This window comes from Ruegeria sp. CDSA141 (assembly GCF_059612005.1).
Genome location: NZ_JBXWPT010000008.1, coordinates 1 through 57,671 on the forward strand (window position 1 = coordinate 1; position 57,671 = coordinate 57,671).

Sequence of the window (57,671 nt, forward strand, 5' to 3'; positions counted from 1 at the left end):
ATACACCCCTGAAACTCAGGGGCTTGAATCACGCAGCCAAGTCGACCGCAACCAAATTAATAGGTCCAGAACCTAGCCATTCTTTCCTCTCCAGCCTAATTCCCCTTAATGTGGGTTTCGACCCGTCATTCGAGAAACGTCCAAATGATCGAAATCCGCGACCTGCAACTGCTCAGCGCCCTTGCGCGGCACCGCCATTTTGCCAAGGCGGCCGAAGAGTGCGGGATTTCGCAGCCTGCGTTCTCGATGCGCATTCGTAATCTTGAGGATCGGCTGGGCGTCTCCATTGTCCGCCGCGCCAACCGGTTTCAGGGTCTGACGGAAGAGGGGGAGATGATCGTCCAGCGGGCGCGTCGCATTCTGGATGACACCAAGGCACTCGAGCAACAGGTACTGGCCGCCAAAGGCGAGATCACCGGCACGCTGATTTTGGGCGTGATCCCGACGGCCATCGCCTTTACCGGGCGGCTCACCAAACGGTTGAGACAGGCGCATCCACGTATCATTACGCGCATCGAAACCATGTCAGCCACCGCCATTCAACACCGGCTGGACGAAGGCAGCCTGGACGCTGGGGTAACGTATGGCGACAGCATCGGGACCGACCTGCGACAGGTGCAACCTTTGTACGAGGAAACCTATGTTCTGCTGGTCCCGTCGCACATGACGGACGAAACCGGTCCGATACCTTGGGCGCGCGTGGCCGAATTCCCGCTAAGTCTGCTCGAGCCGCAGATGCAGAACCGGCGTATTCTGGATCATGTATTTGAAGACCAGGGTTTGTACCCGGACGTGGTTGCCGAAACCAGCGGGTTTACCGCTTCGATGGTGATGGCACGCGAGGGGCTGGCCGCCACGGTTGTGCCCCGTGTCCTTATTCGGGCATTGGGCGAGTTGAAAGGGACAAAGGTGCTGCCGCTGGTCGAGCCCATTGTCAGCAAACCGATTTGTCTGGCGACACGAAGCCGCGATCCAGAACTGCCAACTGTACGGGCGTTGCGCGCCGTGGTGACGTCTTTACGGTGATAAGGTGTCGTTATCGTGCAATTGCCAAAAGCGATTTGACGATATGTTAGCCTGATGAGACACGGGGCCTGAATCGGAGGGCATCATGGCACCATTAGACACCAAGCCATCAGGCGCACCCAAGGGCGTCTGGAAGTCAGGTAAAGGCAAGGGGCGACACACGCCCAAAGGTCGTCAGTTCACGGATGAGGCGCAGGCTGAAATTCACCGCCTGCTGGGCGACCGCCCGCGCCGCCGCGATCTGCTGATCGAATTCCTGCATTTGATTCAGGATGAACACGGCTACATCAGTGCCGACCATATTGCCGTGCTGGCGGTCGAGATGCGGATCGGTCAGGCGGAAATCTACGAGACCGCGACGTTCTACGCTCATTTCGACGTGGTGAAAGAAGGCGAGACTCCTCCGCCTGCGCTGACCATTCGCGTCTGTGATTCCCTGTCCTGCGAAATGGCGGGTGCCCAACAACTGCAAAAGGCACTGAAAGACGGTCTGGACCCAACCGAAGTCCGTGTGGTCCGCGCGCCCTGCATGGGCCGCTGTGACACAGCGCCGGTGCTGGAGATCGGTCACAACCATATCGACCATGCCACCCCCGAAAAGGTGCAGGCCGCGATTGCTACGGATGACACCCATGCCCTTCTGCCCGACTATGAAGCTTTCGCAGCGTATGAGGCAAATGGCGGTTACGCCACGCTGAAGAAACTGCGTGACGGCGGCAATTGGGAGAATGTACAGGAAGATGTGCTGTCCTCGGGCCTGCGGGGTCTAGGTGGTGCGGGCTTCCCGTCGGGCAAAAAATGGGGCTTTGTTCGCATGAACGATGGTCCGCGCTATCTGGCCGTCAATGGCGACGAGGGCGAGCCCGGCACCTTCAAAGACCGCTATTACCTGGAACGCACACCGCATGTCTTCCTTGAAGGCATGTTGATCGCCGCCTGGGCGGTCGAGGCCGAGACCTGCTTTATCTATATGCGCGACGAATACCCTGCGGTTCTGGAAATTCTGCGCCGCGAGATCGCCGCGCTGGAAGGTGCCGGAATTGTTGAGCCTGGCTATATCGACCTGCGCCGTGGCGCTGGCGCCTATATCTGCGGTGAAGAATCCGCGATGATCGAGTCGATCGAAGGCAAAAAAGGCCTGCCGCGTCACCGACCGCCCTTCGTGGCGCAGGTCGGCGTGTTTGGACGCCCGACGTTGGTGCACAACGTGGAAACGCTCTACTGGGTGTCCAAGATCTGCCGGGAAGGTCCGGAAATCCTCAATTCGGTTGAAAAGAATGGCCGCAAGGGACTGCGCAGTTATTCGGTCTCGGGCCGGGTGGCGAAACCCGGCGTCTACCTAGTGCCGGCAGGGTCGACCATTCTTGACGTTATTGATGCCGCCGGGGGCATGGCCGAAGGTCATGTGTTCAAGGCGTATCAACCGGGCGGGCCGTCGTCAGGTCTTCTCCCCTCCAGCATCGACGACGTCCCGCTCGACTTTGACACCCTACAGCCGCTGGGCTCGTTCATCGGGTCTGCTGCGGTTGTGGTTCTATCCGGTCAGGACACGGCCCGCGATGCGGCGCTGAACATGCTGCGATTCTTCGAGGACGAAAGCTGCGGCCAGTGTACCCCCTGTCGGGCGGGTTGCGAAAAGGCGGTCAAGCTGATGCAGGCCGACAAGTGGGATCAGAACCTGCTGGAAGATCTGTGTCAGGTCATGGGCGACGCCTCGATCTGTGGTCTGGGGCAGGCGGCCCCGAACCCGATCCGTCTGGTCATGAAACATTTCGCTGACGAAATCTGAGGGAGACAGAGCCATGCTTGATGCAAGCCCAACCAAGACCGTCACCTTCAACCTGAATGGCGATGACGTCACCGTGCCCGAAGGCACCACCATCTGGGACGCGGCCAATGGCCGTGGACTGGTTATTCCACATCTTTGTCACAAACCGGCACCGGGTTACAAACCCGATGGCAACTGCCGCGCCTGTATGGTCGAGGTGGAAGGCGAGCGTACTCTGGTCGCCTCGTGCATCCGTCCGGCTGCTGACGGGATGGTCGTCAAGACTGACACCGACCGCGCCGAGAAATCCCGTGCGATGGTCATGGAACTGCTGGTGGCTGACCAGCCCGAGCAACCCCATGACGCATCCAGCCATTTCTGGGACATGGCCAGGCTGAACGATGTCAGCGACAGCCGCTTCCCGGCAAAAGAAGCCGAGAAGATCCCGCTGCTGGATGACAGCCACGTTGCGATGCGCGTCAATCTGGATGCCTGCATCAACTGCAACCTCTGCGTCCGTGCCTGCCGCGATGTGCAGGTGAATGACGTGATTGGCATGGCTGGTCGCGGCCACACCTCTCAGGTGGTGTTCGACCAGAACGACCCGATGGGCGATTCAACCTGTGTCGCTTGTGGTGAATGTGTTCAGGCGTGCCCGACCGGCGCCCTGATGCCTGCAACCGTGCTGGACGACCAACAGCAGGGGGACAGCAAAGATTACGACTCTGAGACCGAAAGCGTCTGCCCGTTCTGTGGCGTAGGGTGCAAGGTTTCGCTGAAGGTCAAGGACGGCAAGGTCAAGTATGTCGAGGGCATCAACGGCCCGGCAAACGAAGGCCGTTTGTGCGTCAAAGGCCGCTTTGGGTTCGACTACATCCACCACCCGCACCGCCTGACCAAGCCGTTGATCCGGCGCGAGGACGCGCCCGAGAAGGGGCTGAACGTCGATCCCGGTAACATCGGCACCCATTTCCGCGAAGCGACATGGGAAGAGGCGATGGATCTGGCCGCAACCAGGTTGATGGCCCTGCGCGACGAAAACCCGCGTTCGATTGCTGGCTTTGGTTCGGCCAAATGCACCAACGAAGAAGCCTATCTGTTTCAGAAGTTCATCCGTCAGGGGTTCAAGCACAACAACGTCGACCACTGCACCCGTTTGTGTCACGCATCGTCTGTGGCCGCTCTGATCGAGAACGTCGGCTCGGGCGCCGTGACCGCGACCTTCAACGAGATCGAAAACGCGGATGTGGCGATCATCATCGGGTCGAATCCGATCGAGAACCACCCCGTTGCCGCGACCTATTTCAAGCAGTTCGCGAAACGCGGCGGCAAGTTGATCGTGATGGACCCGCGCGGCGTTGGTATGCGCAAGTTTGCCGACGAAATGCTGCAATTCCGTCCCGGTGCGGATGTCTCGATGCTCAACGCGATCATGAATGTGATCGTCGAGGAAGAGCTGTATGACAGCCAGTACATCCACCGCTGGACCGAGAACTGGGAAGCCGAGAAAGAGCATCTTCGCCAGTTCACGCCCGAGGCGATGGCGCCGATCTGTGGCATCGAACCGGATCAGCTGCGCCGCGTTGCGCGCACCTTTGCACAAGCCAAGGCTGGTCTGATCTTCTGGGGCATGGGCGTCAGCCAGCACATCCACGGCACAGATAACTCACGCTGCCTGATCTCGCTGGCTCTGATGACCGGGAACGTCGGCAAACCCGGCGCGGGTCTGCACCCTCTGCGAGGCCAGAACAACGTGCAGGGCGCGTCAGACGCGGGTCTGATCCCGATGTTCCTTCCGGATTACAAGACTGTTACGGACGATGGCATTCGTGCGCAATTCACCAATGTCTGGAAATCGGATGATTTCTCGAACGAGAAGGGCCTGACCGTCACAGAGATCATCGACCAAGCCTATGCGGGCAACATCAAGGGTATGTACATTCAAGGTGAAAACCCGGCCATGTCCGATCCGGATGTTGGCCACGCACGTGAGGCGCTGGCCAAGCTGGACCTGATGATCGTGCAGGACATCTTCCTGACCGAAACCGCGAACTATGCGGACATCATCCTGCCGGCCTCGGCGCTGTATGAAAAGAACGGCACGGTGTCGAACACCAACCGTCAGGTTCAGCGTGTCCGTCCGGCCGTGGCACCTCCGGGTGAGGCACGCGAGGATTGGAAGATCACAGTCGAACTGGCACAGCGGATCGGTCTGAACTGGGATTACACCGATGTGTCTGAGGTCTTTGCCGAGATGAAACTGACTATGGAATCGCTGGACAATATCACGTGGGAACGGCTGGAAACCGAGACGATCACCTATCCGTCGCTCAGCGAAACCGATCCCGGCCAGTCTATCGTGTTCGGTGATGGTTTCCCTCGTGCGGGCGGCAAGGCAAGGTTCACACCGGCCAGCGTCATCCCGCCCGATGAGGCGCCCGATGACGAATACCCGATGATTGCCACCACTGGCCGTCAGCTGGAACATTGGCACACCGGATCGATGACCCGCCGCGCCAAGGTTCTTGACGCGGTTGAGCCCGAGGCCAACTGCTCGATGAACCCGCGCACACTGAAGCTGATGGGAATCGAACCGGGTGAAATGATCCGCCTGACCACGCGCCGTGGTTCGATTGAAATCATGGTGCGCGCCGACCGGGCAATTGCCGAAGACATGGTGTTCATTCCGTTTGCATATGTCGAAGCGGCAGCGAATATCCTGACGAACTCGGCCATCGACCCTTACGGCAAGATCCCCGAGTTCAAGTTCTCGGCCATTCGTGTCGAAAAGATCGAGGATGCGATCGCAGCGGAATGAGATCGCTGCCAGACTGAATAAAAGCGGCCTCGGAGGGGGCCGCTTTTTTCTTCGCCACGCCATAGTCTTATCGACTGGTTCATTTGACTGGCCCTTACGACTCGTTCGCTACATTTTTCTGAGGTCTTAGGCCGTGACCTCGGAGCAGGTGACTCGTCAGCAGCTGTGTTACAGTGGCATGGAACCGCCATGCCGCAGCGATAGAATGGCTGAAGGCACAAGATAATCAGAAGCTATTCGCGTTCCCACGGGCGCCGAAAATTGCTGACAAACCAGGGAAAGGTGAGAAGACAAACTGTCAGGTCATGGATTGAGATGTCGCGGTGTCTGTACAATTTCCCTGTTTCTAAATTTGCGGAAAAACCCAGATGTACTGGTGAATTACTCACTGGACACCGGTGAGTCTTATTGTCGTCTGGGATACCACGCTGGTTTCGGCACTTGAATCTTTCTGAAACAAGGTTTCCCGACCACCAATGAAGTCGGAATGAGCCGTCTAAAAGGCGTTTTGAACACCCAACACCTGCTAGCGCGACACGAAAGGGCGGCTCAATTTAACTTCTTTTTGACAGTTGGTTAGTAATCGCGTTCGAAGAATAAACCCACGCCTGTCTCGCCACGACCATCGACGGTACCACGTACTGTGAAACTGTCGGTAACATCGAGATTCAGGTTCACTTCGGTGTCGCCTTCGGTGTTCACAGTGAAGTCTGTATAAAGGTTTTCACCCAGATATGCGCCAGCGCCCAAACGGCCCGCGCCGCCTTCCGAAGCACCGATGTCAACCGTATCCACTCCGGTGGAATCGCGCAGGCCTTTCGTTGCATCACCTCCCGCACCGCTAAGCTGCGCCAGTGATGCCGCCATCTGCGCGATCAGGAACGGCGAGATTTCTGAAAACCGGTTCCCGAAAAGCAGCATCGCCAGCGCTTCTTCAGCCGGACGTTCGGGGTCGGAAAACACATTGACCTCAGGTGAATCCAGCGGGCCTGCAATTTCGATGGTCGCTGTGCCGTCGGACGTGCTGGCCGAAGACTCGAACTCGATATACGGTGTCAGGTCACCCTGTAGTGTGACGATCCCCTTTGTCAGTGCCAACCTGCGGCCCAGAATGTCGAAATTCCCCCGGATCAGTTCGATCTGACCGGACGGAACAACAGAGGCTGTGGTGCCCCCGATGAGAATCCGACCGCCCAGTTCTGCATTCACGCCTCGCCCTGTGACAAAAACCGCCTTGGGTGCAAGCAGGCTAATATCCAGCGCAATCCGGGACGCGCTTTTCTCGGATCCTTCGATCACAACCAATCCGGCACGCTCTCGCGTGACGAAACCGGGATGACTTTCGTTAATGTGCTGGATATCCGGGATAGGTGCCGCGCCTACCGCGCCGGACGCGGCTGCAAGGTTGATGTTGGTCTCGTCAAACGTGATCTGCCCTGCCAAAGAACTGTTTCCGGCCAAAGCCCCGGTCATAGCAATCTGGCCGTTCAGGGTGGTTTCATACAGCAACTGGTCCGTCAGCACGAGGTTGTTCAGGGTGGTGGTGATCTGGGCGTTGAACGGAGGGGTCAGGTCAACAGGTCCGTTGACGCTAAAGCTGCCGCCCGCCCGAACTCCGCCATTCAGTGTGATGGTTGCGCGGCTTTGGGCCAGATCCACCTGACCACTGATCCCGGTAATGGTCTGACCCGCACCCGGAATGGCAAGCGATGTGCCCGAAGTGGTGACCGATCCGCTCAGTGACGCCAGCGTAGGCGCGCCCTTGAGGGCAAGATTGAAGCGCGCCGATCCGTCGATCTTGTTGGGTGTGATAAATACATTCGCGATTCCAAGGTTGATGCCGCCCTGTGCTGTCAGATCCGCCTGACCGCTGGTTTCGTCAAAGGTGCCGGCCAACGTGGTGTCTATGTCCGCGGGCCCTTGCGCCTTGGCGTCGATCGTCCAGATTCCATTGTCGCGCTGGGCCGTCCCTGTTGCTGCAACGGTGCCGGGGAACTCTGGAACAAACCGCTCAATCTGGTTTAGTTTGGCGTCAAAGTCGACGTCGGCAGACCCATTCCGGTCAACTGTTCCCTGAAGGCTGGCGTATGAGCTGTCTGGTCCGTCCAGACGGGCAGTGCCTTCTAGCCCAGAACCGGTTGGAGCGACGTTCCCGCTCAGGCTAAGCGGGCCGGACAAGGTTTGCGACAGGCGGCCGAGGTCATCCAATTTGGCGGAAAAGTCCAATCCACCAGCGTTTCGGTCCAACTTTCCTGATGCATTTGCCGACAGGGCGGTTCCAATCAGTTGGAACGTGCGGATGTTCAGACCTTCGTCGTTATTCACCGCGTCCACGGTCAGATTCGTTCGCCCCTGGATCAGGTCGTCTACGGCATCGAATCCGGTTTTGATATCGTCCGCAGCCAAATTGCCTATTACGTCGAACGCCATGCTGCCGACCGCGCCCTTGCCGGCAACATCCGCACGGATCGCTCCTGCCAGATCGCGTTTGGCAAGGCCTGAAAACAGCGAAAGGTCCGGGATGTTCAGATTGGCTTGTCCGTCAATAGCCAAAGCACTCTTTGGGTCGTCTATGGTGGCAGAGGCTTTGGCGGTCAGGGCAGAACCGTTTACCGTCGCGTCACGGATCACAATCCGTTCCTGGCTCAGCGCACCGTCGAACGTGATCTCGTTGCGACCGGCCAACAGCGGATCAATCTCGGTCAGGCCGGTTTTGATGTCCCGGCCGGACACGCTGGCTGTGCCGTCAAACTCCAGCGTCTGAACGGTTCCCTTTCCGTTCAGTTTCGCTTGCACTGCCCCCCCAAGCTCGCGGTTGGCAAGGCCTGAGAACACTGAAAGGTCCCGGGAATTGACCGTTGCCTGACCATCGATAGCCACGTTGCCATCAGGTGTCGTTACCGTGCCATCGACCTGCGCGCGCAAGGTATCCCCGATCAGGGTAAAATCACGGACGGTTACACCATCTGCGCCGCGCTTGGCGTCGAGCGTAATCGTTGTTTTTCCCCGGATCACCGGATCGATGTCATCACGCCCGGAAGAGAGGTCAGTGCCCTCGACCTCCAGTTTGCCGTCGAAACTGCCTTCCAGTGGTGAACCCTGACCAGTCAGTCGGGCAGAGACCTGACCGCCCAGCTCCAGCTTGGCCAGTTCCGAAAATCGGGACAAGTCCGTGGCTTCTAGAGTGGCGGTGCCGTCGACGGCCAACCCGGTGGACAGGCCGCTGATCAATGCGTCGATGCCCAAATCGTAGTCCGAACCGACCAGTTCGAACTCGGTCAGGTTGAGGGATTGGTCACTGCCATATTCGAAGGTGCCATCCAGAGTAATGCGGCTGCCCACTGCTGCATTCAGCCCGGAGTCAGCCATTTTGATACCGTCCAGAGCGGCTTGCAGATCGCCGTCGAAGCTCAGAGCATCACCCTGTTCCAGGGTTCCCTGCGCCGAGACTTGCGCGCGCTGCACGTCGAGCTGTTCGGTTTTCACGGCCTTCGCGGTCAGGCTCAGATCCCAAAGGTTGCCGTTCTTTTCGTCGAACAGCGCGGAAATCTGTGCCGCTCCAATGGATGTGTCGCCGCCTGAGACAGGCAGAACAACGCTTTGCCCTTCTGGCGGAGTAATTCGCCCCTGAAGGGCCGCCAGTTGAAGCTGACCACCCGCTGCCAGTTCCAGCTGACCCTCAAGGTTCAGCGCTTGCGAGGTGAGTTCCAGATCACTGATGGTCAGCGCACCTTCGGGCAGCGTCCGCCCATCCACATACAGCCGTGTTTTGGCGCCGAAGAATGTATCCATATTGTCGGCTACAAATGGTGTCAGATCACCGCCGAGATCGGCGGTAAAGGCAATACCCTCTTCCGCGCTTGCCGCCGCAGTCGGGGCCGAGCGCAACCGTACCTGCCCTGTCACCCGAGGCTGACCATCGCTGCTGAGGCCGATATCTGCTGTGAAGTCGGTCACCGGTCCGGACCCTTTCGCGGTCAATCCAATCGGCGGACTGTCCGGAATTTTCAGAGCGGCCGAGATCAGGCCGCCCGCTGCCTCTGTCACCTGAAGGTCAAGATCGATCTGGCTGTCTGAATTCTGAAAGCCCGCAGTCAACTTGATTTCATCACCGGCCCGATCCAGCCGGGTAATATCCAGATTGGTGTCCAGCGTCCCGTCGACAAGTGACAGGTTGCCATTGACCGCCAATTCCGCGGCCACTCCGATCAGAGGCTGGCCCAAAGCCAGCTCGTCGATGCGGATTTCGCCGATTTCGATGGCAACGGGCAGTTCAGGCAGTTGGAAGCCTTTTGTTTCTGCGGTCGGCGGCGGCGTATCCTTGGTGGTGGTGCCCGGCGCGCGGGCGACGTCGATCTCGTGCGCAGTCAAAGCATTGACCGAGAACCGCCCACGGATCAAAGCCAGTCGGTTCCAGTCCAGTTCGGCATCCTTGATGGTAAGCCAGACTCCTTCGTCATCTGCAACCGTGATCTCCGCAATCGTGGCGCGTGAACTCAGCGCACCCTGCAGGCCTTTGACGGTGACGTTCTGATCGTCGCCCGACAGGGTATCCTGTAGGAACCGCTCGATCATGCTGCCGCCTTCATCTTCCTGCGGATGTCCGGCCACCGGCACGAATGCCAGCGCGCCGATCAACAGAGGGTATGAAAGGTATCGTCTCAAAACGCCTGTCCGATCCCGATGTAGAACTGTAGCCCGTCCCCGGTGGGACCGCTGACAGGATAGGCCAGATCAAAGCGCAGGGGGCCAAACCCGCCCAGATCATATCTTACGCCAATACCAGCGCCAGAGTGGTCTTCTGCGCCGCTGCCGATAAAGGACGACGTGTCGACAACACCGTAGTCATAAAATCCGACCAGTGACAGGCTGTCGGTTACCTTGCCACGGATCTCACCGGACAAGCCAATAAACGACTTACCGCCCGCGATGCCGGTCCCGACCGGAATGCCGAGACTTTCATACGGCTGCCCGCGCACGGTTCCCGCGCCGCCCGAGAAGAACAGAAAGTCAGGTGTGACGCCATCGGCGGGTGGGCCAATCACGGATCCCAGTTGCGCGCGACCGGCCAAAACGATCCGCCCCCCTGTCCCCAGGCTGGTATAGGCCCGCCCATCAAAGAAAAGGCGGATGCCGGTATCCGTACCGGAAATTCCGACAAAGGGCATGACTTGCGAGTCCAGATAGAATCCGCGCGTGGCGCTGACTTTGCTGTCGCGTTGGTCCCATTCGGATCGGAACGGCAGGATGAAATACCTGAACTTGCGCCCGCTGCCATATGCATCGTCCGCGTCCGACCACTGAAATCCGGCCGATGCCTCGGCGTAGAGACTGTCTGAAAACGTTCGGCGCGCACCATAGGCCAGCGAAGCCACCGTCACATTATAGTTTTCGGTGTTGCGGCGTTCCAGCAGGGTGCTCCAGAAGGTGTTGTCATCGGGGCCAAGCCGGTCAGGTTGATCCAGACGCAGCCCGATCCGGCCATCGATATCCTCGGCACCACCAATATTTCGAACCGCCGCTTCGAAGCGCAGACGTTCTGCGCGCCTGAACATGTTGCGATGGGTCCATGTCGCGGTCACATCAACACCATCGCGAGAGGCCAGTTCCACACCAAAGGTCAACCGACGTTTGGGCAAGTCTTCGAACGTGGCATCGAAATCCAGTGTGCCATCGGGGTTTGGGGTCTCTCGTTCCTGCAGCGAGACCACGTTGAACGTACCGGTCCGGCGCAATCGTGTTCCAACCTTCTGAATTTTCTCGGGCGAATATACCTCTCCACTGGGGAACCCGGCGATCTTTTCGATGGACCTGTGACGCACATCTGAATCGCCTTTGATAAACATTCTGCCAAATGTCAGCCTGCGTCCGGGATCAAGGTCGATCTGGGCATCCAGGCGGGCTTGTGCGTGGCGCGCGATGATTGTCTGACCCGCAACACTGGCTTTTGCATGACCAGCGTTCCTCCAGCCCTGAACACCGGCCGAGGAGGCCTGTTGAATGGCTCCGGTTGTCGCCAGTTTCCCTGAGGCAAAGTCTTCGGGCAGCTCCGTGTCGGGGGCCAGGGGCTGAACAATGGCGGTGCCGAAATTGAAGCTTGGCCCGGTTTCAACGGTAATCGCAGCACGGTTGATTTGTGCAGGCACCGTGAGAGAGCTCAGTTCGGCCGCTTCCTGTCCATCAAGCTTGATGCTGACGACCGGACTGAAATACCCTTCGTCGTACAGGATTTGTACAATCGTTCGGTAATCCGACAAAGCCGCTGAGAGGATTTCAAGCGGGGTGTCGAGGCCACGTTCTTCAGCCGTCGTTACTGAGGATGTCTTTTCGAGGCGTTCAACCAGTTCTTTCGATGCGCCGGGGGCAGAGAGTGAGGTTTCCAGCGCCACCAGTGTGGTTGGGGCCAAAGTCACAACTGCGGCCATCAGCCAGCGCCCCAGACGGCATTGCCGCTTGCTCCTTCGCATGAATTGCCCCAAATGCCCCAATTCCAGTTCTCTTGCCCGCGCCATGCACGGTCGTTTGAATTCAAGTTAGAGCATCTGAATGCGGAAGAGGAAAGGAATTATGCATGAGACACGTTTTTTTTGGGCCTTATTGTGTTGACGTCACCGCCCGGCTATTCGGCTGCCATAAGGCGGGCCACGTCCAGCATTCGCGCCGAAAACCCCCATTCGTTGTCGTACCAACCAAAGACCCTAATCTGATTTTCACCCACCATACGGGTCTCAGGCCCGGCAATAACCAGCGATTCAGGGCGAGCCCGCAGGTCGGACGAGACCAGAGGCAAGTCAGTCCAGCCAAGCACAGGTGATGCAGCAACGGCCTGCTTCAGGGCGTGATCGAAGGTTTCTGCACTCATGCCGCGCTGCAATGTGACCACAAGGTCCACGGCTGACACACTTGCCGTGGGAACGCGGACAGCCGCGCCCGAAATGCGCCCGGCCAGATGAGGCAGGACGACATCGATAAGGAGCATCGCGCTCGATGTGGTCGGCACCATCGACAGTGCCCCTGCCCGAGAACGGGCCAGGTCGCCGCGCGGGGCATCGACCATTGGCTGGCTGTTGGTATAGCAGTGGATGGTGGTCATGTGCCCCGATGCGACGCCGCCGATATCGTCGATGGCCTTGACCAGTGGCGCCAGCCCATTGGTGGTGCAGGACGCGTTTGACACAATCCGGGCGTTGCCCAACTGGTCCTCGTTTGCGCCCAGAACGATGGTGACATCAGCGGCGGGGGATGGGCCTGAGATCAGTACTTTACCTGCGCCCGCGGACAACCCGCGACGCGCAACGTCCGAGCTGCGGGCGATACCCGTACAATCCAGCATGACGTCAACGCCCGACAGATCAACGCGGGACAGATCGGCGCTGTGGGTCATGGGAATCGCGCGTCCATCCACGATCAGCGCGGCGTCCCCCCCGAACACATCGCCGGGATAGGGGCCGAATGTGCTGTCGTATTTGAACAGGTATGCGCAGGTGTCCAGCGGCGCGATGTCATTGATCAGCACCAGCTCGATATCCGACCCTGCCGGCAGGGCCAGAACCTGCCGCAGGATCGTGCGGCCAATGCGGCCGAATCCGTTAATCGCGAGTTTCATGCGCAAGCTATGGCAGGCCGGTCGGGTGACCTCAATGCCTGATCTGACGCTGTGTCAGTTGCAACTGACCTGCGAGAAAAACTGGCCCGAGATGTTCTGATACATACTGGCCACGATCGGTTTGCACCCGGTTGCCTGCTGAATCGCGGCAATGGCCTGAACCGTACGCAGGCGCGGTGGAGGCCCGAAGGGGTTGAGGTTGTTGTTGTCACGCGTGGCGCGATAAACGACCGGCGCGTCGGAAACCTGTGTCACCGCCCAGTTGCGGCTCATGACGAAGACGGATTTGGTTTCTTCCTTGGCCGATATCGGCGAGGTATATAGGGCCGCAGATGCAGCGAGTGCTGCGATGGCCATTGGGGCAGGGCGTAGTTTCATGGAACAATCTCCAGTGCTAAAAATCAGAATTTATTTGAATTTCAGCAAATTCAGGCCCGTCTGTGAAGCCCTAAGGTCATAAAATTGTGGCGCCACCTTGTCGGGCAGTTGTAACCGGCGAGGCGGGGGCAAAGGCAAATGTCGGTTGAAGCCCTTGTGCCACCAAAACCTGAATCGCCCCGGATCGCCTGTATTGCAGGCTTGCGAACAGAAATCGCGCAGATAGGCCAGTTCGGGATAATTTGAAGGTTCGCTTCGGGGCTTGGCCCCGCCGGATCAGGTGTATAACCTTGACCACAAATGATTTCAGTTCTGTGAGGCCGCCATGAATGCCCCGATTTTAACCGCCATAGCCGCATTCGGCATTCTTTTGATGACCAATGCGGTCGAGGCCAAGCCGCTATCTCGAATCATAGCCGAGATGGGGTTGTCTCCAGCAGATTTTGAAGTGGTCAACGCGGCCTCAAACGCGCTTTTGACCAGTGGCACGCCATCCGTGGGCCAGGAGCGGTCATGGAAGAATGACGACACGGGTTCAAAAGGAACAATCCGGGTGCAATCGGTGAAGGGAAATTGCGTTGGTCTTCAGCATGTGATTCAGCCGGACGGTGGTGATCAGAGCAGGGAAATCCGAACCCGCCGATGCAACGATGGCAATGGCAACTGGATCCTTACGCCCTGATCATCGGGTCAGGTTTCAATAGCCCTGATCGCGATTGACTTCATGTAGCAAGGGCGCGCCAGAACAGAGGCGTTGGAAGTTTTCAGCCACATCCGACAACGCATCGCCCAGATGCCAGCCCGAAACATGTGGCGTGATCGTAACGCCGGGGTGGCGCCATAGCGGGCTGTCTTGTGGCAAAGGTTCCCGCGACGTGACGTCCAACACGGCATGCCCCGGAACACCTGCGTCCAGTGCCGCGATGAGGGCGCCCTCATCAATCAGATTTCCGCGCCCCGCGTTCAGCAACTGACTGCCGGGTTTCATCGCCGCCAGCATCCGGGCATCAAACAGGCCAGCGGTTTGAGGGGTCGAGGGCAGGATTGCGCAAACGTGGTCGCATTGGCGAAGAAGCGCGGGCAACGCGTCCTGCCCATGCAAACAAGTTGCGCCTTCGATGGCTTTGGGCGTACGGCTCCAGCCCATCACCTGAAAGCCCACGGCGTGCAGCATCCGCGCGGTGCGGGCACCGATGTGACCAAGACCCAGAACGCCGACCACGGTGTCCGGCGTAAAAACCGGTGCGCGCGGGGACCACTCGGCGCGGGTTTGGGCCGCTTCGTGAAATGCCATGTGTCGCTGAGCGCGCAGGATATAGGCAAGAAACCACTCGGCAATGCCCTGCGCCGGTGCGTCAGGCTTCAGGCGGGCGATGCGAACGTGACCGGGCAAACCGGGATGACTGACAATGGTTTCCACCCCTGCACCCAGCTTTTGTACCAGTTTCAGGTTGGGCAGTCGCGTCGGGTGGTCACGTTGCATATCAACCACGGCCAGCATTGTTATGTCATCCGGATTTCCCAACGTATCGGCGGTGCGGATATCCGCATCCGGCAACACCGCCTGTAAACTGCGGGCAATGTCGTCATCACTTATCCAGTTGGACAACCCGGTTTCGATCAACAACGCCATGTACGGCTCCTGCTTAGGTTTGATGCGGTGACGTCCCGTCATTACGGTGGACAGGGCCCGGGCAGTTAAGCCATCCTTGCGGCAAAAGTATAGCCCGGACTGGGTGCTTGACAGGGACATTTCGGCAAACATGACAATCAGCCTGATGGATCAAAATCATGATCATCTGAAGGATGTTACCGCAATGACCGGGCTGAGATCATGCGGCTGGATGACACGTGTTTCCCTGGAAGCGAAAACGAAACTGATTGCAAGGACGGTGTGTCCAACATGTCCGCCCCCCGACGTCAGAATAGCGAAAGTGGTTGAACACCTGGGCCCAGATGAATTGAAACGATTTGCACAAGAATAGACCCGAGGAACACATGGCGGAAGCGCTGGATTTTGCGGACAAGACCTACTTTCATCAGCGCGATGACGGGGCCTTCATTGGTAACGATGCAGCGCGCGGGCCGTGGTCTGCCGCTCATTGCCACGCGGGGCCGGTCAGCGGTTTGATTGTGCGGGCCGCGGAAACCGAAATCGGCCCCGAAAAGATGCTGACCCGTCTGACCGTTGATTTGTTGCGGCCACTTCCATTGGCCGGGTTCCGTGTCGCGGCAGAGACCACGCGCCATACCAAGACGCTCGGGACCACGCGGGTCACGGTACACGATCTTGATGACACGCTCTGCGCTACGGCCACCACGATGCATCTTTTGAGGCGCGATCTGGGGCAGGTGCCGAATGTCGACATAGATGCGCCGAGGATAGAGGACGTTGTCGAGGGCCCCTTTCCAATTGGTGAAATTCGCCACGATCTGCCCGGTTTCGCCCATTACAGCGATATTCGCTATCCGACAGGGGGAAAACAGGGTGCCGGGCCCAAAACAATTTGGATGCGTACTCCGCAGCTTTTGCAAGGCGAGGATCAGTCGCCCATTCAGGCGCTGTGTCCTTTGGCCGATTGTGGCAACGGTATCTCATGGAATGCGCCAACCTCGGAAATGGGGTTCATGAATACTGACCTGACCGTGCATATCCACCGTGAACCGGTTTCGGACTGGCTGGCCTCGAAGTCGGTTTCGCATTGGCAGCCTTCCGGTATCGGCATGTCTCAATCCGTGCTCTTCGATACGCAGGGTCCGGTGGGTACTGCGCTGCAAACACTGGTTCTGTTTCCGCCGACCTGATGTTTGGCCGGATTTCGCGTAGGGATTGAAAATGTCGTTGCCGCCACGTGGAGGGACACCTATCTTGCGACTATGCGTTACCTTATAACCACTTTGATCCTTTGTTTGCCTATGCAGGCCAATGCCCACCCGCATGTTTTCATTGGTACCGGGCTGGAGTTTATCGTGGATGACGCTGGTCAATTGACCCATGTCCGCGTGATCTGGGCATATGACGAATTCTACTCGTTGCTGGTTCTGGAAGACATGAAGCTGGATCAGGATGCTGACGGCATTCTGACGGAAAGCGAAGAACAGTTCCTGACCGGGTTCGATATGCAGTGGGTTGAGGGATACAACGGCGATCTTGTCGTTACGGCAGACGGAAACCCGGTTGCACTTTCCGGTCCGATGGAGGCGCACGCGACAGTTGAAGACGGGCGCGTTGTCACCACGCATCTCAGGGCGGTGGAAGCTGGCGCCGTACCTGCCACGGCATTGTCCGCAAAGGCATTTGATGAGACGTTTTACACCGCCTACGAGGTGACGCGGCCCGTGACCGTCACAGGTCCTGCTGCGTGCCAGATGGATCGGTTTGACCCGGACATCGATGGACAACTTGCACAGATGCAGGCGTTCCTGCTGACACTGGACGCAGACTATGACCTCGAGGAAAACGATATTCCACTGGTCGGTGAAAACTTCGCGACCGAGATCCGTGTTTCATGTCCCGCTACCTGATTGTTCCGGTTGCTCTTGCCTGCGGTCTGCTGCTCTGGTTCTGGGGCAGCGGAGGCTTTGACAGTCTTGCGGCCTGGGCCGCGGGGGAGCAACGAGAATTCCAGAACCAGATTGCCCGGTCCTTGCGTGCCGCGCGTGCCGAGCAGCCCGAGGCGGTGGCAACGCTACTGACGGTCTGTTTCGCTTACGGGTTCTTTCATGCCATCGGCCCCGGCCACGGAAAGGTCCTGATCGGTGGCTACGGGTTGGGTCGGCGCGTCGCCTTTTGGCGGTTATCGGCGATCAGTGTATTGTCCAGCCTGGGGCAGGCGGTGACGGCCGTCGTACTGGTCTATGCCGGGGTGCTGGTGTTCCAGATGTCCCGTGAAAGCCTTGTCGGAACGACTGAACAGGTTATGGCTCCGATAAGCTACGGTGCAATCGTCCTTATCGGTCTTTGGCTGGTGGTTCGGTCTTTGCGCAGTTTCGCAAGGGGACGGAAAACCACATCGCCCCACGACCACCATCATGATGAAAACGATCACACGCATCATCACCACCACGATGGAGAGGTCTGTTCAGACTGTGGTCACCGCCATGGCCCAACTGCGCAAGAAGTTGCAAATGTTGGTTCACTGCGCGAGGCCCTGATCCTGATAGCTGGCATCGCGGCGCGACCGTGCACAGGTGCATTGTTCGTACTGATCCTGACGTGGCAGATGGGCATCGCGATGGTCGGTATCGCTGGGGCCTTTGCCATGGCATTGGGCACGGCGTTGGTGACGACCTTGGTGGGATGGACATCCTTTGGCCTTCGCGGAGGGCTGCTGGCCTCAGCCTCAGCAACGCGGTTCGCATCGGTGCTGGCCCCAACAATCGAACTGGTCGCCGGGCTGATCATTGCCGTGATCGCAAGTGGATTGCTTTTGCGGGCGATTTAGGTCAGTCGAACACTGGTTCCGGATATCCGACTCGCGCCAGATACAGCCCTTGCGGCGGACAGACAGGGCCGCAGGCCGCACGGTCGGCAGCTTCCAACGCCTCACGCACCTCTTCCGGGGCCCACGCTCCGGCGCCCACACGTTCCAGGGTTCCGACGAAACTGCGCACCTGATTGTGCAGGAATGACCGTGCCTGTACGTGGAAATGGACCTCGGGGCCGGAAAAGTCCTGAACCAGTTCTACCCGCAACTCATCCAGAGTTTTGACCGGGCTGGCGGCCTGACAAATCGACGACCTGAAGGTCGTGAAATCATGGCGACCCAGCAGCATGTTCGCCCCTTCCTGCATGGCCTCGACATCCAGCGGATGATTGATCTGCCAAACCTGCCCCCTGTCATGCGTTGCAGGCGCGCGTCGCATCAGGATACGGAACAGGTATTGCCGTTCGACCGCCGAAAACCGCGCGTGCCAATCGTCAGTCACGCGCGCGGCGTCCACGATCGCCACCGGCTGCGGTTTGAGGTGATAGTTCAGCGCCTCGGACAGGCGGAACGGGTCCCATTCCTTGACCATGTCGCAATGGGCGACCTGGCCCAACGCATGAACCCCAGCATCGGTGCGCCCTGCGGCAGCAATCGTATGCGCACCCGGCTGGATACGGGACAGGGCCTGTTCGATTGCCCCCTGCACGGACGGTTGATCCTTCTGCCGCTGCCATCCGGCAAACGGTTCCCCCTGGTATTCAACTTTCAACGCGTATCTGGGCATGTGCCGCTGGTACAGCGCAGCGCGGGAACGGGCAAGGGGGCGAAAGCGCTGGTATGTGCAGTACCCTCTACCTATCTTGGGTGAAACGATAATTGCGGGGCGACAGATTGGTCATCTCATCACTGGCAGACAGCCTTGTGCGCGGCGTCGAAACCATAGGCGACAGCGTATCCGAGACGTTTTTTGAGCCTGTCATCCACTTGGGTGTCACTGGGTTGGCGCGGTCGGGCAAAACGGTTTTCATCACCTCGCTGGTGGCGAACCTGCTGGATCGGGGGCGCATGACCGGGTTGGTTGCGCAGCAGGAAGGTCGGATCAACGCCGCTTTTCTGCAACCGCAGCCGGATGACACTGTGCCCCGGTTCGATTATGAAACGCACCTGTCCGCCTTGACCGGTCCGACACCGCACTGGCCAGACAGCACGCGCGCGGTTTCAGAACTCCGCCTGTCCTTCAAAGCCCGCCCAGCCGGCTTGCTTGCTGGCTTGCAGGGACCGCGCACCGTTCATCTGGACATTGTCGATTACCCCGGAGAATGGCTTCTGGACCTGGCTTTGCTGGACAAGTCGTATTCAGACTGGTCTCAGGAAACACTGACACGTATCGAGACCCGTTCGGAGGCTGCCGGGTATCTGGCCCAGGTCAACGCCGCGGACCCGTCCGGAGCACATGACGAGCCGACCGCGCAGGCGCTGGCATCGTCGTTTACAACCTATCTCAATCAGGCACGTGAAGCCGGGTATTACGACTGTACCCCTGGACGGTTCCTGTTGCCGGGGGATCTGGCAGGTTCTCCGGTCCTGACCTTTGCGCCGTTGGTGGCGTCTGGCCCGTCGCGGCGCAGAACGCTTCAACGCGAGATGGAACGGCGATACGAAGCTTACAAAGCTCAGGTCGTGAAACCGTTTTTTCGGGATCACTTCTCGCGGATCGACCGGCAGGTGGTTCTGGTTGACGCGCTGGGCGCTATTCATAAGGGTCCGCAGGCGGTCGAGGATATGCGCCGTGGCATGGCTGATATCCTGTCGGCCTTTCGCCCCGGCCGAAATGCGTGGCTCAGCCAATTGCTGTTGGGAAAACGGGTCGAACGCATTTTGTTTGCGGCGACAAAAGCCGACCATTTGCACCACACGCAGCATCCCCGCCTCACCGCGATCATTGAAGCATTGACGCGGGAGGCGCGCGATCGGGCGAGTTTCGCCGGGGCCCGGACCGAGGCCCTGTCTCTGGCATCGCTGCGCGCGACGACCGAAGAATTGCGCAATTACAACGGGACAGAACTGCCATGCGTTCGGGGTACCTTGTTGGATAGTGGGAAACAGGCTGCCTTCTACCCCGGTGAATTGCCCGAGGATCCAGCGCATCTGTTGGTCCCGGCCCGAAATGGGGCTGATGCGTGGTTGGGCGAAGACTACGGCTTCATGACCTTTGCCCCGGCCCAGTTGACCTTGAAACCCGGTGACGGCCCGCCGCATATCCGACTGGATCGTGCGGCCCAGTTTTTGATTGGAGATCGGTTGTGACGGTACTTCTGCGTCCCGCACGCACAACGGATGCAGGAACCATCGGGACAATCCTGCATAGTTTCACCTTGGAAAACGACTGGATGCCTGAATTGCACAGCTGCGCCGAGACGATCGCCTTCTGTGGGCGAATGATTGATCAGGAATGGGTTACTGTGGCCGAAGCTGAGGCCGGTGTTGTAGGTTTTTTGGCGCTTAACGGTCGTGAAATCCATTCGCTTTATCTGGATGCACCGGTTCGGGGGCGGGGGATTGGTCAGCAATTGCTGAATCACGCCAAATCGGGCCGCTCAGAGCTGAGCTTGTCCGCGTTTCAGGACAATGCCCGAGCCTGTCGGTTTTATGAACGTAACGGTTTTGCCGAGGTGGCCCGCAGCGATGGGGCGGATAACGATGAAAACTTGCCCGACATACGGTTTGTCTGGCGCAGTGAGGGTGTGATCCATGGCTAAAGGCCCGGTTTTGATCGATCTTGAAATGGATGAGCCCGCTGCTGATGTCGCGAAGGCCCCGCCGGTGCCGGACATCGCGCAACCGCAAGGGCAGGCGATGCAAAGCGCGGCACGGCTGGCGGCGCGCAAACCATCGGCTCTTGCGCGCTGGTTCTGGGGGCTGGCCCTGGCAGTGGTCGGGGCTGCCATATCTGTGGCCGCGTGGGATTTTGCAACCTCGCTGGTGGCGCGCACACCTGTATTGGGTTGGATCGTTACCGGATTGATCGCCGCGCTGGTTCTTGTGGCGCTTATGATTGCTATCCGTGAACTGGCCGCATTGAGGCGATTGTCCCGCGTAGATGGCCTGCGTCGGGCCGCTGACACCGCATTGGCCGACGACGATCTGGCTCAGGCCTGTGCGGTCACCAACCGTATCATCGCATTCTACAAAGGGCGTGAAGACACACGCTGGGGCCGCGAACGATTAACCGAACGTATGGCGGATCAGTTCGATGCATCAGCGCTGCTGGAGCTTGCCGAAGATGAGCTGCTGGCCCCTCTGGACCAAGCCGCCAGCCGCGAGGTCGAAGCCGCGGCCCGGCAAGTTGCCACAGTGACCGCATTGGTGCCATTGGCGCTTGCGGATGTGATAACCGCGCTGGCAGCGTCGTTGCGGATGATCCGCCGGGTTGCGGAAATCTATGGCGGTCGCGCGGGCACGCTGGGCGGCTGGCGCCTGACCCGCAGTGTATTTGTGCATCTGGTGGCGACAGGAGCGGTGGCAGTTGGCGATGATCTGCTGGAGCCTGTTCTGGGTGGTTCCGTTCTCAGCAAACTGTCACGCCGGTTCGGAGAGGGTCTGGTCAACGGGGCGCTCAGCGCCCGTGTGGGTGTGGCCGCGATGGAGGTGTGCCGCCCGTTGCCGTTCTCGGACAGGCACAAACCTTCGACGCGGGGCATCATCAAACGCGCCTTGCAGGGCCTGTTTTCCAAGGGTTGATCCAAAGCAAGGCGCCCCGGCCTGCGCTTCGGCACACTGAATGTGTCGAAGGAGTCAGCCATGACGGATCACGGTCACAGCCCGCAGGAAATCGCCGAACGGATCAACGCACCGCCCGGCCGAGGCGTGTTGCGCGACGTCGTCTATGGCGGCATCGACGGATCCGTCACCACGTTTGCCATTGTGGCAGGCGTTGCCGGGGCAGGTCTTTCCCCGTTCGTTATCGTGGCGCTTGGCCTGGCGAATGTTCTGGCTGACGGGTTTTCGATGGCTGCGGGCAATTATTCGGGCACCAAGGCCGAACTGGACAACATTCGCCGCATCCGCGCGGTCGAGGAACGCCACATCGCGTTGTACCCGGATGGCGAGCGCGAAGAAGTGCGTGAGATCCTTGCGCAAAAAGGGCTGACTGGCGACATTCTGAATGAGGCTACGGCAGAGATCACCTCGAGCACTGAAAACTGGATCAACCTGATGATCGAAGGTGAATATGGTCTGGGCAGTGTCGACCCGCATCCGATGAAGGCGGCGCTGGCCACCTTCTTTGCCTTTCTGGTGGCGGGGATGATCCCGCTGCTGCCGTTTCTCGCCTCGGTGCAGAATGCGTTTGCGATGTCTGCCTGGATGACCATGGGGGTCTTCTTTGCGATCGGTGCGCTCAAAAGCCGGTGGTCACTGGCCCCCTGGTGGCGGTCGGGGCTCGAGACGCTATTGATTGGCGGGCTGGCCGCGCTGATCGCGTATCTCGTCGGGTCCCTGTTCCATCCGTAATGTCGCAGTCCGGCGGTCATAACTGTTCAATTGCACCCGGTTGGGTAGAGTGATCGAAAACGGGCGCATGGGCCAATGTCACGACACGATCTTTCTGGAAAACAGGTTTTGGTTCTGGGCGCATATGGGTTCATTGGTGCTGCGGTTACACGAGCTTTACAGGCCGAAAGCGCAACAGTTCAGGGTATGGTGCGCGATCTTGGGCAAGGGTCAAAAATCCTGCCGGGTGTTTCGCTGAAACAGGGTGACCTGCGTGAGTTTCTTGTCGCGCAGGACTGGCAGGACCTGCTGACTGATGTGGATGTCGTGGTAAACTGCGCCGGCGCGTTGCAGGACAATGCAGACGATGACCTCGAAGCGGTGCACCACACTGCAATAGCAGCCTTGGCTGACGGCTGCATGGATCATGGTGCAAGTGTCGTCCAGATTTCTGCCATTGGTGCGGGAGCTGCGGCGAATACGCATTTCCTGCGCAGCAAGGCGGCTGGAGATGCGGCGCTGCGCGCGTCAGGTGTGCCGCTCTGGATACTTAAGCCCGGTCTGGTCATTGGACAGACGGACTATGGCGGTACCGCGTTGCTGCGTATGTTGGCCGCGGTGCCCTGGGTTCAGCCTCTGGCTTACCCTGACACGCCTGTTCAATGCGTCGGAATGCAGGATTTATGCAAGGCAGTGACCGACGCCGTAGCAGGTCACTTGCCGCAAGGCACATACGACCTTGTCGAAGATACCCCTCACAGCCTGGCTGAGGTGGTGCGCAGCACCCGGAGATGGCTTGGGTTTCCGGAAACGCGCTTCACTGTGGCCTTACCTCCTATCCTGACAAAAGCCGTTGCAGAGCTGGCAGATGGGTTGGCCCGGGTTGGCTGGAAATCCCCGTTGCGAAGCACAGCGTTAACAGTCATGGCAGATGGCGTGACCGGGGATCCCGAGCCCTATAGGGCGGCATCTGGGCTCGGGGTCGCTTCACTGACAGACATCTACGCCACGCTTCCGTGTGCCCGTGAACACAGGCTGACTGCGCAGATGACGTTGTTGATGCCGCTGGTCGTAGCGACACTCAGCCTGTTCTGGCTACTGTCAGGGCTATTTGGATTGGTCAGCTTGTCCACTGCCTCGGATGTACTGATCGGAGCAGGGTGGTCAGCACCTATGGCTTTGGCCGGTGTTGTGTTCTGGTCATTGGGTGACATCGTTCTGGGTCTGGCCATTCTCTGGCGCCCGTGGGCTGCGCGGGCCTGTCAGGCTCAGATTGCTGTGGCCATGTTCTATCTGATAGCCGCCTCGATCACAGCGCCGGACCTGTGGTCTGACCCGTTGGGGCCCTTGGTGAAAATCCTGCCTGCAATGATCCTGTCGCTTGTCGCACTGCCCATGTTGGATCGCAGATGACGGACCCTGACCTTGTACTGCGTTGGCTGCATGTCATTGGTGCCTGCGTGCTGTTGGGCACGGGCGCGGGGATCGCCTTTTTCATGCTGATGGCCCATCGCAACGGCGATCCTCGCATCATTGCGCATACGGCAGGTATCGTTGTTCTGGCCGATCTTTTGTTCACCTCGACCGCTGTGATCGTTCAGCCCGTAACCGGCGCATTGCTTGCGTGGCGTATCGGGTGGCCCTTGAGCGAAGGGTGGATCGTGCTGTCTCTGGTGCTCTATGTTTTGACCGGTTTGTTCTGGCTGCCAGTCGTCTGGGTGCAAATCCGGTTGCGAAACTTTGCACGAACGGCGGAAGAGAAGGGAACGCAACTGCCGCGGGACTATTACCGTTTGTTCCGGTTCTGGTTTGTCTGCGGAATTCCGGCGTTTCTGGCGGTTCTGACGATACTCTGGCTGATGATCGCGCGTCCGGAGATTTCCGTGTTTTAAGTCGGGTCATGGCTTTCCTGACTGTCACTTGCCGGCGGCTCAAGATAGCTTGACCTCCAAAAGGATCGGAGACTCAGTTGGAATCGCTGCTTGTTTTTGTTGGCCTGATTGTTCTGGCCATCCCTGTGACATTGATTGCACTTTTGGTCGGACAGTCCCGGTTGCGGCGCCGGGTGGAGCAGCTGGAAGCGCAAATCGACGCCTTGGCATCAGGCGATGCGACGGTCCTGCCGCAACCGGAACAGGAAACGCCTGCACCGCAACCTGCTGCAGAAGAGAAGCAGAGCAGGCCGGCACCCTGGTCGGCTCCAAAACGGCAGGAAGACAACAGTGCCGACGCTCAGGATGCAGACGTTTCTTCACCGGCTGTAGTGTTTCGCCACGACAGGTTTGCGGCTCTGGGCGCGTGGCTGCACGAGAACTGGTTTTATGTGGTTTCGGCCCTGTCTCTGGCATTGGCTGGCATTTTCCTTGTGCAATACGGCGTCGAAAACGGTTTGCTGCCTCCGGCGGCCCGTGTTTTTGCAGCCCTGGGTTTCGGCGCTGTTCTGATCCTTGCAGGCGAGGTGTTGCGTCGGAAGTTCGGGGATGATGAGGAGGCGGCCACTGCCTATTTACCCTCGGTCTTTTCCGGTGCCGGGCTTGTCACTTTGTTCGGGGCGATCCTGTCTGCCCGCCAGTTGTATAACCTGATCGGTGCCGAAACGGCACTGACAGGAATGGTCGTTGTCGCGATGGTGGGCCTTGTTCTGGGGTGGTTCCACGGTCCACTGCTGGCTGCGGTCGGTCTGATCGGAGCCTTTGCCGCTCCTTTCCTGGTCGGAGGCGCGTCCGACAATCCCTCTTGGCTGTATGCATATTTCCTGTTGGTTGCCGTTTTGGGGCTGGGTATCGATACAGTGCGGCGCTGGGCATGGATTTCGGTGCTGGCGCTGTTCGGGGCATATGCGGCGAACCTGCTCCTGGCGACCAGTGCCCCGAATACAGAACCTGGTTACTTGATCGCCGCAACTGTGCTGGCGCTTTTCGCAACCGCCATTCCGGTGCGGCGCATTTGGCCGGATCATGCGGGCCCCATGCTGTCTGAAATGATCCGCCATCCTAAGGTTCGCCCTTGGCCCGAATTCCCAACCCGTCTGGCTGTAGGAGCCATTGCGGCAAGTACGGTGATCCTGTCCTGGCATTGGGCGGACACAGAGGCTGAATTCTGGTTAGGCGTCAGCCTGTTGTCCGCCCTCATTCTGGCATTGCTCTTATGGACCAAGGATGCACCGGCGTTGCAAGATCTGACTGTTCTGCCTGCTGCCGGATTGGTGTTTTTTGTTGCCTCCCATGGGCTTGAGAACGGCGCGGCTCTGTACAGGTTCGCCGAGGCTTACGCAGAAACGCCCGAGGCGGACTATCCGATGGTGGTCACTGTGCTGGTCACCTTGGGAGCGTTGATGTCAGCCCTGATGGCATGGCGGTCATTTACGGCGAGCCAGTATCGCGCCGTCTGGGCCGGAGGAGCCGCGCTTTTTGCCCCTGTGCTGGCCATCACGCTGGAAATTGGCTGGCATCCGGCTTCGGTGATCGGAGCCTACCCCTGGGCGCTCCATGCGATCGCACTGGCTGTGCTGATGGTGGTTCTGGCAGAACGTTTTGCCCGTGTTGACGGCGATGACCGGATGCGAGCGGCTCTGGCCACTCTGTCCGCGTTGTCGTGTCTGGTATTCGCCTGCGTCATCGTGCTCAGTTCATCGGCGCTCACGGTTGCTCTGGTGGCCAGCGTTGTGGTTGCAGCAGCGTTGGACCGCAGGTTCATCTTGCCGCCGATGAGCTGGTTTATCTGGGCGGGTGTCTTTACTGTTACCGTTCGTTTGGTGCTTGATCCGGGTCTGGATTGGGCCAATTCCGCTCCGGTGCTTGAAATGGCGATGGTCTACGGCGCGGCCACATTGGGATTTGTCGCGGGCTGGTGGCTTTTGCGTCCGTTGAAACGCCCCCTGGCGGCGCTGCTGTTGGAAAGCGCGGCCTGGGCGACAGCGGGTATCCTGCTTTCATTGTTGCTGCTGCGTTGGCTCGAAGGCTTTGGAGAGGGCGGCGCTGACAACAGCCATTGGGGCCTGGGTCTGTTGGCCGTCATCTGGCTTTTGCTTGCGTTTGCGCAGGTGCAAAGGTTCGGGCTGGGTGGCAAGCTGAACTACCTTCGATACCTGCTGGCTCTGTTCTTTGCAGCTCATGGTCTTTTCTATCTTATGTTGGCATTGGCGGACCAGAACCCATTGCTGAATCCGAACGCAGACCCGGTGCTTGGGCCGCCGCTTCTAAATTCACTCGCCATTGCCTATTTGTTGCCTGCGTTGGTTGTTTGGGGTTCTGCTTGGCGAATCAGGGAAATGCCGAAACAGATCATGCAAGGAAGCTATGCCGCCGCAGGGGTGTTGGCCGCAGTTTGGTTGGGCTTGGCGATCCGCCACGTCTGGCAGGGCGCTGGGGGTATGTATGAAGGCAATGGCGTCACGCAGCCCGAGCTCTACACCTATACCATCGTTCTACTGATGATCGGGGCCGCTCTATTCTATCAATCTCTGGCCCGCAGGTCCGACGTAATGCGCAAAGCCGGTTTGGCCGTGATCGGGCTGGCCGTGGCCAAGGTCTTCCTGATTGACATCGCCGGTCTGGGTGGCCTGATCCGGGTGTTCTCGCTGCTGGCGCTGGGTCTTGCTCTGGCTGGTCTTGCGTGGCTGAACCGGTGGGCGAAACTGCGCCATTCGCTGCAACGGGCGGAACCTCTGGACCATTAGGTGCAGGCGTCATATAAGCGCGGCCATGCATGACCGGATGGCCATCATTATTCGAATTATATCCCCGGCGCTCTGATTTCGCGAGACGCCGGGCAAAGGTGCTTGAGAATTCGCACTGACCGCTTCGATCCAAACACGACAAGATTATCCTGAGGACGCCCCCAATGTGCGCCGACACTACCCAAACACCTGACTACAAAGACACGCTGAACCTGCCCAAAACCGACTTCCCCATGCGTGCAGGCTTGCCCAAGCGCGAGCCCGCATGGCTGGAACGGTGGGAGACCATCGGCGTCTATGACCGCCTGCGCGAGAAAGAAGGCCGCACGCCCTTTACCCTGCATGATGGCCCCCCTTACGCCAATGGTCACCTGCACATCGGGCACGCACTGAACAAGACGATTAAGGACATGATCGTGCGCTCTCATCAGATGATGGGTCATGACGCGCGCTATGTTCCTGGCTGGGACTGCCACGGCCTGCCGATCGAATGGAAGATCGAGGAACAATACCGCAAGAAGGGCAAGAACAAGGATGAGGTGAACATCGTCGACTTCCGTCAGGAATGCCGCAAATTCGCCGAGGGCTGGATCGACATCCAGCGCGAAGAGTTCAAGCGTCTGGGCATCACTGGCAACTGGCCCGATCCTTATATCACCATGGACTATCACGCCGAAGCCGTGATCGCAGACGAATTCATGAAGTTCCTGATGAACGGCACGCTGTATCAGGGATCGAAGCCTGTCATGTGGTCGCCCATCGAAAAGACTGCGCTGGCCGAGGCCGAGGTCGAGTATCACGACAAGGAAAGCTTTACCATCTGGGTGAAGTTCAAGGTCGTCAACGCTGGCGATCTGGATGATGCGTATGTGGTGATCTGGACGACGACGCCTTGGACCGTGCCGTCGAACAAGGCCGTCGTCTATGGCAAAGACATCTCCTACGGTCTGTACGAAGTTATCGACACGCCCGAGGAATGTTGGGCAAAAGTGGGCGACAGGTTCCTGTTGGCCGACAACTTGGCCGCCGATGTATTGGGCCGTGCCCGTCTAAACGACGATCAGTGGACCCGTGTGCGCGACGTGACCGCTGACGAATTGGAGAGCGTTCAGTTGCTTCACCCGTTGGCCGGGGCCGAAGGCGGCAACGGCGAATGGGACGACATCCGCGATTTCCGCGCCGCTGACTTCGTGACCGATACCGAAGGCACCGGTTTCGTCCACTGTGCGCCGTCGCACGGGATGGAGGAATTCGAGCTTTACCGCGATCTGGGCATGCTGGAGCAGGTCATCACTTACAACGTGATGGATGACGGCTCGTTCCGTGCCGATCTGCCGTTCTTTGGCGGCAAATACATCCTGTCCCGCAAGGGCGGAGAAGGCGACGCCAACAAAGCGGTCATCGACAAGCTGGCCGAGGTTGGCGGGCTGCTGGCGCGTGGCAAGATCAAGCACAGCTATCCGCATTCGTGGCGTTCGAAAGCTCCGATCATCTATCGCAACACGCCGCAGTGGTTTGCATCCGTTGACCGCAAACTGGACGACGGCATGGGAGAGATGGGCGACACTATCCGCGAACGCGCTTTGCGTTCGATCGACGAGTTGGTGAAATGGACGCCGCAGACAGGCCGTAACCGCCTGTACTCGATGATCGAAGCGCGCCCGGACTGGGTTCTGTCGCGCCAGCGTGCATGGGGTGTACCGCTGACCTGTTTCACCAAGAAAGGTGCTCTGCCCACCGATGCGGATTACCTGCTGCGCAATGAAGAACTGAACGCCCGCATCAAGGCGGCGTTCGAAAAGGACGGCGCAGACGTCTGGTATACCGAAGGCTTCAAGGAAAAGATCCTCGACGGCATCGTCAATCCTGACGACTACGATCAGGTCTTTGACGTGCTGGATGTGTGGTTCGACTCGGGTTCGACCCACGCGTTCGTTCTGCGTGATCGCGAGGACGGAACCGAGGATGGCATTGCCGATGTCTACATGGAGGGCACCGACCAGCACCGCGGCTGGTTCCATTCGTCCATGCTGCAAGCCTGCGGCACCAAGGGCCGCGCACCGTACCGGAACGTGGTGACTCACGGTTTCACGCTGGATGCCAAGGGCAACAAGATGTCCAAATCGCTGGGCAACACCATCGTGCCGGAAGAGGTCATCAAGCAATATGGCGCCGATATCCTGCGCCTGTGGGTGGCACAGACCGATTATACCGCCGACCAGCGGATCGGGCCGGAAATCCTGAAAGGCACCGCCGACAGCTATCGCCGACTGCGCAATACCATGCGGTTCATGCTGGGATCATTGGTCGATTTCACCGAGGCAGATCGGGTTGATCCCGCAGACATGCCGCGCCTGGAGCGCTGGGTTCTCAGCCGTCTGGCGGATTTGGATGAGCAGGTGCGCAAGGGCTATGCGTCCTTCGATTTCCAGGGCGTGTTCAGCGCAGTGTTCACTTTCGCGACCGTAGACCTGTCTTCGTTCTACTTCGACGTCCGCAAGGATGCGCTTTATTGCGATGGCGACAACCTGCGGCGTCGTTCTGCCCGCACCGTGCTGGACATTCTGTTCCATCGCCTGACCACATGGCTGGCCCCCGTTCTGGTCTTCACCATGGAAGAGGTCTGGCTGGAGCGGTTCCCGGGCGACGACAGTTCGGTCCATCTGGTGGACTTCCCGGATACACCCGCCGATTGGCGCGACGCTGAGCTTGAGGCCAACATGGCCAAGGTTCGTCGTGTGCGTCGGGCCGTAACCGCCGCGCTGGAAATCCAGCGTCAGGACAAGGTGATCGGTTCCGGCCTCGAAGCGGCACCGATTGTGCATGTCGAGGATGGTGACACCCGCGATCTGCTGGCCACGTTCGACGTGGACGACATGTGCATCACCTCGGGTCTGACGGTGACCGGCGATCCTGCCCCGGCCGAGGCGTTCCGTGTGCCGGAAATCGAAGGCGTTGCCGTCGTATTCGAAAAAGCAGAAGGCGAGAAATGTCAGCGCTGCTGGAAAATCCTGCCTGATGTGGGCCGTCACACCCACGCGGGTGTTTGCGGGCGCTGTGACGAAGCGCTTGGATAAGTCAAATCGCCCCCTCGGGTTCACTCGGGGGGCTTTCCTGCCTATGTCTGCACTGCCTGCGGGACAGGATTGAACAGGTCAAAGCCAATGGCGGGGTCCGTCAGCGCATTCCAAACCTGGTAATCTGTGAAGTAACCGGTATGCCCTCCGGGATCGACCGGGATGTTCCGGTTCGCAAAAATCAGCCCACCCTCGATTTCCGTTCCAACAAAATCGTCCTGCCGGAAGATGTTGAACCACGCGGAGTTCAGCTGACTGGCCGCAAGGGTGAACATTTCGGGAAAATAGCGCTGATAGATATGCGTGACCGGGGAACCCATTGTAACGAGAGTCAGAGGTCGGCCGCCAATACGCTTTTGGACACGTGGGTCGGTAAGCATCTGTGTGGCAATCACGGTGCCCTGTGAATGGGATATCACCGTAACGTGATCTGCTGGAAAGATATCGAGAACATAGTACAACGTGCGATAGAAACGTTCGTCTATCGCCTTGCGATCCGGGTAGTTGCGTTGCCGCGTTTCCAGGTCTTTTCCCAGATAGCACTTGTCGCGAATGGCGTAGGTAACGATATCTCGTGCCACGCCCAATCCGGCGGAAACAAAATCAGAGAATCGATACATCAACGCAGTTGCACCAAGCACGATCAGGCCGATCTCGCCTTGCGAACAAGCCAACCTGTCCAGAGCCCAACTGATCAGGTTGGTATCCATTATGCCAACGTTGCATGCGGCTTCAAAATTTTGGTTGGCCGCGATCTCGCGGATCGTAACCAGAACCAGCACGATTGTGCCAAACAAAAAGACCCACTGCGCCAGCCGATTCACAATCGCTCGGCTGATCAGGCCATTGCGGGTGTGAAGGTTGGCTTTGTACGTCTTCCGGCCCGCAAAAAGCCCGACCCCAACGAAGCCCAGAAGGACGATGGCCACGAAAGCCACGCTGAGTGTTTCGATGGACTCGTTCAAATTGCTTTCAAAAAGACGTTGCAGTTGACCTCCGGACAACCACGAAACGGTCTCCAGCAATTGCTCAATGGTCAACCAAAGACCGGAAATGAAAAACATCCAGAAAACAAGCATGCCTGCGCATATGCTGGGATAAAGCCGCCTGTGCTCTGTTAGCGTATCATTGATCTGAAGCTTTGCCAGAGACAGCGCGTAAAGAATGATCGTCAGGAAGATAAGTACAGCCCAGAAGAGGGACAGCAGAAAAACCTGAAAAGCCACGAATTGCTCCAGAGCCGGTGGGCAACTTTCCGTGTCAGAAGGAACGCAGGCCCAAAATTCCAGACCCAGCGGCCCCAAGATCAGACAGAGAGTCAGTACTGCCCCCATTCCGAGCATTCCGCGCCAGAAGACCCGCCTGAGATAGGTCGGCGCTGCCCGGCTTTGCCCCAGCCCAACAACGGTCCCACCGGCGTAAAGCCCAAACAGCATCAAGAATAACAGGGCAGGGTTCTGGGAAAACGAGACAGGTATCCGATCGGTCATGACCGCTGCGGCACCGATCAACAAATAGACGTTCAGCGTCGCAACCGCACCGAAGAAGATCCAAGTGAAAAGGTGAACCAGTTGCGCTGCCAGTGTGTTCCGGCCATTGGGCTGGTCCGGGGCGACGCCTTTGCGGCTATGGGTCTGCTCGGCGTTGTCCATCGCCAAATAACCCAGAGCCAGAATGACCCAAATCAGATCCATTACAGTTTTGATGGCTCCTTTCGGGGCCGGAGACCGATCGGCCCAATAAACTTCTGCAAACATGGCCTTGTCCTGTGGGACAGCCGGGTCGGTCACTGTGCGCAGATTGACTTCGAACAACTCTGCATTTCTCGGGTTTCCGTCGAAAGTGGATTCGGCCAGTTCGATCATTCCGCGTTCGACTTCGATCGGGGGTCGCGGTTTTCCATCCAGCCAGGTTGTTGCGGCACCGACCACCTGATCGACGGTTTCACCGGGTTTTTGTTCACCGATTCCATGTACCGTGAGGATCAAATGACGACCCATTGCGTTCTCCAAATTTCTTTAAGTAACGACAGAAGCGTATCATGAATGGTGCCATTGCCCAAAAGTGATGCGTTGCGCGGTTTTGCACGCCCCTGCGCTTGCGCTTGGCGGTTTGATCTGAAACCGTCGATCCATGGCGATGATTTCCGTTGAAACCCGTTTCGGACGACTTGGTGTTGAAGAAACAGACGGGGCCCTTACGCGGCTTGTCTGGAACGGCAGGGACAAAGGCGAACCGACCGCGTTGCTGCGCGAAGCCGCCGCCCAGCTGGGGGCCTATGATGAAGGGCGACTTGACCGCTTCGATCTGCCATATCGCATTGACGGATCAGAGTTTCAAAAGCAGGTCTGTCACATCATGTATGCCATTCCGCTAGGAGAAACGCGCACCTATGGCGATATAGCAAAGGCATTGGGGCAGCCCGCCCAGCCGGTTGGCCAGGCATGCGGTGCAAATCCGATCCCTGTGATTATTCCTTGCCACCGGGTTCTGGCCGCCAATGGTCTGGGCGGCTTTTCGGGCGACGGTGGTATTGAGACAAAAGTTGCCCTCTTGCGACATGAGCGAGCGGCAGGCCTTTTGATCTGAGCATCGAAATTCGGTTGCAATCCGCTTTCTGCAGGCACAACTTGTAATTGGTGCAGAATTTGAAGGACCGTATTGCATGACCACTGAACAAGACCGTGCAGCCAGCAAGAAGGCCATTGTAGACCGGTTGATGTCGCTCGAAGCGCAAGAGCTTGCAACAGCGCAGGCGCATTACGACGCGTTTTTGAAAGATGCTCAATTGGACGACCGGGAAGGTCACGACAAGGATGACATTGCCGCATCGCGTGAGAACGCCGATCTGGCGGCTGCCTTTGACGCCCCGGTCCACGCGCATCATGCCAAGATTGATGTCATCGAAAATACCGATTTCAGTCTGACCGACACGGTCAAACCGGGTGCTGTGATCAAGTTCAACAATCGCAGATTTGTCGTGTGTGTCTCGACAACGCGGTTCGAGGTGGACGGTAAGACCTATATGGGCATTTCAACCCAAAGCCCGATTTATCTGGCTATGGCCGGCCTGCAAGAGGGCGACGTCTTTACCCATAACAGCACCGAATTCGAGGTGCAGGAAGTTCTGTAAAACGGCTCAGGCAGCGCTGCCTCAGACGTGGCGCTGCGGAATGATCTGTTGGGCGATGCCTGCAAAGGTCAGGTACAGGCTGGTGATTACCAGCCCCCAATGGGCCCAGCTTTCGGGGTGAAAATCGACCCAGGCGGCCCAACCCGCGAAAAACGTCCATGCCAGTGCCATCGGCAAGGTCAGGCTGCGCCAGCGCTCGGTGCGTACGGGATGGACGAATTTAAGTGGTAGGAACATGGCCAGCGACAGCAGCGTGACCAGCAGCAGGATGACCCAGAAACTCGGCTCTAGCGCGAAGATCACGATGACGAACATGTTCCAGCACCCGGGAAAGCCGGAAAAGGAATTGTCCTTGGTCTTCATGCGTGTATCCGCGAAATACATCGCACTGGCAAAGGTTATCACGATGATCGCGAACCATCCGGTCCAGCCGTCCATCAGCCCCGACTTGAACAGGGCAAAGGCCGGGATGAACACATATGTCAGGTAGTCAATGATCAGATCCAGCAAAACGCCATCGAACTCGGGCGCATTGTGCTTGACGTGATAGTGTCGTGCCAACGGACCATCGATACCGTCTACAATGAAAGACACGACCAGCCAAAGATACATAAGGCTCCATTTCTCTTCGACGGCAGCCAGCATGGCCAGCATGGCAAAAACAGCGCCTGTTGCAGTGAAGAGATGAACGGAAAGAGCTTTGAATCTGAGTGTCATGCAAGCGTCATGACCGATGCGCGTCTGAGATGCAAACCAAAAGCCCGGGTTTTCGAGTGATGTGTAAGTCAGGCTTTTGGGTGCGCGCGGTTGTAGACTTCCATCAACCGCGCAGTGTCCACTGCCGTATAGGTTTGCGTCGTCGACAAAGAAGCGTGGCCCAGCAACTCCTGAATGGCGCGCAGGTCGCCGCCGGCTGAAAGCAGGTGGGTCGCAAAGCTGTGCCGCATAGCGTGGGGTGTTGCAGTAGAGGGCAATCCCAATTGCATACGGGCTTTAGCCATGACCCCCTGGATCGCGCGCGGGTTTAGTGGCCCGCCACGAACGCCCCGAAACAGGGCCGCGTCATGTGTTTTTGCGTGTGGACACAGCTGCAAGTACCGGTCTACCGCGTCGCGGGCGGCAGGAAGAACCGGAACGATCCGCTCCTTGTCGCCTTTCCCGACGATGCGCAGCGTCGCAGGCAACGGCGCGTCCGCTCCGGTCAGGGATAGCGCCTCGGATATGCGCAGGCCGCAGCCATAGAGCAGCGTGACGACAGCGACATCACGAGCGGCGACCCAGTCGGATGTGGATTGCAGTTCCACAGTATCGATCATGGTTCGCGCGGCGTCTTCGGCCAGTGGACGGGGCAGTTTTTTTGTGAATTTTGGCGCGCGGGTGGACAGAACGGCTGTGGGTTCGAACCCCTCACGCTCTGCCAGCCAACGATAGAAGCTCTTGACCGCCGACAGTTTGCGCGCCAACGATCGTGCGCTTACGTCTGCGCTGCGCTGATCCGCCATCCAGGCGCGCATGTCCGATACCGTGATCCGTTCAATCGCTTTCAGCCCCTGTTGTTCAGAGTGATGCAGTGTCATGAACGACAGAAATTCGGTGACATCACCGCGATAGGCGTTTTGCGTGTTCTCGGATCTCGCGGCCAGCGCGCCCAGACTGTCCAGCCAGTGCTGCAGCGCGTCCCGGCACGCGGGTGAGATCAGGCTCACGACAGCCAGTGACGCATCGAGCGTTCGAATACGCCGGCAAAAAAGGCCAGAAGATCAGTGCCCAGCTGTGGCGTGAAATGTCGCGGGTCGCGGGCTGCCATGACGATCATGCCTGGAAGGCGGCCTGGCCCGAGGTCGAGTTTCAGGCAGGCCTCAGAGCGGAGCTGGCCAGCCTGAGACCCGAAAATACGGCGGCTTGGCTGATGGATTTCCCGCAAGATCACGTCCCGTGCGGGGCCACCGCGATCAATGGTCAGATATCGGTCGATGAAACCGGGCTCCGCGATCGTCAGGACGCCACCCAGCGTGTCAATCGCAGGATCGTTCTGAACCACGGTGGTTTCCAGAACCAGCGTAACGCTATCGACGCGCAGGATGTCTGCGACGTCAGCGCCCAGCGCTCGGAGGAAACCTTCAAACTCGACCGGTTCCAGCAGGCGCAGAATGGCGCGGTGTACCTGATTGGTGCCCGCGAGGTTTTCATAAGCTGCTGCAATGACCGAGCGATGAGTGTCTTCCAGCCGATCCAGCCGGGCCTCGAGCCGTTGCATGGCAATACCGCGCAGGTCGATCACGTTGTCGCCGCGTGCCTGCTCGTTGGCTGCAACAAGTGCCTGCATCAGGTCCTTGTCGTCCAGCACGACGTCCGGCTCGGCCAGTATCGCTGCGCGGAGGTTGTCCTCGAGTTTGGGGTTACTGCTCATATCCCGTCCGGTCTTTTTTTGTTGTCGCGGCTTATAACATGCCGGACGGGATTTGCCTTGGGAAAAATGCACGCAGGGATGGATTTCCTTGCGTGCTGTGGCGAGGGAGCTCCCGCCTGCCACGCCCGATCACAGATAAGGCATTTGGCCTGTGGGCCGGGCGCGGCGCCGTTCGGCACCGCGCGGTCGCGCCTGGGATCAGAGGATCTTCTGGCCGGTTTTGGCCCAGTCCGCCAGGAAGGTTTCCAGACCTTTGTCCGTCAACGGATGGTCGGCCAGTTTCTTGATGACGGCAGGCGGTGCTGTGATCACGTCGGCCCCGATGCGGGCGCTGTCGGTCACGTGGTTGACGGTACGGATCGATGCGGCAAGGATTTCGGTCTCGAACCCGTAGTTGTCATAGACTTGGCGGATGTCTGCGATCAGATCCATACCGTCGAGGTTGATGTCGTCCAGGCGGCCGATGAAAGGTGAGATGAAGGTTGCGCCCGCTTTGGCGGCCAGAATTGCCTGATTGGTCGAGAAACAGAGCGTCACGTTGACCATCTGGCCTTCGTCGCTGAGCGTTTTGCATGTTTTCAGGCCCGCCCATGTCAGCGGAACCTTCACGGCGATATTCGGCGCGATCTTGGCCAGCTTGCGGCCTTCGGCGATCATGTCATCAGCTTCGGTAGCGACAACCTCTGCCGATACCGGGCCGTCGACCAGTTCACAAATCTCCTTGGTTACTTCCAGAATGTCGCGACCCGATTTCAGGATCAGTGAGGGGTTGGTGGTTACGCCGTCCACCATGCCCAGATCGTTCAGTTCGGCGATGGCGTCGATTTCGGCTGTGTCTACGAAGAATTTCATGAGGGCAGTCCTTTGATGGGTTGGCCTTGGTCGCGGATGGCTTTACCTCAAAGAGACCCATGCTGGAACCCCCTGCGAAGGACATGCCGTGAGCGCTAACGGATTTTTCGACCAAGGAGAGCTGGTTGCGGTGCTGACAACGCAGCCGCTGGACCGGACGCTGGATTACAAAGCGCCCGAGGGCGGGTGCTTTCTGGGTGCTTTTGTCGAAGTTCCTTTGGGTCCGCGCAAGGTGCTGGGGGTGGTCTGGGGGCCGGGGCAGGGCGGTTTTGATCTTAGCAAGGCGCGGTCGGTGATCCGGGTTCTCGAAGTTGCACCAATGCGCGAAGAGATGCGGGTGTTTCTGGAGAAGGTTGCCGATTACACTCTGACGCCAATGCCTGCGATGCTGCGTCTTGCTACGCGGGCCCCGGGCCTGGGTGATCCGCCGTCTATGCGCAAGGTCTACCGGCTGGGCAACGCTGAACCTGACCGAATGACCGATGCCCGGAACCGGGTTCTGGAGGTGTTGCGGGATTTTGGCGGGCTGGCCTTTACCTTGAAGGAACTCGCCGAACAGGCGGGCGTAACGTCATCTGTTGTCAAGGGGTTGGTCAAACAAGGCGCCGTGCGCGAAGAGGACAGCCCGCGCGACCTGCCTTATCCGCATCTTGATCCGGACCTGACCGGTAAAGACCTGACAGAGGATCAGGCGGCGGCGGTCAAGCGGCTTCAGGCCGGGCAGCAGACAGGCGATTACGGCACCACGCTGCTGAAAGGCGTTACCGGTTCCGGTAAGACCGAGGTCTATTTGGAGGCCGTGGCCGAAGCGCTGCGCATGGGGCGGCAGGCATTGGTTCTGCTTCCCGAGATTGCCCTGACCGCGGAATTTCTGACCCGGGTTGAGGCGCGATTTGGTGCGCGCCCGGCGGAATGGCACTCTGGCGCGACGATGACGGAACGGCGTCGGGTCTGGCGGATGGTCGGACAGGGGAATGCGCAACTGGTTGTGGGCGCCCGGTCAGCGCTGTTTCTGCCATTCCGCGATCTGGGGCTGGTGGTCGTCGACGAAGAACACGACACGTCCTACAAACAGGAAGACGGCGTGCATTACAGCGCCCGTGACATGGCAGTTCTGCGCTCGGCGATCTGTGGCGCCCGGGTGATTCTGGCCAGTGCGACGCCTTCGCTGGAAAGCTGGGCCAATGCCGAGGCCGGCAAATACGAACGGCTCGATCTGATCTCGCGCTTCGGAGAAGCAGTTTTGCCCGAGATGAAGCCCATCGACATGCGGGCCGAACAGATGACGCCAGGAACGTGGGTTTCTCCGTCTTTGCGGCAAGCGGTGCAGCAGCGGATTGAGAGAGGCGAGCAGTCGCTTCTGTTCATAAACCGCCGTGGCTATGCGCCGGTAACGTTGTGCCGGGCCTGCGGTGAGCAGATTGCCTGTGACCATTGCGACGCACGCATGGTCGAGCATCGGTTTCTCAAGCGGCTGATGTGCCACCAATGCGGTGAAACCAAGCCGATGCCCGAAGCCTGCCCCTCCTGCGGTGTGGAAGGCAAGCTGGCCCCGGTCGGGCCGGGCATTGAGCGGTTGGCTGAAGAAACTGAGGCGACATTCCCAGACGCCAACATCGCGATGCTGAGCTCTGATCTGTTCGGCTCGGCGCGGGCTTTGAAGGCCAAGATTGAAGAGATTGCTGCAGGGGATGCCGATATTATCATCGGCACTCAATTGGTGGCCAAAGGGCATAACTTCCCCAAACTCACTCTGGTCGGTGTGATTGACGCTGATCTGTCATTGCACGGCGCGGACCTCCGCGCGGCGGAGCGTACGTTTCAATTGATGCGGCAAGTGGCCGGGCGCGCGGGGCGTGCGGACAAGCCGGGTCAGGCGTTGTTGCAGACGTTTCAACCGGAACACCCGGTGATCCGGGCCATCCTTTCGGGTGATGAGGAAGGTTTCTGGAAAGCCGAGGCGGCAGGCCGGCAGGCGGCAGGAATGCCGCCTTATGGTCGCATGGCCGGGATCGTGTTGTCGGGGCCCGAGGTTGGACCGGTTTTCGATATCGGCAACGCACTGGCGCGCAACGATACACCTTTGACGCAGATCGGTGGGCAGGTATTTGGCCCTGCGCCAGCACCCATCGCTCGTATACGTGGCCGCCACAGAGTGCGTCTGTTGGTGAAAGCCCCCAAGGGCGCGCCGATCCAGGATGCCATTTCCCGCTGGATCGCGCCTTTGCGCCTGAAGGGTGACATCCGTCTGACAGTCGATATCGATCCGCAGAGCTTTTACTGACATCTGCATTTGCGCAGAGTGACTGTGTGCGCACGGCTTCCCTCTCGCCAAAGCAGTGAAATGGGCGTAGAGGACCCTCATGCTGAATCCCATGCCGCTTTCCGAGGCCCAGAGCCTGCCGTTCTGGCGCCGCCCCATCACGCTCTTGTTCATGATGGCGCTGACCATGCCCATTGCGTTCAACGCATGGAGCGCGCTGCTGAACAATTTCGTCATTGAGGCGGCAAACTTTGACGGGGCTGATATCGGCCTGTTGCATACGGTGCGCGAGATTCCGGGTTTTCTGGCGGTTGGCGTGATTGCCGTCATCATTTTCATCCGCGAGCAGGTGCTGGCGATGATCTCGTTGATGATGCTTGGTGTCGCAACTGCTGTGACTGCTTGGTTCCCTAGTCTGGGCGGGTTGCTGTTTGTGACCTTATTCAGTTCGATCGGGTTCCATTACTACGAGACTGTCAACCAGTCACTTCAGTTGCAATGGTTGCCCAAGGACCGCGCGCCGCAAATTCTGGGATGGCTGGTGGCGATGGGGTCGGCGGCGACCATGGTGGTGTACGGGCTGATCGTACTGACCTGGGATCGTTTTGATCTGTCGTACAACATTGTCTTTATGGCTGCGGGCGGTGTTACAGCTTTGCTGGCAATGTTCTGCCTGTTTGCCTATCCGCAATTCGATGCGCCCACACCACAGACCAAGAAGCTGATCCTGCGTAAACGCTACTGGCTGTATTATGCGCTGCAATTCATGGCCGGTGCGCGGCGGCAGATATTTGTCGTCTTTGCCGGGTTCATGATGGTCGAGAAGTTCGGATTTGAAGTGCATGAACTGACCAGCCTGTATCTGATCAACCTGATGATCAACATGATGGCCGCCCCATTGCTTGGAAAGGCGGTGGCAAAGTTTGGTGAGCGGCGCACGCTGATCTTTGAATATACCGGCCTGGCTATCGTGTTCGCTGCTTATGGTGGCATCTATTGGTTCGGCTGGGGGGTGCTGTTGGCGGCGACCCTGTACGTGATCGACCATGTGCTGTTTGCGCTGGCTTTGGCATTGAAAACCTATTTCCAGAAAATCGCCGACCCTGCTGACATCGCGCCGACCGCTGCAGTGGCCTTCACAATCAATCATATTGCGGCGGTGTTTTTGCCCGCTTTGCTTGGCCTGCTTTGGGTGGTGTCGCCGGGGGCCGTGTTCGGCCTGGCCACGGCTATGGCCATCGGTTCACTACTGCTGTCCCTGTTGATACCGCGTCATCCCGAGCCGGGCAACGAAACCATCCTGACCAAGTACGCCCCCGCCCCCGCGGAATAGGCCTCAGCGCTTGACCTTCACGTCGCGGCGTCCTAGGCGCGGTGTTAATCGAGACAGGAGCCCCCAATGCCCACATTCACCGCACTGACCACGCTGACAGGTAAGAAAGCCGCCGAAGGTCTGGGCGAGGCGATGGAACGTCTGGAGCCGGAGCCAACGGGCGTTGGTGTGTTCGAAGTCGAAGACGACTCTGGCCTGTGGGAGGTCGGCGGATACTTCACCGAAGCCCCGGACGAGACTGCATTGGCGGTTCTGGCCGCCGCGTTCGGCGCCAAACCGTTTGTTGTTTCAGAACTGCCGGAAACCGACTGGGTTGCACATGTGCGACGCGAACTGGCGCCAGTCGAGGCGGGCCGTTTCTTTGTCTATGGCAGCCATGATGCCGATAAGCTGCCCGAAGGTCGTATTCCGCTACTGATCGAGGCCGCGATGGCCTTTGGCACCGGCCACCATGGTACGACGTTGGGCTGCCTTAAGGCTTTTGACAGGCTGCTGGACGAAGGCTTTGCAGCAACAAAGGTGGCGGATATCGGTTGCGGCACCGCCGTTCTGGCCATGGCCGCAGCCCGGGTGTTTGACGGCGACATCATTGCCAGCGACATCGATGAAGTGGCCGTGGACGTGGCCGAAGCCAATCTGAAAGCAAACGGCATGGCAGGTGCAGTGCAATGCGTTGAAGCCGCAGGGTTCGATCATCCCGATCTCAAGGCGCACGCGCCCTACGATCTGATCTTTGCGAATATTCTCAAAGGTCCCTTGGTGGCCCTGTCGCCGGAAATCGCGGCGAATCTGCGTCCCGGCGGGTATGCAATCCTGTCGGGAATCCTTAATGAACAGGCTGATGACGTCGTATCTGTTTATTCTCAAAATGAACTCAATCTAACTCACAGGGGTGAGATTGGTGAATGGACGACGCTAATCTTAACGAAACAGGGCGCAAACTAGGCTATTTGCAGGAGTTTTGTGGAATTTTGCCACGATTTTGTCGTAATCTCTTTTTACCGTTTCCTGACTGAAGTCGAGGGGGGCGGTTTTTGGAGGCTGCCATGACGGGTAAACAACTGGAGTTCACTCAGCGCGTTAATCGCCTGAACAAGAAGCATCAAAAGATGAGCCGTGGCTATCGCGCGACGATGCGCAGGGATGGCTTGGTCGTCATGAAGCCGCAGCGGGTAAGCTCGGCAGTGCCTGCCAGGGTACTGTTGCTCACACTTCTGGGAGTTCTGGCGTTCAAAGCGTTTCTTTTGTCCAGCCTTGGCCCGACCGGATACCAATATCGGATCGATAGTTTGAACGAAGGCACATCGGTCGAGAAAGCCGGTGCGTGGGTGATGCAGATCGACCCGGTGTCGCAAGCGCTGGCGGTTCAGCTCAACAAGATTTTGTACTGATTATCAGTCTTCGGACGAAGAAACACCGCGTGCCTGGGGCATGCGGTGTTTCTGTTTGCCCTCTAGGGAAAAGGAAGGGGCGAATGAGTGTGGTGGTCGGTATTACCGGCGACCTTGGGCGATGGCGTCGATGTCGCCACGGCACAGGCCGATATCTTCCAGTTCGCGATCGCTCAGACCAGTCAGCGCGTTGCGGGTAACGCGGGCGTCATTCCATTCGACGGCAGCGTTCACGGCCGATACGAAAAATGCGCCGATACGGCCAGCAAGGCCGAATGAGCCAGTGGAGGCGAAGCGGGTTGTGTCCAGTGCAGCCATATCCTGTTTCCTTCTGGTTGGTGTTCACTTTGCAGTCTTGCGATCTGCCCGGCATCTAGTGCCGCCATATCGCCTGCACAAGTTCCGTTTTTGCATGTGTCCTATGCGTTTTTTGCAACGCTTCACGAAGCTGTAATCCCCTTAAATATTTGGTTAAAATGCGTTCATAACAGTGTCGAATTCAGACATCCTCATGTCGCAAATCGCGCGTTAAGTCGCCTGTGGAACAGGTCTGTCGTTTTCAGCCCATGGGTCAATTCGCTTGGAAAATGTTCACGCTTCGTGCTAGGCGTTGAAAAAAGATCACAGAACCCGAGCAGGCCGAGGCAAAACATGCGAATTCTGGGCATTGATCCGGGGCTTAGGACCCTGGGATGGGGCGTCATCGAATCAAATGGCAGCCGCCTGAGCCATGTGGCCAATGGTTTGTGCAAGTCGGATGGAGATGATCTGGGTGAGCGGCTGTTATCTCTTCACAACCAGATTGTCGAAGTCATCGCCGATTACCAACCGGATCAGGCCGCCATCGAACAGACTTTTGTGAACAAGGATGGCGCCGGCACACTCAAACTGGGTCAGGCGCGGGGGGTGGCGTTGCTGACACTGGCTCAGGCTGGATTGCCGGTGGGAGAGTACGCACCCAACCGCGTCAAAAAGACCGTGGTTGGTGTGGGTCATGCCGAGAAAGAGCAGGTGCTGCACATGGTCAAACTGCAATTGCCGGGCTGTTTGCCGAAAGGGGCCGATGCGGCAGATGCGCTGGCGATTGCGATCTGCCATGCCTATTACGGAAAGACGCAACAGGCGCGTGTGAAAGAGGTGCGGGCATGATTGGTAAACTGACAGGTCGCTTGGACTACCGCGCGGCGGATCACGTGCTGATCGATGTGCGTGGCGTTGGCTACCTCGTCTATTGTTCTGACCGGACCATGGCTGCGTTGCCGGGTGTGGGTGAGGCGGTCTCGATCTATACAGACATGGTCGTGCGCGAAGACCTGATGCAGCTTTACGGTTTCCTCTCATTGATCGAGAAAGAATGGCACCGCCTTTTGTGCTCGGTTCAGGGAGTCGGAGCGAAGGTATCTCTGGCGATCCTCAGCGCACTGGGGCCGGACGGTGTCAGCCGCGCAATCGCATTGGGCGATTGGAGCGCGGTCAAGGCGGCCAAAGGTGTCGGACCCAAAACGGCCCAGCGGATTGTTTTGGATCTCAAGGACAAGGCTCCGGGTGTCATGGCCATGGGCGGCACGGTTACCGAGGCGATGGATGGGCCAGAGCTTGAAGTCGTCGAGCCGGGTGAACCCGCGTCCGCGCCAAAACGTTCGGTGAAGCCGCCTTCTGGCGCGTCTGCCGCGTCCGCCGGGGCGTTGTCGGCGCTCGCCAATCTTGGATATGGGCCGTCCGACGCAGCAGCGGCCGTGGCCGAGGCGGCGGCCAGTCAGCCTGAGGCGGGAGAGGCGGATCTGATCCGTGCTGCGCTCCGCTTGTTGGCTCCGAAAGGCTAGATGAATGGTAGACGCTGATCCCACTGTGCGCCCGGAGCCCCTGCCCGAGGACAACGACCGCGCGCTGCGCCCGCAGGGGCTGGACGAATTCATCGGTCAGGCTGAGGCGCGCGCCAACCTCCGCATCTTCATCCAATCTGCGCGCCAAAGGGGCGAGGCGATGGATCACACGTTGTTTCATGGACCTCCGGGGTTGGGTAAAACGACCCTCGCGCAGATCATGGCACGCGAGCTAGGGGTGAACTTCCGCATGACCTCGGGCCCGGTTCTGGCCAAGGCGGGTGATCTGGCGGCGATCCTGACCAATCTGGAGACGCGCGATGTGCTGTTTATCGACGAGATTCACAGACTGAACCCGGCGGTGGAAGAAGTGCTTTATCCGGCAATGGAGGACTTCGAGTTGGATCTGGTGATCGGTGAAGGCCCGGCCGCCCGCACCGTTCGGATCGAACTGCAACCTTTTACGCTTGTGGGGGCGACCACTCGGATGGGTCTGCTGACAACGCCCTTGCGCGACCGGTTTGGCATTCCGACGCGACTTCAGTTCTATACGATTGACGAGTTGCACGAGATCGTCACCCGCAACGCGCGTAAGCTGGGCGCGCCAGCCGATAATGATGGCGCGCGCGAGATTGCGCGCAGGTCGCGCGGGACACCACGTATTGCCGGGCGCCTGCTGCGCCGGGTGGTGGATTTCGCCATAGTCGAAGGAGATGGGCGGATCACGCGCGAATTGGCCGACGGTGCCTTGACGCGTTTGGGCGTCGACAATCTTGGCCTGGATGGCGCAGACCGGCGCTATCTGAAACTGATCGCTGAAAACTACGCCGGCGGGCCGGTTGGGATCGAGACGCTGTCGGCGGCGCTCTCGGAAAGCCGGGACTCGCTGGAAGAAGTGATTGAACCCTATCTGCTGCAACAGGGCCTGATCCAGCGAACACCGCGTGGGCGTATGTTGGCGCAAAAGGCCTGGACGCATCTGGGAATGGCTGCGCCCAAGCGGCAGAGCGATCTGTTTGGTTGATGCCAGCGCCCAGAGATTTTATGCCTTTCCGTGTGAGGTTTTTCGAAAAGATGAAGGGCTGGGCGTGACACCGGAAGAGATTGAGGCACTGTTTACGCGCGAAAGCGGTGAGTTTCTGTTTGCGCGTTGGGGGCGGCCCATCGTGCCGATTGTGTTTGGTGTAGAAGACGAGACGCTATCCACTGTGAAGGGCGCATTCGAGGCTGTTGTCACTCTGGCCGGTCACAAAATGGCCGAAACCGACCCCGAGCTTGGTGCCAACTGCATGATCTTCTTCTTCCGGGATTGGCAAGAGCTGCTGGAGGTGCCGGATCTTGATCGTCTGATTCCCGATCTGGCACCGTTGGTCGAGCGCTTGGTTGAAGCGGATGCAAACCAGTACCGCATTTTCCGGTTTGAAGAGGACGGCGCGATCCGTGCGGCTTTTGTTTTTCTTCGCATGGACAAGCAGTTGTCCAAGGTGCCGGCGGAAGCGCTGGCGCTGAGCCAGGTGGTGCAAACCATCCTGCTTTGGTCCGATACTGCGTTTCGAACGCAATCTCCGCTGGCTGTGGCAGGTGAAACGACGATCCTGCGTCCCGACATTGCTGCGCTAATCCGGTCAGCTTATGATCCGGTTCTGCCAGGGGCGGCGCAGGATGCGTCTCATGCGCTCAGGTTGTTTGCCCGGTTGGAGCCACCGCAATGAAACACATCTACCCGGTTCGCGTATATTATGAAGACACCGACATGGGCGGCGTTGTCTATCACGCGAACTATCTGCGGTATATTGAACGTGCGCGTTCGGATTGGGTGCGCAATCTGGGCAATGACCAGAACGCGATGCGGGAAGAGGGCATTGTTTGGGTCGTGCGGCGGGTTGAGGCCGATTACCTTTCGCCTGCCAGGTTCGATGACGAACTGATCGTCGAAACCGAAGTCACGGAAATCTCGGGTGTGCGGCTGACCATGGCGCAGCTGGTCCGGCGCGGCGAGACCGAGATTTTTCGCGCCTCGGTCACAGCTGTATGCATCAACAAGGACGGCAGGCCGATCCGACTTCCGGCAGAGATTCGCGCATTGATGTAACAATTTGCGTCTCAGGGGTGGTTCTGTTGGCATTTCAGCCCCAACTGCGTTAGCGTTTGGCAAAACAAGGCCAAACAAACGGCCGTCAGGCAAAACAAAGAGCAGGTTCATGGAAGCTGAAACGCTGGCGCTGGCGCAGGAGATCGATTTCTCCATGTGGGGGCTGTATGCCCGCGCGACCTTTATCGTCAAATTGGTGATGTTGATGCTGATCGGCGCATCCATCTGGTCTTGGGGTATTATTATCCAGAAGCTGATCAATTACCGAGCGGCTCGTCGCGAGGCGCAGACTTTTGACGAGAGCTTCTGGTCCGGAAACCCTTTGGACGAGTTGTTCGAACAGATCGGAACCCAGCCGGATGGCAGTTCAGAGAAGATTTTTGCAGCGGGCATGATCGAATGGCGAAGGTCGCACCGAAATGATGGCGGATTGATTGCCGGAGCGACCGCGCGGATAGACCGTTCCATGGATGTGGCCATTGCTAAAGAGGCAGAGACCTTGCAGAAAGGTCTGCCCATCTTGGCCACGGTTGGATCGACTGCGCCGTTCATCGGCCTGTTTGGTACCGTCTGGGGCATTATGAATGCCTTTATCGAAATCGCAGAGCAGCAGAATACCAACCTGGCGGTCGTGGCCCCAGGTATTGCCGAGGCGCTCATGGCGACGGGGCTGGGCCTTCTGGCGGCGATCCCGGCGGTGATTTTTTACAACAAGCTCAGTGCAGACTGTGACCGCATCGTGGGCGGGTACGAAGCCTTTGCCGATGAATTCGCCACCATCCTGTCGCGCCAGTTGGACAGCTGACAATGGGTGCGGCGGTTCAGCAATCTTCGGGTGGAAACGGGCGCAGACGCGGCCGGCGTCGCGGTCGCGCGCAACCCATGGCGGAGATCAACGTGACCCCGTTTGTGGACGTCATGCTGGTTTTGCTGATCATCTTCATGGTGGCCGCGCCATTGCTGACCGTCGGTGTTCCGGTGGATCTGCCCAAGACCGCTGCCAGTGCTTTGCCCAGTGACAATGAAGAACCGTTGACCGTGACTCTGACGGCAGATGGGCGTGTGCAAATTCAGACAACTGACGTGTTGCGCGAAGAGTTGATTGGCAAGCTGCGGGCCATCGCCGCAGAGCGGAGCAGTGACCGGGTTTTCCTGCGCGCCGATGGCGCAATTCCTTACGCTCAGGTCATGCAGGTCATGGGTGCGCTGAACGCGGGCGGGTTTTCCAACGTTGGGCTTGTGACCGATACGGGCGGGCCGACGCTGGATGAAGGTGGAGAGTGAGGCCGCACGGTGGATACCGGCACCAAGATTTCGGCGATTGCGCATGTCAGCCTGATCGGAGCGGCGCTGTTCGGCGGCACCTTCCGATCCGAGCCGTTGCCGATGGCCGTACAGGATGTGTCAGTGATTACCGCTGAACAATTCGCGGCCATGACGGCCCAGCGGGATGCGCCTGCGATCCCAGAGGTGCCGACGGCATTGCAACAGCCGCCCGAACCACAGGCTGAGACCAAGCCGCCAGAACCTGTGGTCGAGGAACAGCCGCGCCCTGAACCCGTCGTGCCTGCCGAACCCGAACCCGAGCCTGCTCCTGTAATCGTCGAAGCGCCGCCGGAGCCGGACGTGCCGGACGAACCGCCAACATTGACAGAGCCCGAGGTCGAACCTGTCGCACAGCCTGTGCCCCCGGGGCCCGAGGCGCAGCCGCGCCCGTCGGATCGTGTCGCCCCCGAGGCCATAGCGCCACCACCGCCCGAGGCAAAACCGGATGATTTCGAAACGCCGCCGGTGTCTCTGGACGAAGGCGCCGAGGTTCAGCAGGAACAACAGGATCAGACTGCGCCGGAAGAAGCGGCCCCGGAGATCGTGACCGAGGCAGAGGAAACCAAAGAGCAATCTCCGCTTACGTCACCGCGACCGCGGGTGCGTCCGAACCGCCCAAGCCCCCCGCCCGAACCTGTTGTGGCGCAGAAACCGGAAGCGGTACCTGAACCTGACGCACAGGCCGATGAGGTCGCAATCAATGACGCTCTGGCCGAAGCCTTGGGCAGCGGAACCGAGCCTTCCGGCCCACCGCTGACCAGCGGCGAGAAGGACGCGATGCGATTGGCCGTGTCCAAATGCTGGAACGTGGGCTCTTTGTCTACGGATGCGCTGAGCACTGTGGTCGTTGTAGCATTTTCGCTGAACCGTGATGGTACAGTTGTGGATGGCAGCATTCGGATGCTGGACAGTTCTGGTGGGTCTGCGGGTGCGGCCAATCAGGCCTATCAGGCCGCCCGGCGCGCGATTTTACGCTGCGGGGCCAGAGGATATGACTTGCCTGCTGACAAATACGCTCATTGGCAGGATGTTGAGATTACATTCAATCCCGAGAGGATGCGGATCAAATGATGAAACTTCTGACCAGCCTCTTTGTCGGCCTGACGCTGATGTCTGCGCCGGTTCTTGCACAGAACGGTCCCCTGCGACTGGAGTTGGACCAGGGCATTATCGAACCATTGCCCTTTGCGGTACCGAACTTTGTCCCCGATGGCCCGTCAGCGGCGCAATTTGCACAGGACATCTCGCGCGTGGTGGCGGCTGATCTGACGGGAACCGGTTTGTTTCGCGAAATCTCCTCGGATGCGTTCATCAGCAGGGTCAGCAGCTTCGAAGCACCGGTTCAGTTTGCCGATTGGAAAGCGATCAATGCCGATGCGCTGATCACGGGGGCGGTCAATGTTTCGGGCAAGAACCTCACGGTTCGGTTTCGGGTCTGGGATGTGTTTTCGGGTCAGGAACTGGGGAACGGCCTTCAACTGGCGGGTACCACCGAAGGCTGGCGACGCATGGCCCATAAGGTGGCCGATCAGGTGTACAGCCGGATTACGGGCGAGGGCGGTTACTTTGACAGCCGTGTGGCCTTTGTTTCGGAAAGCGGGCCGAAGAACCAGCGCCTGAAACGTCTGGCGATCATGGATTATGATGGGACGAATGTGCAGTACATGACCGACAGTGCGGCGATCGTGCTGGCGCCGCGCTTTTCGCCTACCGGCGATCGGTTGCTTTACACCAGCTATGAAAGCGGCAGCCCGCGCATCTATGTTCTGGATGTGGGCCGCGTCAAACGGCAGGAACTGAAGACGCAGGACGGAACCATGAGCTTCTCGCCCCGCTTTTCGCCGGATGGCCGGTCGATCGTGTATTCATTGATTCAGGGCGGAAATACGGATCTGTGGAAAATGGATCTGGCCTCGGGGAAAAGCACCCGTCTGACCAACACGCCGGCGATTGAAACCGCACCCAGCTATTCGCCCGACGGCAGCCGGATCGTGTTTGAAAGCGACCGTTCTGGTACGCCGCAGCTTTACGTGATGCCTGCGAACGGAGGCGAGGCCACGCGGATCAGTTTTGGCGCAGGTCGTTATGGCACGCCGGTATGGTCCCCGCGTGGCGATCTGATTGCCTTTACAAAGCAAAACCAGGGCCGTTTCCACATTGGCGTTATGCGCACGGACGGGTCCGAAGAGCGGTTGCTGACGGCCTCGTTCCTGGATGAAGGCCCGACGTGGTCGCCCAATGGACGTGTCATCATGTTCACCCGTGAAACGCAGGGTGCCAGTGGCCGGGCCTCGCTGTATTCGGTGGATATCTCGGGCCGCAACCTGCGCCCTGTGCGTACACCGGATGGCGGCAGTGATCCGTCATGGGGCCCACTACAGAATTGATCGCAGCAAAGTTCACAACGAATCGTCCCTGTGGTAGACAGGCGGCAATAATCAAAACACGAGGCACTTGAAATGAATGTATTGAGCAAAGTCCTGGCGTTGGGCGCGCTGAGTGTGATCGCGGCCTGTACGAACAATGACCCCTCTGCTTTGGGCGGCGGTGGTGCCGGTGGCACTGGCGCAATCGTACCGGGCTCGCCCAGTGACCCGCGTTCGCCAGCGTATTTCCAGCAAACCGTCGGCGACCGTGTTCTGTTCGCCGTGGACCAGTCGACCTTGTCTCCGCAGGGGCAGACCGTACTGCAAGGACAAGCCGACTGGCTGCTGGCCAATCCGGATTTTGTTGCCACGATCGAAGGTCACGCGGATGAGCAGGGCACGCGTGAGTACAACCTTGCGCTGGGCGCGCGTCGGGCAAATGCCGCGCGTGAGTATCTGATTTCGCGCGGTGTCGCGGGCAACCGTCTCAAAACCGTCAGCTACGGCAAGGAGCGCCCGATCGAAATTTGCAGCGTTGAGGAATGTTATTCCAAGAACCGCCGCGCGGTAACGGTGCTGACCGGGTCAACTCTGGGGTAAGACAATGCGTATTGCGGGATGGGTATTGGCGGCGGTCATGGCGACGACCGGTGTTGCACAGGCACAAGATCAACAGACCTTGGCTGACATACGCCAGGAACTGACGGTGCTGTACGTGGAAATTCAGCGTCTGAAGCGCGAGTTTTCCACCACAGGATCCCCCGCGCCAAACTTGTCCGGCAGTTCGATTCTTGAGCGCGTCGACGCAATAGAGGCCGAATTGCAGCGCCTGACCCGTCAGACCGAACAGCTTAACCAGCGGGTGCAGAGCATTGTCTCCGATGGCACCAATCGCATCGGGGATCTGGAATTTCGTCTGTGCGAGTTGGAGGCAAATTGCGAGATATCGGGTGAGCCGACGAGCACGCTGGGTGGAGATGGCACGGATGCTGGTACAGCTGCAATCGCGCCTGCCACACCACCTGAATCAGATCAGGGTGAACTTGCTGTAGGTGAACGGGCGGATTTCGACGCGGCATCGCAAGCGCTGGCCGAAGGCGACTATCAGACCGCTGCCACCTTGTTTGCGCAGTTTGAAACAAGCTATCCCGGCAGCCCTCTTGCCCCTGAAGCTAATCTGAAAAGAGGTCATGCGCTTGAAGGCCTTGGCGACACCCGCGAAGCCGCGCGTGCGTTCTTGGCTAGCTTTACCGGAGATTCCGAAGGTCCCTTAGCCCCCGAGGCCCTCTATGAGTTGGGCGCGGCGCTGGGGCGTCTGGGGCAGACCGATCAGGCTTGCATCACGCTCAATGAAGTTGGCGTGCGCTTTCCATCCGCACCCGCGTTCGCGAATGCCACGCAAGAGATGTCTGCGCTGGGGTGTTCTTGAGACGACACAGCGAAAACCTGCTTGCAGAGCTTCGCGCCCGGCTTCCCGAAAGGCTTCCGCGCAAACTGGGGGTAGCGGTATCAGGTGGTGGGGATTCTGTCGCGCTGATGCATCTCTTGCATGAGATCGCTCAAACCGAAACGACCACCGTTTTTGTTGCCACGGTCGATCATGGTTTGCGCCCTGAGGCCAGGCAGGAGGCCGAGGCCGTGTCCCGCCAGGCCGCTGCATTGGGGATGGCTCATGATACTTTGCATTGGGCGGGTTGGGACGGCGCTGGCAACTTGCAGGATCATGCGCGTCGGGCTCGTTACAAATTGCTCGCCGACTGGACGCGGGAGCGCGGAATAGACGCCATGGCGTTGGGGCATACAGCAGATGATCAGGCGGAAACGTTGTTGATGCGCCTGGGTCGATCATCAGGTGTCACGGGTCTGTCCGGCATGTCCGCAAGTCGGCAACTGGAAGGGCTGACATTACTGCGACCTATGCTGGGGATCACCCGAAAGGACCTGCGAGCCTACCTGGCCGGTATCGGCGCATCGTGGGTCGAAGATCCGTCGAATCAGGACACACGTTTCGACCGCATCAAAGCGCGAGAAGCCCTATGTGGCCTCAAACCATTGGGAATTGACGCGCTTTCACTGTCTCGAGTGGCCGACAATCTGGCGCAGGCACATGCAGCCCTGGGTGTGTTTGCGCAGGAATCCGCACGGAATGTAGCCCAGGTTGAGCAAGGTGATGTGAAGGTGGACAGGGCCGGGTTTGCCGCATTGCCCAAAGAAATCCGACGCCGCGTGTTGGTTGGAAGCCTCGCCTGGATCGCAGGACAGGGATACCCCCCGCGCCAGGCTGCGGTCGAGCAGGCGATGGAGGCCATGACCGACGGACGGCCTGGATCGGTCGGTGGGTGTCTGTTGGTCCCCAAGGGCAATAGTGTTTGGATTTGCAGGGAATTTAGGGCCGTGGAGGCTCAGATATCAGCATCCGACGAAGTATGGGATGGCAAATGGGTCTTAAGCGGACCCGAAATATCCGGTGCCGAGATCCGTGCTTTGGGTGAAGGTGGGCTGCGACAGGTGCCCGATTGGCGCGAAACAGGCCGCCCCAGACTTGCCTTGAGCGCGACGCCTGCTGTCTGGCAAGGGGGAACGGTGCTGGCTGCTCCGCTTGCGGGATTTGCGAACGGATGGCGCGCGGACATGTCACCAGAATGGCCCGAGTTCTACGCATCTTTTTTATCGCATTGAACATACCACAATCCTCTCTATTTTAAGAGGTAACTTGGCAGCTCCTCACCTGCCGGAACTTTTGGGAGAATTTCCTTGGGCAACGCTCGCAATATCGCGTTTTGGGTCGTTCTGTTCTTGCTCATCCTTGCACTGTTCAATCTGTTCAGTGGACCGGGCGGAACGCTTCAGAGCAATGAGAGAACTTATTCCGACTTTGTCGGCGCCGTGCAAGGCGGCGAAGTCAAGAACGTGACGTTGGATGGCGAGCAGATTCGCTATACCACAGAAAGCGGTGCGACTTATGTCACGATCAAACCCGGCGATGCCGAAGTCACCAAGCTTTTGATTGATGAGAACATCCCGGTTCAGGCGGTCAAGCAACAACAGTCTGGCTTCCAGTCGTTCCTGATCACGCTCTTGCCGTTCCTGTTGCTGATCGGTGTCTGGGTATATTTCATGAACCGGATGCAAGGCGGTGGCAAAGGCGGCGCGATGGGCTTTGGAAAATCCAAGGCTAAGATGCTGACCGAGAAGCATGGTCGCGTGACCTTTGATGACGTCGCAGGAATCGACGAGGCCAAGGAAGAACTGGAAGAGATCGTAGAATTCCTGCGCAATCCGCAGAAATTCAGCCGGCTTGGCGGCAAGATCCCGAAAGGTGCTCTGCTGGTGGGACCACCGGGGACGGGTAAGACATTGCTGGCCCGTGCCATCGCGGGTGAGGCGGGCGTTCCGTTCTTCACCATTTCGGGGTCCGACTTTGTCGAGATGTTCGTAGGTGTCGGTGCATCCCGTGTCCGCGATATGTTCGAACAGGCCAAGAAGAACGCGCCCTGCATTGTGTTCATCGACGAGATTGACGCCGTTGGCCGCCATCGTGGTGCAGGTTACGGCGGTGGTAACGACGAACGCGAACAGACCCTTAACCAGTTGCTGGTCGAGATGGACGGATTTGAAGCCAACGAAGGTGTGATCATTCTGGCGGCCACCAACCGCAAGGACGTACTGGACCCGGCCTTGCTGCGTCCGGGCCGGTTCGACCGCAACGTCACCGTTGGCAATCCTGACATTAAAGGCCGCGAAAAGATTTTGGGCGTACATGCCCGCAAGACACCTCTGGGCCCCGATGTCGATCTGCGCATCATTGCGCGCGGGACACCGGGTTTCTCGGGTGCTGATCTGGCAAACCTCGTGAACGAGGCCGCGTTGATGGCCGCCCGCGTAGGCCGTCGCTTTGTAACCATGGAGGACTTTGAGAACGCCAAGGACAAGGTGATGATGGGCGCCGAGCGCCGCTCGATGGTGCTGACCCAGGATCAGAAGGAAAAGACCGCCTATCACGAGGCCGGACACGCCGTTGTCGGCCTGAGTCTGCCGCTGTGTGATCCGGTCTATAAGGCGACGATCATCCCGCGCGGTGGCGCGTTGGGTATGGTTGTATCGCTGCCAGAAATGGACCGTCTGAACTATCACCGTGATGAATGTGAGCAAAAGCTGGCTATGACCATGGCCGGGAAAGCCGCGGAAGTGATCAAATATGGTGAAGATCATGTGTCGAACGGCCCGGCCGGGGACATCATGCAGGCCAGCCAGTTGGCGCGCGCCATGGTGATGCGCTGGGGTATGTCTGACAAGGTTGGCAATATCGACTATGCCGAAGCGCATGAGGGATATCAGGGCAATACTGCCGGGTTCTCGGTCTCTGCCCATACCAAAGAACTGATCGAGGAAGAGGTGAAACGCCTGATCCAGCAAGGATACGAGCGGGCGCACCAGATTCTGACCGAAAAGAACGAAGAATGGGAGCGTCTTGCGCAGGGCCTGCTTGAGTATGAAACCCTGACTGGGGATGAGATCAAACGCGTAATGAATGGCGAGTCACCCAGCGAGGATGATGATGAAGGCGACAAGCCTGATGAAGGCAGCGCGCCCAGTGTCACGGCCATTCCTAAGACAAAGGCCAAGAAGTCTCCTCCCGATGATGGCGGGATGGAGCCTGAACCCACTGCATAGTCAAAAGAAACAGACCCGGGGCACGCTCCGGGTCTTTTCTCTTTTCATCGGGGTTTTGCCGGGCATTATGCGCGCAAGCAAAAGGACGAAAAGGGAAGGCTATGCCGTTTCTACGGGAAACCGAGTATACTGCTGAAGTAATCTGGCTTGGCCATGTTCCTACGGGAAAATCCCTGCGAGCTGATGCCGTTGATACGCTTGATCTGGGCTTCGACGGCGTAAAGGACGAGCGCCACGAGGGGCTTAATCGCGCGTCATGTGTCAGGGTCTCAAATCTCTATCCGAAAGGCACCGAAATTCGCAATGTGCGTCAGCTTTCGGTTCTCTCTGCCGAGGAGTTGCGGCAAATTGCGCAGGACATGGGGTTGGACCAGCTTGATCCGTCTTACCTTGGGGCGTCCATTGTGCTGCTTGGGATCCCGGATCTCTCACATATTCCGCCGTCTTCACGTCTTCAGGCAAAAAGTGGGATGACGATAACAGTAGACATGGAAAACGCCCCATGTGTTCTGCCTGGACGCGAGGTTGAAGCGGATCACCCTGGGTATGGCCCGGCTTTCAAACCTGCGGCGGCCGGACGTCGGGGCATCACTGGATGGGTAGAGCGACCTGGACGCATTCAACTTGGGGATCGGCTAAAGCTGTTTGTTCCGGATCAACCTGCCTGGGCTTACGAAAACGGGCTTGTTTCCGATTAGAAACCCCTGAACCGAACTTACGACGCTTCACGACGCCAGAATGTCGGAATCCATGGCTATTGAAATTGTACACAAGGGTATGGAATGCACAGCGCCGACGCCCTGCGTCGGCTTTGCACGGTATTCAATCAAGGACCCCGGCCAATGAGCTACAAATCCGATATCGAAATCGCCCGCGAAGCGAACAAAAAGCCGATTCAGGAAATCGGTGCCAAGATCGGCATCGACTCTGCGGATCTGCTGCCTTACGGCCATGATAAGGCAAAAGTCAGCCAGGACTTCATCAACTCGGTGCAGGACCGCGAAGATGGCAAACTGATCCTGGTCACTGCGATCAACCCGACCCCGGCAGGTGAAGGCAAGACCACTACCACCGTTGGACTTGGTGACGGTCTGAACCGTATCGGCAAAAACGCGATGATCTGTATCCGCGAAGCCTCGTTGGGCCCGAACTTCGGCATGAAGGGCGGCGCTGCTGGTGGCGGTTACGCGCAGGTTGTTCCGATGGAAGAGATGAACCTGCACTTCACCGGTGACTTCCATGCGATTACGTCGGCGCATTCGCTGCTGTCGGCGATGATCGACAACCATATCTACTGGGGTAACGAGTGCGAGATTGATATCCGCCGCGTTGCATGGCGTCGCGTGGTCGACATGAATGATCGGGCGCTGCGTCAGATCACTGCATCTTTGGGCGGAGTTTCGAACGGTTTCCCGCGCGAAACCGGCTTTGACATCACCGTGGCGTCGGAAGTCATGGCGATCCTCTGCCTCGCCAACGACCTGAAGGATCTCGAGAAGCGCCTGGGTGACATCATTGTTGCCTACCGTCGCGACAAGACCCCGGTCTATTGCCGCGACATCAAGGCCGAAGGCGCGATGACCGTTCTGCTGAAGGACGCAATGCAGCCCAACCTGGTGCAGACGCTGGAAAACAACCCGGCATTTGTTCACGGTGGCCCGTTCGCGAACATCGCACATGGCTGTAACTCGGTCATCGCGACCAAAACCGCTCTGAAAGTCGCCGACTACGTCGTGACCGAAGCGGGTTTTGGTGCCGATTTGGGCGCTGAGAAGTTCATGAACATCAAATGTCGCAAGGCGGGCATTGCCCCGTCGGCAGTTGTTCTGGTTGCGACCGTGCGCGCGATGAAGATGAACGGCGGCGTTGCCAAGGCTGATCTGGGTGCGGAAAACGTCGATGCGGTTCAGTCGGGCTGTGCCAACCTGGGCCGTCATATCGAAAACGTAAAGTCGTTCGGTGTGCCGGTTGTTGTCGCAATTAACCACTTCGTTACCGATACGGATGCCGAGGTTCAGGCCGTTAAGGACTATTGTGGCGAGCACGGCGTCGAGGCTGTTCTGTCGCGTCACTGGGAACTGGGTTCCGAAGGGTCTGCCCCGTTGGCAGAGAAAGTTGTCGAAATCGTCGAAGGCAGCACCGCGAACTTTGCACCGATCTACCCCGACGAAATGCCTCTGTTCGAGAAAATCGAAACCATTGCCAAGCGTATCTATCGCGCTGACGAGGTTCTGGCCGACAACAAGATCCGCAACCAGCTGCGCGAGTGGGAAGAGGCGGGATATGGCAACCTGCCGGTCTGCATGGCCAAGACGCAGTATTCCTTCTCGACCGACCCGACGCTGCGCGGTGCGCCCACCGGCCATTCGGTTCCGGTGCGTGAAGTTCGCCTGTCCGCAGGCGCCGGTTTCATCGTGGTTGTCTGCGGCGAGATCATGACCATGCCCGGTCTGCCTCGCAAGCCGGCCGCTGAAACCATCTGCCTCAATGACGCAGGTGAGATCGAGGGCTTGTTCTAAGCTGCTGAATAAGACATCTCGTGGTCCGGGGATTCATTCCCGGGCCATGAGGAGATGACGATGCCCACTCTGACACCGCCCCAGAACTGTAACACGATGCAGGACCTGCGGGCCGAGATCGACAAGCTGGATCGCCAACTGATCGAAATGTTGGTGACACGCGCGAGTTATATTGACCGCGCGTCGCAGCTGAAGCCGGGCGAGGGCCTTCCTGCCCGTATCCCGGAACGCGTCGAAGAGGTGGTGCAACGCGTGCGTGCAAACTCGGACGCGCTGGGGATGGACCCGGATCTGGCCGAGAAGCTATGGCGCATATTGATTGACTGGTCGATTGCACGCGAAGAGCGCGTGATTGGCACCGACTGACTGACCGGGCGCTTTGTGCGCCCGATCCGTTTTTTGAAAGAAGGGATCAAAACATGGTAGCTCAGGTTATCGACGGTAAGGCCTTTGCCGCAAAAGTGCGCGCACAAGTGGCCGATCAGGTCGCAAAGCTGAAAGAGGAAAACGGCATCACCCCCGGCCTGGCCGTGGTTCTTGTGGGCGAAGACCCTGCCAGCCAGGTCTATGTCCGCTCGAAGGGCAAAATGACTGTTGAAGTCGGTATGAATTCTTACGAGCACAAACTGGACGCAGCGACGTCGGAAGAAGATCTGCTGGCGCTGATCGACAAGCTGAACAACGACCCCGCCGTGCATGGCATTCTGGTCCAGTTGCCGCTGCCTAAGCACCTGAATGAAGATCTGGTGATCAATTCTATCGACCCGGCCAAAGACGTCGACGGGTTCCATATCTCGAACGTGGGCCTGCTGGGCACCGGTCAGAAGTCGATGGTGCCCTGCACCCCGCTGGGCTGCCTGATGATGCTGCGTGACCACCACGGCTCGCTTTCCGGCATGGACGCGGTTGTGATTGGCCGCTCGAACATTGTGGGCAAACCGATGGCGCAACTGCTGCTGGGCGATAGCTGCACCGTGACGATCGCGCATTCGCGCACCAAGGATCTGCCGGATGTCGTGCGCCGTGCCGATATCGTCGTGGCCGCCGTGGGCCGTCCGGAAATGGTGCCGGGTGACTGGATCAAGGAAGGCGCGACCGTGATCGACGTAGGCATCAACCGCATCGAGCGTGACGGAAAGAACAAGCTTGTCGGTGACGTGGACTATGCCAGCGCGTCCGAGCGTGCTGGCGCGATCACTCCGGTTCCGGGTGGCGTA

At 58.8% G+C, this 57,671-nt stretch carries 50 protein-coding genes (1 of these 50 running past the window's edge); 38 read left to right on the forward strand and 12 right to left on the reverse strand.

Going from position 1 to position 57,671, the window contains the following annotated elements; all coding sequences use genetic code 11:
* Window positions 1-144: 144 nt before the first annotated feature.
* From AC2FLP_RS12580 to fdhF, 3 genes are all read left to right on the forward strand, one after another.
* Window positions 145-1,026 (forward strand): LysR family transcriptional regulator, encoded by an 882-nt coding sequence (locus AC2FLP_RS12580; RefSeq protein WP_496676548.1) that lies wholly within the window; start codon window positions 145-147, stop codon window positions 1,024-1,026.
* Between the two features lie 85 nt (window positions 1,027-1,111).
* The gene (locus AC2FLP_RS12585; RefSeq protein WP_496684124.1) at window positions 1,112-2,815 is read left to right on the forward strand and encodes an NAD(P)H-dependent oxidoreductase subunit E; all 1,704 of its coding nucleotides are present in this window, start codon (window positions 1,112-1,114) and stop codon (window positions 2,813-2,815) included.
* A 13-nt stretch (window positions 2,816-2,828) separates the two neighbouring features.
* Window positions 2,829-5,612, forward strand: a complete 2,784-nt coding sequence (gene fdhF / locus AC2FLP_RS12590; RefSeq protein ID WP_496684122.1) for a formate dehydrogenase subunit alpha — start codon at window positions 2,829-2,831, stop codon at window positions 5,610-5,612.
* A 576-nt stretch (window positions 5,613-6,188) separates the two neighbouring features.
* Here fdhF and AC2FLP_RS12595 read toward each other — a convergent pair.
* The 4 genes from AC2FLP_RS12595 to AC2FLP_RS12610 form a co-directional block, all read right to left on the reverse strand.
* Window positions 6,189-10,277: a translocation/assembly module TamB domain-containing protein gene (locus AC2FLP_RS12595; protein WP_496684120.1), complete on the reverse strand. Its 4,089-nt coding sequence runs from the start codon at window positions 10,275-10,277 to the stop codon at window positions 6,189-6,191.
* Window positions 10,274-12,037, reverse strand: a complete 1,764-nt coding sequence (locus AC2FLP_RS12600) for an autotransporter assembly complex protein TamA (protein ID WP_371415310.1) — start codon at window positions 12,035-12,037, stop codon at window positions 10,274-10,276. The genes AC2FLP_RS12595 and AC2FLP_RS12600 overlap by 4 nt, the downstream gene beginning before the upstream one ends.
* A 194-nt stretch (window positions 12,038-12,231) precedes the next feature.
* Window positions 12,232-13,218: a type I glyceraldehyde-3-phosphate dehydrogenase gene (locus AC2FLP_RS12605; protein WP_496684118.1), complete on the reverse strand. Its 987-nt coding sequence runs from the start codon at window positions 13,216-13,218 to the stop codon at window positions 12,232-12,234.
* Between the two features lie 54 nt (window positions 13,219-13,272).
* Window positions 13,273-13,596, reverse strand: a complete 324-nt coding sequence (locus tag AC2FLP_RS12610; RefSeq protein ID WP_496676559.1) for a hypothetical protein — start codon at window positions 13,594-13,596, stop codon at window positions 13,273-13,275.
* 325 nt (window positions 13,597-13,921) lie between these two features.
* On the opposite strand from AC2FLP_RS12610, the gene AC2FLP_RS12615 reads away from it, so the two are divergent.
* Complete coding sequence (locus tag AC2FLP_RS12615; protein WP_117869765.1) at window positions 13,922-14,278, forward strand: hypothetical protein; 357 nt, start codon at window positions 13,922-13,924, stop codon at window positions 14,276-14,278.
* A gap of 15 nt (window positions 14,279-14,293) precedes the next feature.
* Here AC2FLP_RS12615 and AC2FLP_RS12620 read toward each other — a convergent pair whose 3' ends face one another.
* Window positions 14,294-15,229 (reverse strand): 2-hydroxyacid dehydrogenase, encoded by a 936-nt coding sequence (locus tag AC2FLP_RS12620; protein ID WP_299898517.1) that lies wholly within the window; start codon window positions 15,227-15,229, stop codon window positions 14,294-14,296.
* 365 nt (window positions 15,230-15,594) lie between these two features.
* Between AC2FLP_RS12620 and AC2FLP_RS12625 the strand changes: the two genes are divergently transcribed.
* From AC2FLP_RS12625 to AC2FLP_RS12635, 3 genes are all read left to right on the forward strand, one after another.
* A complete protein-coding gene (locus AC2FLP_RS12625; RefSeq protein WP_299898519.1) occupies window positions 15,595-16,401 on the forward strand; it encodes a thioesterase family protein in 807 nt (268 codons plus the stop codon).
* A 111-nt stretch (window positions 16,402-16,512) separates the two neighbouring features.
* Entirely contained in the window at window positions 16,513-17,121 is a 609-nt protein-coding gene (locus AC2FLP_RS12630; RefSeq protein ID WP_496710059.1) for a DUF1007 family protein, read from the forward strand.
* Entirely contained in the window at window positions 17,106-18,041 is a 936-nt protein-coding gene (locus AC2FLP_RS12635) for a nickel/cobalt transporter (protein ID WP_117869760.1), read from the forward strand. Before AC2FLP_RS12630 ends, AC2FLP_RS12635 begins: the two co-directional genes overlap by 16 nt.
* Window position 18,042: 1 nt before the next feature.
* Here AC2FLP_RS12635 and truA read toward each other — a convergent pair whose 3' ends face one another.
* Entirely contained in the window at window positions 18,043-18,810 is a 768-nt protein-coding gene (truA, locus tag AC2FLP_RS12640) for a tRNA pseudouridine(38-40) synthase TruA (protein ID WP_299898524.1), read from the reverse strand.
* Between the two features lie 107 nt (window positions 18,811-18,917).
* Here truA and AC2FLP_RS12645 point away from each other — a divergent pair, with 107 nt between their 5' ends.
* The 8 genes from AC2FLP_RS12645 (at window position 18,918) to ileS (ending at window position 30,272) form a co-directional block, all read left to right on the forward strand.
* The gene (locus AC2FLP_RS12645; RefSeq protein WP_496684110.1) at window positions 18,918-20,333 is read left to right on the forward strand and encodes a YcjX family GTP-binding protein; all 1,416 of its coding nucleotides are present in this window, start codon (window positions 18,918-18,920) and stop codon (window positions 20,331-20,333) included.
* Window positions 20,330-20,785: a GNAT family N-acetyltransferase gene (locus AC2FLP_RS12650; protein ID WP_496684108.1), complete on the forward strand. Its 456-nt coding sequence runs from the start codon at window positions 20,330-20,332 to the stop codon at window positions 20,783-20,785. The genes AC2FLP_RS12645 and AC2FLP_RS12650 overlap by 4 nt, the downstream gene beginning before the upstream one ends.
* The gene (locus AC2FLP_RS12655; protein ID WP_496684105.1) at window positions 20,778-21,767 is read left to right on the forward strand and encodes a YcjF family protein; all 990 of its coding nucleotides are present in this window, start codon (window positions 20,778-20,780) and stop codon (window positions 21,765-21,767) included. Before AC2FLP_RS12650 ends, AC2FLP_RS12655 begins: the two co-directional genes overlap by 8 nt.
* Window positions 21,768-21,827: 60 nt before the next feature.
* Complete coding sequence (locus tag AC2FLP_RS12660; RefSeq protein ID WP_117872825.1) at window positions 21,828-22,538, forward strand: VIT1/CCC1 transporter family protein; 711 nt, start codon at window positions 21,828-21,830, stop codon at window positions 22,536-22,538.
* 75 nt (window positions 22,539-22,613) lie between these two features.
* Window positions 22,614-23,930 carry an SDR family oxidoreductase gene (locus AC2FLP_RS12665; protein ID WP_496684102.1) on the forward strand — a complete coding sequence of 439 codons (1,317 nt, stop codon included), beginning with the start codon at window positions 22,614-22,616 and terminating at the stop codon, window positions 23,928-23,930.
* Entirely contained in the window at window positions 23,927-24,409 is a 483-nt protein-coding gene (locus tag AC2FLP_RS12670; RefSeq protein ID WP_299898536.1) for a DUF2269 family protein, read from the forward strand. The genes AC2FLP_RS12665 and AC2FLP_RS12670 overlap by 4 nt, the downstream gene beginning before the upstream one ends.
* A gap of 77 nt (window positions 24,410-24,486) precedes the next feature.
* Complete coding sequence (locus AC2FLP_RS12675) at window positions 24,487-27,195, forward strand: DUF2339 domain-containing protein (RefSeq protein WP_496684098.1); 2,709 nt, start codon at window positions 24,487-24,489, stop codon at window positions 27,193-27,195.
* Between the two features lie 164 nt (window positions 27,196-27,359).
* Window positions 27,360-30,272: an isoleucine--tRNA ligase gene (ileS, locus tag AC2FLP_RS12680; protein ID WP_496684095.1), complete on the forward strand. Its 2,913-nt coding sequence runs from the start codon at window positions 27,360-27,362 to the stop codon at window positions 30,270-30,272.
* 41 nt (window positions 30,273-30,313) lie between these two features.
* Here ileS and AC2FLP_RS12685 read toward each other — a convergent pair whose 3' ends face one another.
* Window positions 30,314-32,272, reverse strand: a complete 1,959-nt coding sequence (locus AC2FLP_RS12685) for a lipase family protein (protein WP_496684092.1) — start codon at window positions 32,270-32,272, stop codon at window positions 30,314-30,316.
* Window positions 32,273-32,405: 133 nt separating this feature from the next.
* Between AC2FLP_RS12685 and AC2FLP_RS12690 the strand changes: the two genes are divergently transcribed.
* Both AC2FLP_RS12690 and AC2FLP_RS12695 read left to right on the forward strand, forming a co-directional pair.
* Window positions 32,406-32,861: a methylated-DNA--[protein]-cysteine S-methyltransferase gene (locus tag AC2FLP_RS12690; RefSeq protein WP_117869752.1), complete on the forward strand. Its 456-nt coding sequence runs from the start codon at window positions 32,406-32,408 to the stop codon at window positions 32,859-32,861.
* 76 nt (window positions 32,862-32,937) lie between these two features.
* Complete coding sequence (locus tag AC2FLP_RS12695) at window positions 32,938-33,405, forward strand: hypothetical protein (RefSeq protein WP_299898545.1); 468 nt, start codon at window positions 32,938-32,940, stop codon at window positions 33,403-33,405.
* Window positions 33,406-33,426: 21 nt separating this feature from the next.
* Here AC2FLP_RS12695 and AC2FLP_RS12700 read toward each other — a convergent pair whose 3' ends face one another.
* The 4 genes from AC2FLP_RS12700 to fsa all read right to left on the reverse strand — a co-directional run bounded on the left by AC2FLP_RS12700 (window position 33,427) and on the right by fsa (window position 36,667).
* On the reverse strand, window positions 33,427-34,122 hold the full coding sequence (locus AC2FLP_RS12700) for a CDP-alcohol phosphatidyltransferase family protein (protein WP_117869750.1): 696 nt from the start codon (window positions 34,120-34,122) through the stop codon (window positions 33,427-33,429).
* Window positions 34,123-34,190: 68 nt separating this feature from the next.
* Window positions 34,191-35,111 carry a tyrosine recombinase XerC gene (locus AC2FLP_RS12705; RefSeq protein WP_299898547.1) on the reverse strand — a complete coding sequence of 307 codons (921 nt, stop codon included), beginning with the start codon at window positions 35,109-35,111 and terminating at the stop codon, window positions 34,191-34,193.
* Window positions 35,108-35,815, reverse strand: coding sequence for a DUF484 family protein (locus tag AC2FLP_RS12710; RefSeq protein ID WP_117869748.1), 708 nt, complete (start codon window positions 35,813-35,815; stop codon window positions 35,108-35,110). Before AC2FLP_RS12710 ends, AC2FLP_RS12705 begins: the two co-directional genes overlap by 4 nt.
* A 198-nt stretch (window positions 35,816-36,013) precedes the next feature.
* The gene (fsa, locus tag AC2FLP_RS12715) at window positions 36,014-36,667 is read right to left on the reverse strand and encodes a fructose-6-phosphate aldolase (protein ID WP_117869747.1); all 654 of its coding nucleotides are present in this window, start codon (window positions 36,665-36,667) and stop codon (window positions 36,014-36,016) included.
* An 88-nt stretch (window positions 36,668-36,755) separates the two neighbouring features.
* Here fsa and AC2FLP_RS12720 point away from each other — a divergent pair, with 88 nt between their 5' ends.
* From AC2FLP_RS12720 to AC2FLP_RS12735, 4 genes are all read left to right on the forward strand, one after another.
* On the forward strand, window positions 36,756-38,951 hold the full coding sequence (locus AC2FLP_RS12720) for a primosomal protein N' (RefSeq protein WP_496684086.1): 2,196 nt from the start codon (window positions 36,756-36,758) through the stop codon (window positions 38,949-38,951).
* A gap of 79 nt (window positions 38,952-39,030) precedes the next feature.
* Window positions 39,031-40,263, forward strand: a complete 1,233-nt coding sequence (locus AC2FLP_RS12725) for an MFS transporter (RefSeq protein ID WP_117869745.1) — start codon at window positions 39,031-39,033, stop codon at window positions 40,261-40,263.
* A gap of 66 nt (window positions 40,264-40,329) precedes the next feature.
* Window positions 40,330-41,208 (forward strand): 50S ribosomal protein L11 methyltransferase, encoded by an 879-nt coding sequence (locus tag AC2FLP_RS12730; protein ID WP_117869744.1) that lies wholly within the window; start codon window positions 40,330-40,332, stop codon window positions 41,206-41,208.
* A gap of 101 nt (window positions 41,209-41,309) precedes the next feature.
* Complete coding sequence (locus AC2FLP_RS12735) at window positions 41,310-41,654, forward strand: hypothetical protein (RefSeq protein ID WP_117869743.1); 345 nt, start codon at window positions 41,310-41,312, stop codon at window positions 41,652-41,654.
* 102 nt (window positions 41,655-41,756) lie between these two features.
* Here AC2FLP_RS12735 and AC2FLP_RS12740 read toward each other — a convergent pair whose 3' ends face one another.
* Entirely contained in the window at window positions 41,757-41,972 is a 216-nt protein-coding gene (locus AC2FLP_RS12740) for a DUF1127 domain-containing protein (RefSeq protein ID WP_117869742.1), read from the reverse strand.
* 333 nt (window positions 41,973-42,305) lie between these two features.
* On the opposite strand from AC2FLP_RS12740, the gene ruvC reads away from it, so the two are divergent.
* From ruvC to folD, 17 genes are all read left to right on the forward strand, one after another.
* The gene (gene ruvC / locus AC2FLP_RS12745; protein WP_117869741.1) at window positions 42,306-42,803 is read left to right on the forward strand and encodes a crossover junction endodeoxyribonuclease RuvC; all 498 of its coding nucleotides are present in this window, start codon (window positions 42,306-42,308) and stop codon (window positions 42,801-42,803) included.
* Window positions 42,800-43,477 carry a Holliday junction branch migration protein RuvA gene (gene ruvA / locus AC2FLP_RS12750; protein WP_299898555.1) on the forward strand — a complete coding sequence of 226 codons (678 nt, stop codon included), beginning with the start codon at window positions 42,800-42,802 and terminating at the stop codon, window positions 43,475-43,477. The genes ruvC and ruvA overlap by 4 nt, the downstream gene beginning before the upstream one ends.
* A 4-nt stretch (window positions 43,478-43,481) precedes the next feature.
* A complete protein-coding gene (gene ruvB / locus AC2FLP_RS12755; protein ID WP_496673767.1) occupies window positions 43,482-44,501 on the forward strand; it encodes a Holliday junction branch migration DNA helicase RuvB in 1,020 nt (339 codons plus the stop codon).
* Between the two features lie 64 nt (window positions 44,502-44,565).
* On the forward strand, window positions 44,566-45,189 hold the full coding sequence (locus AC2FLP_RS12760) for a hypothetical protein (RefSeq protein WP_496684082.1): 624 nt from the start codon (window positions 44,566-44,568) through the stop codon (window positions 45,187-45,189).
* Window positions 45,186-45,569 carry a tol-pal system-associated acyl-CoA thioesterase gene (gene ybgC / locus AC2FLP_RS12765; RefSeq protein WP_299898561.1) on the forward strand — a complete coding sequence of 128 codons (384 nt, stop codon included), beginning with the start codon at window positions 45,186-45,188 and terminating at the stop codon, window positions 45,567-45,569. The genes AC2FLP_RS12760 and ybgC overlap by 4 nt, the downstream gene beginning before the upstream one ends.
* Window positions 45,570-45,678: 109 nt before the next feature.
* Window positions 45,679-46,374 carry a protein TolQ gene (gene tolQ, locus AC2FLP_RS12770; protein ID WP_117869737.1) on the forward strand — a complete coding sequence of 232 codons (696 nt, stop codon included), beginning with the start codon at window positions 45,679-45,681 and terminating at the stop codon, window positions 46,372-46,374.
* A 2-nt stretch (window positions 46,375-46,376) separates the two neighbouring features.
* A complete protein-coding gene (tolR, locus tag AC2FLP_RS12775; RefSeq protein WP_117869736.1) occupies window positions 46,377-46,853 on the forward strand; it encodes a protein TolR in 477 nt (158 codons plus the stop codon).
* 9 nt (window positions 46,854-46,862) lie between these two features.
* Complete coding sequence (gene tolA / locus AC2FLP_RS12780; protein WP_496684079.1) at window positions 46,863-47,966, forward strand: cell envelope integrity protein TolA; 1,104 nt, start codon at window positions 46,863-46,865, stop codon at window positions 47,964-47,966.
* Entirely contained in the window at window positions 47,963-49,282 is a 1,320-nt protein-coding gene (gene tolB / locus AC2FLP_RS12785; protein WP_496684077.1) for a Tol-Pal system beta propeller repeat protein TolB, read from the forward strand. Before tolA ends, tolB begins: the two co-directional genes overlap by 4 nt.
* Before the next feature lie 72 nt (window positions 49,283-49,354).
* On the forward strand, window positions 49,355-49,861 hold the full coding sequence (gene pal, locus AC2FLP_RS12790) for a peptidoglycan-associated lipoprotein Pal (RefSeq protein WP_117869733.1): 507 nt from the start codon (window positions 49,355-49,357) through the stop codon (window positions 49,859-49,861).
* Window positions 49,862-49,865: 4 nt separating this feature from the next.
* Entirely contained in the window at window positions 49,866-50,690 is an 825-nt protein-coding gene (gene ybgF / locus AC2FLP_RS12795; RefSeq protein WP_496684075.1) for a tol-pal system protein YbgF, read from the forward strand.
* Entirely contained in the window at window positions 50,681-51,940 is a 1,260-nt protein-coding gene (gene tilS, locus AC2FLP_RS12800; protein WP_496684072.1) for a tRNA lysidine(34) synthetase TilS, read from the forward strand. Before ybgF ends, tilS begins: the two co-directional genes overlap by 10 nt.
* 75 nt (window positions 51,941-52,015) lie before the next feature.
* On the forward strand, window positions 52,016-53,935 hold the full coding sequence (gene ftsH / locus AC2FLP_RS12805) for an ATP-dependent zinc metalloprotease FtsH (protein WP_117869730.1): 1,920 nt from the start codon (window positions 52,016-52,018) through the stop codon (window positions 53,933-53,935).
* 101 nt (window positions 53,936-54,036) lie between these two features.
* Window positions 54,037-54,633 (forward strand): MOSC domain-containing protein, encoded by a 597-nt coding sequence (locus AC2FLP_RS12810; protein WP_117869729.1) that lies wholly within the window; start codon window positions 54,037-54,039, stop codon window positions 54,631-54,633.
* A gap of 144 nt (window positions 54,634-54,777) precedes the next feature.
* On the forward strand, window positions 54,778-56,454 hold the full coding sequence (locus AC2FLP_RS12815; protein WP_117869728.1) for a formate--tetrahydrofolate ligase: 1,677 nt from the start codon (window positions 54,778-54,780) through the stop codon (window positions 56,452-56,454).
* A 60-nt stretch (window positions 56,455-56,514) separates the two neighbouring features.
* A complete protein-coding gene (locus tag AC2FLP_RS12820; RefSeq protein ID WP_117869727.1) occupies window positions 56,515-56,820 on the forward strand; it encodes a chorismate mutase in 306 nt (101 codons plus the stop codon).
* Between the two features lie 53 nt (window positions 56,821-56,873).
* Window positions 56,874-57,671 carry the 5' portion of a bifunctional methylenetetrahydrofolate dehydrogenase/methenyltetrahydrofolate cyclohydrolase FolD gene (gene folD / locus AC2FLP_RS12825; RefSeq protein WP_117869726.1) on the forward strand. The gene runs 93 nt beyond the window's last position, so 798 of the gene's 891 nt are visible here — the first part of the coding sequence; its start codon is at window positions 56,874-56,876; its stop codon lies beyond the right edge, outside the window.

Excerpts from the sequence above, each read along its gene's own strand:
- ruvC (WP_117869741.1), top strand. The coding sequence starts at position 42,306 with ATGCGAATTCTGGGCATTGATCCGGGGCTTAGGACCCTGGGATGGGGC.
- ileS (WP_496684095.1), top strand. The coding sequence starts at position 27,360 with ATGTGCGCCGACACTACCCAAACACCTGACTACAAAGACACGCTGAAC.
- AC2FLP_RS12685 (WP_496684092.1), bottom strand. The coding sequence starts at position 32,272 with ATGGGTCGTCATTTGATCCTCACGGTACATGGAATCGGTGAACAAAAA.
- AC2FLP_RS12620 (WP_299898517.1), bottom strand. The coding sequence starts at position 15,229 with ATGGCGTTGTTGATCGAAACCGGGTTGTCCAACTGGATAAGTGATGAC.
- AC2FLP_RS12700 (WP_117869750.1), bottom strand. The coding sequence starts at position 34,122 with ATGACACTCAGATTCAAAGCTCTTTCCGTTCATCTCTTCACTGCAACA.
- tolB (WP_496684077.1), top strand. The coding sequence starts at position 47,963 with ATGATGAAACTTCTGACCAGCCTCTTTGTCGGCCTGACGCTGATGTCT.
- tolQ (WP_117869737.1), top strand. The coding sequence starts at position 45,679 with ATGGAAGCTGAAACGCTGGCGCTGGCGCAGGAGATCGATTTCTCCATG.
- AC2FLP_RS12630 (WP_496710059.1), top strand. The coding sequence starts at position 16,513 with ATGCAGGCCAATGCCCACCCGCATGTTTTCATTGGTACCGGGCTGGAG.
- AC2FLP_RS12690 (WP_117869752.1), top strand. The coding sequence starts at position 32,406 with ATGGCGATGATTTCCGTTGAAACCCGTTTCGGACGACTTGGTGTTGAA.
- AC2FLP_RS12655 (WP_496684105.1), top strand. The coding sequence starts at position 20,778 with ATGGCTAAAGGCCCGGTTTTGATCGATCTTGAAATGGATGAGCCCGCT.
- AC2FLP_RS12740 (WP_117869742.1), bottom strand. The coding sequence starts at position 41,972 with ATGGCTGCACTGGACACAACCCGCTTCGCCTCCACTGGCTCATTCGGC.
- AC2FLP_RS12725 (WP_117869745.1), top strand. The coding sequence starts at position 39,031 with ATGCTGAATCCCATGCCGCTTTCCGAGGCCCAGAGCCTGCCGTTCTGG.
- AC2FLP_RS12610 (WP_496676559.1), bottom strand. The coding sequence starts at position 13,596 with ATGAAACTACGCCCTGCCCCAATGGCCATCGCAGCACTCGCTGCATCT.
- AC2FLP_RS12735 (WP_117869743.1), top strand. The coding sequence starts at position 41,310 with ATGACGGGTAAACAACTGGAGTTCACTCAGCGCGTTAATCGCCTGAAC.
- AC2FLP_RS12695 (WP_299898545.1), top strand. The coding sequence starts at position 32,938 with ATGACCACTGAACAAGACCGTGCAGCCAGCAAGAAGGCCATTGTAGAC.
- tolR (WP_117869736.1), top strand. The coding sequence starts at position 46,377 with ATGGGTGCGGCGGTTCAGCAATCTTCGGGTGGAAACGGGCGCAGACGC.
- ruvB (WP_496673767.1), top strand. The coding sequence starts at position 43,482 with ATGGTAGACGCTGATCCCACTGTGCGCCCGGAGCCCCTGCCCGAGGAC.
- AC2FLP_RS12615 (WP_117869765.1), top strand. The coding sequence starts at position 13,922 with ATGAATGCCCCGATTTTAACCGCCATAGCCGCATTCGGCATTCTTTTG.
- AC2FLP_RS12670 (WP_299898536.1), top strand. The coding sequence starts at position 23,927 with ATGACGGACCCTGACCTTGTACTGCGTTGGCTGCATGTCATTGGTGCC.
- AC2FLP_RS12820 (WP_117869727.1), top strand. The coding sequence starts at position 56,515 with ATGCCCACTCTGACACCGCCCCAGAACTGTAACACGATGCAGGACCTG.
- AC2FLP_RS12600 (WP_371415310.1), bottom strand. The coding sequence starts at position 12,037 with ATGGCCGCAGTTGTGACTTTGGCCCCAACCACACTGGTGGCGCTGGAA.
- fsa (WP_117869747.1), bottom strand. The coding sequence starts at position 36,667 with ATGAAATTCTTCGTAGACACAGCCGAAATCGACGCCATCGCCGAACTG.
- AC2FLP_RS12665 (WP_496684102.1), top strand. The coding sequence starts at position 22,614 with ATGTCACGACACGATCTTTCTGGAAAACAGGTTTTGGTTCTGGGCGCA.
- ybgC (WP_299898561.1), top strand. The coding sequence starts at position 45,186 with ATGAAACACATCTACCCGGTTCGCGTATATTATGAAGACACCGACATG.
- ybgF (WP_496684075.1), top strand. The coding sequence starts at position 49,866 with ATGCGTATTGCGGGATGGGTATTGGCGGCGGTCATGGCGACGACCGGT.
- pal (WP_117869733.1), top strand. The coding sequence starts at position 49,355 with ATGAATGTATTGAGCAAAGTCCTGGCGTTGGGCGCGCTGAGTGTGATC.
- AC2FLP_RS12605 (WP_496684118.1), bottom strand. The coding sequence starts at position 13,218 with ATGAAACTCGCGATTAACGGATTCGGCCGCATTGGCCGCACGATCCTG.
- AC2FLP_RS12635 (WP_117869760.1), top strand. The coding sequence starts at position 17,106 with ATGTCCCGCTACCTGATTGTTCCGGTTGCTCTTGCCTGCGGTCTGCTG.
- AC2FLP_RS12810 (WP_117869729.1), top strand. The coding sequence starts at position 54,037 with ATGCCGTTTCTACGGGAAACCGAGTATACTGCTGAAGTAATCTGGCTT.
- AC2FLP_RS12625 (WP_299898519.1), top strand. The coding sequence starts at position 15,595 with ATGGCGGAAGCGCTGGATTTTGCGGACAAGACCTACTTTCATCAGCGC.
- AC2FLP_RS12585 (WP_496684124.1), top strand. The coding sequence starts at position 1,112 with ATGGCACCATTAGACACCAAGCCATCAGGCGCACCCAAGGGCGTCTGG.
- truA (WP_299898524.1), bottom strand. The coding sequence starts at position 18,810 with ATGCCCAGATACGCGTTGAAAGTTGAATACCAGGGGGAACCGTTTGCC.
- AC2FLP_RS12815 (WP_117869728.1), top strand. The coding sequence starts at position 54,778 with ATGAGCTACAAATCCGATATCGAAATCGCCCGCGAAGCGAACAAAAAG.
- fdhF (WP_496684122.1), top strand. The coding sequence starts at position 2,829 with ATGCTTGATGCAAGCCCAACCAAGACCGTCACCTTCAACCTGAATGGC.
- ruvA (WP_299898555.1), top strand. The coding sequence starts at position 42,800 with ATGATTGGTAAACTGACAGGTCGCTTGGACTACCGCGCGGCGGATCAC.
- AC2FLP_RS12580 (WP_496676548.1), top strand. The coding sequence starts at position 145 with ATGATCGAAATCCGCGACCTGCAACTGCTCAGCGCCCTTGCGCGGCAC.
- AC2FLP_RS12660 (WP_117872825.1), top strand. The coding sequence starts at position 21,828 with ATGACGGATCACGGTCACAGCCCGCAGGAAATCGCCGAACGGATCAAC.
- AC2FLP_RS12730 (WP_117869744.1), top strand. The coding sequence starts at position 40,330 with ATGCCCACATTCACCGCACTGACCACGCTGACAGGTAAGAAAGCCGCC.
- AC2FLP_RS12710 (WP_117869748.1), bottom strand. The coding sequence starts at position 35,815 with ATGAGCAGTAACCCCAAACTCGAGGACAACCTCCGCGCAGCGATACTG.